The sequence below is a fragment of the Lactococcus sp. EKM203L genome, from assembly GCF_011800585.1.
Lineage (GTDB): Bacteria > Bacillota > Bacilli > Lactobacillales > Streptococcaceae > Lactococcus > Lactococcus lactis.
Genome location: NZ_JAALEQ010000002.1, coordinates 288,358 through 346,028, shown reverse-complemented (window position 1 = coordinate 346,028; position 57,671 = coordinate 288,358). Strand labels below are relative to the sequence as shown.

General features: G+C 35.7%; 56 protein-coding genes and 1 tRNA gene (2 of these 57 only partly in view). 40 read left to right on the top strand and 17 right to left on the bottom strand.

Features of this window, described 5'->3' with window-relative positions; genetic code table 11:
* Both HFD15_RS04935 and HFD15_RS04930 read right to left on the bottom strand, forming a co-directional pair.
* Window positions 1-83, bottom strand: the beginning of a protein-coding gene (locus tag HFD15_RS04935) for a DUF2316 family protein (RefSeq protein ID WP_023189515.1). 229 nt of this gene lie to the left of the window's left edge; only the first 83 of its 312 coding nucleotides appear in the window; it begins with the start codon at window positions 81-83; its stop codon lies off the left edge, out of view.
* Window positions 84-92: 9 nt separating this feature from the next.
* On the bottom strand, window positions 93-878 hold the full coding sequence (locus HFD15_RS04930; RefSeq protein ID WP_021723273.1) for an SDR family oxidoreductase: 786 nt from the start codon (window positions 876-878) through the stop codon (window positions 93-95).
* Between the two features lie 111 nt (window positions 879-989).
* On the opposite strand from HFD15_RS04930, the gene HFD15_RS04925 reads away from it, so the two are divergent.
* Window positions 990-1,535: a TetR/AcrR family transcriptional regulator gene (locus HFD15_RS04925; protein WP_010905153.1), complete on the top strand. Its 546-nt coding sequence runs from the start codon at window positions 990-992 to the stop codon at window positions 1,533-1,535.
* 81 nt (window positions 1,536-1,616) lie between these two features.
* Here HFD15_RS04925 and HFD15_RS04920 read toward each other — a convergent pair whose 3' ends face one another.
* Together HFD15_RS04920 and HFD15_RS04915 are read right to left on the bottom strand one after the other, a co-directional pair.
* Entirely contained in the window at window positions 1,617-3,563 is a 1,947-nt protein-coding gene (locus HFD15_RS04920; protein WP_058208219.1) for an alpha-amylase family glycosyl hydrolase, read from the bottom strand.
* A gap of 126 nt (window positions 3,564-3,689) precedes the next feature.
* Complete coding sequence (locus HFD15_RS04915) at window positions 3,690-4,010, bottom strand: hypothetical protein (RefSeq protein WP_015425665.1); 321 nt, start codon at window positions 4,008-4,010, stop codon at window positions 3,690-3,692.
* Between the two features lie 471 nt (window positions 4,011-4,481).
* Between HFD15_RS04915 and HFD15_RS04910 the strand changes: the two genes are divergently transcribed.
* Window positions 4,482-10,148 carry a SpaA isopeptide-forming pilin-related protein gene (locus tag HFD15_RS04910; protein WP_167593297.1) on the top strand — a complete coding sequence of 1,889 codons (5,667 nt, stop codon included), beginning with the start codon at window positions 4,482-4,484 and terminating at the stop codon, window positions 10,146-10,148.
* A 493-nt stretch (window positions 10,149-10,641) separates the two neighbouring features.
* Here HFD15_RS04910 and HFD15_RS04905 read toward each other — a convergent pair.
* Both HFD15_RS04905 and tgt read right to left on the bottom strand, forming a co-directional pair.
* Window positions 10,642-10,714 (bottom strand) — tRNA-Thr (locus tag HFD15_RS04905).
* A gap of 62 nt (window positions 10,715-10,776) precedes the next feature.
* Window positions 10,777-11,925, bottom strand: coding sequence for a tRNA guanosine(34) transglycosylase Tgt (tgt, locus tag HFD15_RS04900; RefSeq protein ID WP_167593298.1), 1,149 nt, complete (start codon window positions 11,923-11,925; stop codon window positions 10,777-10,779).
* A gap of 191 nt (window positions 11,926-12,116) precedes the next feature.
* On the opposite strand from tgt, the gene HFD15_RS04895 reads away from it, so the two are divergent.
* The gene (locus HFD15_RS04895; protein ID WP_003129712.1) at window positions 12,117-12,809 is read left to right on the top strand and encodes a DUF975 family protein; all 693 of its coding nucleotides are present in this window, start codon (window positions 12,117-12,119) and stop codon (window positions 12,807-12,809) included.
* A gap of 59 nt (window positions 12,810-12,868) precedes the next feature.
* On the opposite strand, the gene HFD15_RS04890 is transcribed toward HFD15_RS04895, so the two are convergent.
* Complete coding sequence (locus tag HFD15_RS04890) at window positions 12,869-14,050, bottom strand: MFS transporter (protein ID WP_058208229.1); 1,182 nt, start codon at window positions 14,048-14,050, stop codon at window positions 12,869-12,871.
* Window positions 14,051-14,230: 180 nt separating this feature from the next.
* On the bottom strand, window positions 14,231-14,668 hold the full coding sequence (locus tag HFD15_RS04885) for a CoA-binding protein (protein WP_031559091.1): 438 nt from the start codon (window positions 14,666-14,668) through the stop codon (window positions 14,231-14,233).
* Between the two features lie 134 nt (window positions 14,669-14,802).
* Between HFD15_RS04885 and HFD15_RS04880 the strand changes: the two genes are divergently transcribed.
* From HFD15_RS04880 to HFD15_RS04830, 11 genes are all read left to right on the top strand, one after another.
* Entirely contained in the window at window positions 14,803-15,594 is a 792-nt protein-coding gene (locus tag HFD15_RS04880) for a DNA/RNA non-specific endonuclease (protein ID WP_010905159.1), read from the top strand.
* Between the two features lie 164 nt (window positions 15,595-15,758).
* Complete coding sequence (locus HFD15_RS04875; protein ID WP_010905160.1) at window positions 15,759-15,968, top strand: hypothetical protein; 210 nt, start codon at window positions 15,759-15,761, stop codon at window positions 15,966-15,968.
* Between the two features lie 11 nt (window positions 15,969-15,979).
* Window positions 15,980-16,219, top strand: coding sequence for a hypothetical protein (locus HFD15_RS04870; protein ID WP_003129719.1), 240 nt, complete (start codon window positions 15,980-15,982; stop codon window positions 16,217-16,219).
* Window positions 16,220-16,415: 196 nt separating this feature from the next.
* On the top strand, window positions 16,416-17,999 hold the full coding sequence (locus tag HFD15_RS04865) for an APC family permease (RefSeq protein WP_058208230.1): 1,584 nt from the start codon (window positions 16,416-16,418) through the stop codon (window positions 17,997-17,999).
* Between the two features lie 68 nt (window positions 18,000-18,067).
* Entirely contained in the window at window positions 18,068-19,282 is a 1,215-nt protein-coding gene (locus tag HFD15_RS04860) for a pyridoxal phosphate-dependent aminotransferase (RefSeq protein ID WP_167593299.1), read from the top strand.
* A 152-nt stretch (window positions 19,283-19,434) separates the two neighbouring features.
* The gene (gene codY, locus HFD15_RS04855; RefSeq protein WP_003129722.1) at window positions 19,435-20,223 is read left to right on the top strand and encodes a GTP-sensing pleiotropic transcriptional regulator CodY; all 789 of its coding nucleotides are present in this window, start codon (window positions 19,435-19,437) and stop codon (window positions 20,221-20,223) included.
* Between the two features lie 508 nt (window positions 20,224-20,731).
* On the top strand, window positions 20,732-21,037 hold the full coding sequence (gene gatC / locus HFD15_RS04850) for an Asp-tRNA(Asn)/Glu-tRNA(Gln) amidotransferase subunit GatC (RefSeq protein WP_010905163.1): 306 nt from the start codon (window positions 20,732-20,734) through the stop codon (window positions 21,035-21,037).
* On the top strand, window positions 21,037-22,497 hold the full coding sequence (gene gatA, locus HFD15_RS04845) for an Asp-tRNA(Asn)/Glu-tRNA(Gln) amidotransferase subunit GatA (protein ID WP_015425676.1): 1,461 nt from the start codon (window positions 21,037-21,039) through the stop codon (window positions 22,495-22,497). The genes gatC and gatA overlap by 1 nt, the downstream gene beginning before the upstream one ends.
* A 3-nt stretch (window positions 22,498-22,500) precedes the next feature.
* Complete coding sequence (locus HFD15_RS04840) at window positions 22,501-23,103, top strand: NUDIX hydrolase N-terminal domain-containing protein (RefSeq protein ID WP_023163651.1); 603 nt, start codon at window positions 22,501-22,503, stop codon at window positions 23,101-23,103.
* Window positions 23,104-23,142: 39 nt separating this feature from the next.
* A complete protein-coding gene (gatB, locus tag HFD15_RS04835) occupies window positions 23,143-24,576 on the top strand; it encodes an Asp-tRNA(Asn)/Glu-tRNA(Gln) amidotransferase subunit GatB (protein WP_003129725.1) in 1,434 nt (477 codons plus the stop codon).
* A 219-nt stretch (window positions 24,577-24,795) separates the two neighbouring features.
* Window positions 24,796-26,295 (top strand): amidase family protein, encoded by a 1,500-nt coding sequence (locus tag HFD15_RS04830; RefSeq protein ID WP_021721770.1) that lies wholly within the window; start codon window positions 24,796-24,798, stop codon window positions 26,293-26,295.
* A gap of 81 nt (window positions 26,296-26,376) precedes the next feature.
* On the opposite strand, the gene HFD15_RS04825 is transcribed toward HFD15_RS04830, so the two are convergent.
* A complete protein-coding gene (locus HFD15_RS04825) occupies window positions 26,377-27,717 on the bottom strand; it encodes an MATE family efflux transporter (RefSeq protein ID WP_021721771.1) in 1,341 nt (446 codons plus the stop codon).
* 181 nt (window positions 27,718-27,898) lie between these two features.
* Window positions 27,899-28,096: a cold-shock protein gene (locus tag HFD15_RS04820; protein ID WP_003129735.1), complete on the bottom strand. Its 198-nt coding sequence runs from the start codon at window positions 28,094-28,096 to the stop codon at window positions 27,899-27,901.
* Window positions 28,097-28,213: 117 nt separating this feature from the next.
* On the opposite strand from HFD15_RS04820, the gene HFD15_RS04815 reads away from it, so the two are divergent.
* From HFD15_RS04815 to HFD15_RS04740, 16 genes are all read left to right on the top strand, one after another.
* Complete coding sequence (locus tag HFD15_RS04815; RefSeq protein WP_029344716.1) at window positions 28,214-28,747, top strand: 5-formyltetrahydrofolate cyclo-ligase; 534 nt, start codon at window positions 28,214-28,216, stop codon at window positions 28,745-28,747.
* On the top strand, window positions 28,737-29,429 hold the full coding sequence (locus HFD15_RS04810) for a rhomboid family intramembrane serine protease (RefSeq protein ID WP_167593300.1): 693 nt from the start codon (window positions 28,737-28,739) through the stop codon (window positions 29,427-29,429). Before HFD15_RS04815 ends, HFD15_RS04810 begins: the two co-directional genes overlap by 11 nt.
* A gap of 99 nt (window positions 29,430-29,528) precedes the next feature.
* The gene (locus HFD15_RS04805) at window positions 29,529-29,960 is read left to right on the top strand and encodes a DUF3284 domain-containing protein (RefSeq protein ID WP_012897013.1); all 432 of its coding nucleotides are present in this window, start codon (window positions 29,529-29,531) and stop codon (window positions 29,958-29,960) included.
* A gap of 390 nt (window positions 29,961-30,350) precedes the next feature.
* Window positions 30,351-31,403 carry an enhanced intracellular survival protein Eis gene (eis, locus tag HFD15_RS04800; protein ID WP_167593301.1) on the top strand — a complete coding sequence of 351 codons (1,053 nt, stop codon included), beginning with the start codon at window positions 30,351-30,353 and terminating at the stop codon, window positions 31,401-31,403.
* A gap of 332 nt (window positions 31,404-31,735) precedes the next feature.
* Window positions 31,736-32,830, top strand: coding sequence for a DUF871 domain-containing protein (locus tag HFD15_RS04795; RefSeq protein ID WP_058208231.1), 1,095 nt, complete (start codon window positions 31,736-31,738; stop codon window positions 32,828-32,830).
* 97 nt (window positions 32,831-32,927) lie between these two features.
* Window positions 32,928-34,412 carry a PTS sugar transporter subunit IIC gene (locus tag HFD15_RS04790; RefSeq protein WP_012897016.1) on the top strand — a complete coding sequence of 495 codons (1,485 nt, stop codon included), beginning with the start codon at window positions 32,928-32,930 and terminating at the stop codon, window positions 34,410-34,412.
* 124 nt (window positions 34,413-34,536) lie between these two features.
* Window positions 34,537-34,743 (top strand): hypothetical protein, encoded by a 207-nt coding sequence (locus HFD15_RS04785; RefSeq protein WP_010905174.1) that lies wholly within the window; start codon window positions 34,537-34,539, stop codon window positions 34,741-34,743.
* Window positions 34,740-34,934, top strand: a complete 195-nt coding sequence (locus HFD15_RS04780) for a hypothetical protein (protein ID WP_012897017.1) — start codon at window positions 34,740-34,742, stop codon at window positions 34,932-34,934. Before HFD15_RS04785 ends, HFD15_RS04780 begins: the two co-directional genes overlap by 4 nt.
* 131 nt (window positions 34,935-35,065) lie before the next feature.
* Entirely contained in the window at window positions 35,066-36,502 is a 1,437-nt protein-coding gene (locus HFD15_RS04775) for a glycoside hydrolase family 1 protein (RefSeq protein WP_010905175.1), read from the top strand.
* Between the two features lie 63 nt (window positions 36,503-36,565).
* Entirely contained in the window at window positions 36,566-37,018 is a 453-nt protein-coding gene (locus HFD15_RS04770; protein WP_003129749.1) for a dUTP diphosphatase, read from the top strand.
* 252 nt (window positions 37,019-37,270) lie between these two features.
* The gene (locus HFD15_RS04765) at window positions 37,271-38,614 is read left to right on the top strand and encodes a bifunctional UDP-sugar hydrolase/5'-nucleotidase (protein WP_021721774.1); all 1,344 of its coding nucleotides are present in this window, start codon (window positions 37,271-37,273) and stop codon (window positions 38,612-38,614) included.
* A gap of 14 nt (window positions 38,615-38,628) precedes the next feature.
* The gene (locus tag HFD15_RS04760) at window positions 38,629-39,387 is read left to right on the top strand and encodes a YutD family protein (RefSeq protein ID WP_012897022.1); all 759 of its coding nucleotides are present in this window, start codon (window positions 38,629-38,631) and stop codon (window positions 39,385-39,387) included.
* A 193-nt stretch (window positions 39,388-39,580) separates the two neighbouring features.
* Entirely contained in the window at window positions 39,581-40,678 is a 1,098-nt protein-coding gene (rlmN, locus tag HFD15_RS04755) for a 23S rRNA (adenine(2503)-C(2))-methyltransferase RlmN (protein WP_167593302.1), read from the top strand.
* A gap of 245 nt (window positions 40,679-40,923) precedes the next feature.
* Window positions 40,924-41,535 (top strand): nitroreductase family protein, encoded by a 612-nt coding sequence (locus HFD15_RS04750; RefSeq protein WP_003129755.1) that lies wholly within the window; start codon window positions 40,924-40,926, stop codon window positions 41,533-41,535.
* Between the two features lie 150 nt (window positions 41,536-41,685).
* A complete protein-coding gene (locus tag HFD15_RS04745; protein WP_167593333.1) occupies window positions 41,686-42,666 on the top strand; it encodes a polyprenyl synthetase family protein in 981 nt (326 codons plus the stop codon).
* A 222-nt stretch (window positions 42,667-42,888) separates the two neighbouring features.
* A complete protein-coding gene (locus HFD15_RS04740) occupies window positions 42,889-43,794 on the top strand; it encodes a prenyltransferase (RefSeq protein ID WP_058208234.1) in 906 nt (301 codons plus the stop codon).
* Between the two features lie 28 nt (window positions 43,795-43,822).
* Here the strand turns inward: HFD15_RS04740 and HFD15_RS04735 are convergent, their stop codons facing one another.
* From HFD15_RS04735 to HFD15_RS04720, 4 genes are all read right to left on the bottom strand, one after another.
* Window positions 43,823-44,971, bottom strand: coding sequence for a CPBP family intramembrane glutamic endopeptidase (locus HFD15_RS04735; RefSeq protein WP_058208235.1), 1,149 nt, complete (start codon window positions 44,969-44,971; stop codon window positions 43,823-43,825).
* A 280-nt stretch (window positions 44,972-45,251) separates the two neighbouring features.
* A complete protein-coding gene (locus HFD15_RS04730; protein WP_003129760.1) occupies window positions 45,252-45,452 on the bottom strand; it encodes a hypothetical protein in 201 nt (66 codons plus the stop codon).
* Complete coding sequence (feoB, locus tag HFD15_RS04725) at window positions 45,439-47,568, bottom strand: ferrous iron transport protein B (protein WP_058208236.1); 2,130 nt, start codon at window positions 47,566-47,568, stop codon at window positions 45,439-45,441. The genes HFD15_RS04730 and feoB overlap by 14 nt, the downstream gene beginning before the upstream one ends.
* Window positions 47,569-47,669: 101 nt before the next feature.
* Window positions 47,670-48,128, bottom strand: a complete 459-nt coding sequence (locus HFD15_RS04720; RefSeq protein WP_003129762.1) for a ferrous iron transport protein A — start codon at window positions 48,126-48,128, stop codon at window positions 47,670-47,672.
* Window positions 48,129-48,463: 335 nt separating this feature from the next.
* Here HFD15_RS04720 and msrB point away from each other — a divergent pair, with 335 nt between their 5' ends.
* Complete coding sequence (gene msrB / locus HFD15_RS04715) at window positions 48,464-48,892, top strand: peptide-methionine (R)-S-oxide reductase MsrB (RefSeq protein ID WP_012897028.1); 429 nt, start codon at window positions 48,464-48,466, stop codon at window positions 48,890-48,892.
* Between the two features lie 130 nt (window positions 48,893-49,022).
* Here the strand turns inward: msrB and HFD15_RS04710 are convergent, their stop codons facing one another.
* The 3 genes from HFD15_RS04710 to rpmB form a co-directional block, all read right to left on the bottom strand.
* Entirely contained in the window at window positions 49,023-50,687 is a 1,665-nt protein-coding gene (locus HFD15_RS04710; protein ID WP_021721783.1) for a DAK2 domain-containing protein, read from the bottom strand.
* Window positions 50,687-51,049 carry an Asp23/Gls24 family envelope stress response protein gene (locus tag HFD15_RS04705; protein WP_025016601.1) on the bottom strand — a complete coding sequence of 121 codons (363 nt, stop codon included), beginning with the start codon at window positions 51,047-51,049 and terminating at the stop codon, window positions 50,687-50,689. Before HFD15_RS04705 ends, HFD15_RS04710 begins: the two co-directional genes overlap by 1 nt.
* A 278-nt stretch (window positions 51,050-51,327) precedes the next feature.
* Window positions 51,328-51,522 carry a 50S ribosomal protein L28 gene (gene rpmB / locus HFD15_RS04700; RefSeq protein WP_003129776.1) on the bottom strand — a complete coding sequence of 65 codons (195 nt, stop codon included), beginning with the start codon at window positions 51,520-51,522 and terminating at the stop codon, window positions 51,328-51,330.
* A gap of 135 nt (window positions 51,523-51,657) precedes the next feature.
* Between rpmB and HFD15_RS04695 the strand changes: the two genes are divergently transcribed.
* The 9 genes from HFD15_RS04695 to cps2T form a co-directional block, all read left to right on the top strand.
* Window positions 51,658-52,317 (top strand): DUF1129 domain-containing protein, encoded by a 660-nt coding sequence (locus HFD15_RS04695; protein WP_012897029.1) that lies wholly within the window; start codon window positions 51,658-51,660, stop codon window positions 52,315-52,317.
* A 198-nt stretch (window positions 52,318-52,515) separates the two neighbouring features.
* On the top strand, window positions 52,516-53,385 hold the full coding sequence (gene rfbA / locus HFD15_RS04690) for a glucose-1-phosphate thymidylyltransferase RfbA (RefSeq protein ID WP_023190046.1): 870 nt from the start codon (window positions 52,516-52,518) through the stop codon (window positions 53,383-53,385).
* Between the two features lie 47 nt (window positions 53,386-53,432).
* Complete coding sequence (locus tag HFD15_RS04685) at window positions 53,433-53,726, top strand: hypothetical protein (protein ID WP_058208237.1); 294 nt, start codon at window positions 53,433-53,435, stop codon at window positions 53,724-53,726.
* 56 nt (window positions 53,727-53,782) lie between these two features.
* Entirely contained in the window at window positions 53,783-54,376 is a 594-nt protein-coding gene (locus HFD15_RS04680; protein ID WP_010905193.1) for a dTDP-4-dehydrorhamnose 3,5-epimerase family protein, read from the top strand.
* The gene (locus HFD15_RS04675; RefSeq protein WP_003129781.1) at window positions 54,376-54,630 is read left to right on the top strand and encodes a hypothetical protein; all 255 of its coding nucleotides are present in this window, start codon (window positions 54,376-54,378) and stop codon (window positions 54,628-54,630) included. Before HFD15_RS04680 ends, HFD15_RS04675 begins: the two co-directional genes overlap by 1 nt.
* 41 nt (window positions 54,631-54,671) lie before the next feature.
* The gene (gene rfbB / locus HFD15_RS04670) at window positions 54,672-55,724 is read left to right on the top strand and encodes a dTDP-glucose 4,6-dehydratase (RefSeq protein ID WP_023190041.1); all 1,053 of its coding nucleotides are present in this window, start codon (window positions 54,672-54,674) and stop codon (window positions 55,722-55,724) included.
* A gap of 256 nt (window positions 55,725-55,980) precedes the next feature.
* On the top strand, window positions 55,981-56,376 hold the full coding sequence (locus HFD15_RS04665; RefSeq protein WP_058208238.1) for a VOC family protein: 396 nt from the start codon (window positions 55,981-55,983) through the stop codon (window positions 56,374-56,376).
* 42 nt (window positions 56,377-56,418) lie between these two features.
* Window positions 56,419-57,318: a dTDP-4-dehydrorhamnose reductase gene (rfbD, locus tag HFD15_RS04660; protein ID WP_025016599.1), complete on the top strand. Its 900-nt coding sequence runs from the start codon at window positions 56,419-56,421 to the stop codon at window positions 57,316-57,318.
* A gap of 133 nt (window positions 57,319-57,451) precedes the next feature.
* Window positions 57,452-57,671, top strand: partial view of a beta 1-4 rhamnosyltransferase Cps2T gene (gene cps2T / locus HFD15_RS04655; protein ID WP_025016598.1) — the start only. The gene runs 989 nt beyond the window's last position; 220 of the gene's 1,209 nt are visible here — the first part of the coding sequence; it begins with the start codon at window positions 57,452-57,454; the stop codon falls past the right edge of the window.

The following is a 57,671-nucleotide window of genomic DNA, read 5'->3' as shown; positions in this document are numbered from 1 at the left end:
TCAGATTTGCTAAGTTTTGTGAGTTCAAAATTTTTACGGAGTTCTTTTTTGGTATTATGCATTTGAAAGGGATTAAGTGACATTTTTCTTCTCTAATCTTTCATTTTGGGAAAATAATTGCTGAGCATTTGTTGAGAAAGTAGTTTGGTGTTTTCGTCACTATTTACTTTGCCCATTTGGTGAAGTTGTTTAGCAAAACCAGCGTCAATCCGGTCTAAGCCATTTTCAAGCCCGGCTAAAGTTTCACTAATTAAGTCTGAAAGTGCCATATTATTGGGTGCGTCAGTATTTGTATGGCTTTCGAGATTTGTTTCAGCAACTAATGGTGGAACTAATTCGATGACTTTTAAAGTCTTTTCAAAATATTTAGCTTGTTCTCGAAGCGCATCAGAGTAAAAATGAACCCCAGCTTTGGTCAAATTGTAAATAGGGTGTGCACCGTCAGCCAGATTTGATAATCCTGATGAAACATTAATTACTAGCCCATTATTTGCGACAAGGATTTTCAAAAATGCTTGTGTCACAGCAATTGTTCCTAATAAATTAATATGAATTTCTTCTGTCAGTACTTCCAGAGAATTGTCAGCTTGTTCAAACAAATTAATCGCACGCATAATTCCGGCACAGTTCATAATGACATCAAGTTGAGGGAAATTTTCTTTGATGAATTTGACTAATTGGGGGAGGGAGTCTTTGTCAGCAACATCACTGACAAATCCTGTAAAAGTTGGATTTTCATTTAAAATTTGATTAAGACGTTTTTCATTTCGGGCGGTAATGATGACTTTATTTCCTAATTCGGAAAACTTTTTAGCAAAACCAAGTCCGATTCCGCTTGTACCACCTGTGATTAAAATCGTATGTCCTGTAAATGTCATGATTTCTCCTTTTTATGAGGTTATTTTTTTTAACTTTTATAACCAATAAAATGAATTATAAACCAGAAAGTTATATTTGTCAAGAATTATAACTTGTGTTACAATTAATTTATGAATACACGTGAAAAGATATTAGGAAAAACAGAAGAATTTATCTTAGAGAATGGAATAGAGAAACTCACCATTTCAAAAATTGCTAAGGAACTCAATATTAGTCAACCAGCTATTTATAAGCACTTTAAAAGTAAAGATGAACTTTTAACGATACTTGCCCTTCGTTGGCTCAATGGTCAGACACTTGTAAAAATATTTCCTTTTGACACAAGCAAGTATGAACATCAAAAAGAGATTGTTCATGATTGGCTCTGGTCAGTCGCCATTGCCAAATATGAAGCACATCGAAAAACTCCAGAAATGTTTGCCTTATACACAACCTACATTGGAGAAAATTTAGAATTGGGACGTAAACATATTTTAGAAATGGTTGAGAGTCTAAAGACAGCTGCTAAATTTGAAAGTGAAGAGGAAGCTGCTGCTTATATTCAAGCTTTCGTTTATTTTCATCACCCAAAAATTGCCCCACAGTGGGATGACCAATTTCAAAATCAATTTGAAAATCTCTGGACTTTGCTTGAACCGAATTTAAATGCCTTTTAAAGTTACTGACAGACTTTTTGGATTTCTGTCAGTAACTTTTACGATTTTGTCAGTAAAAAAAACCTGTCAATTGACAGGTTTTTATTCTTTAATTCGGAAAACCATGGCAGTTCTAGGTTCAAGGATTAGATTTAAATGCCCTTTTGACCAACCAAAACTACTTCTTGGACCAAAACCACCAAATTTTTGGTCATCACTATCGAAGATAAGTTCTGGTTTTTCAGGAAATTGGAGTTGAAGCTCTTGTTCATAACTAGGATGGAAATTAAAGACGAAAAGAAGTTGCCCTTTTTGGTAAGCTAGTAATTTATCCGAATTTTTTATCCAAAGTTGTTGGACAGGTTCTGGGCTTTCTAAAAACTTGTAATGTCGCTCTAGATTAATCATCGCTTGGTCAAATGCCAATAAATATTGGAAACGCAAATCTTTATTATCACCTAAAGACCATTGTCTTCTAGCATGTTGGAAATCATCATGATTTTCTTGACGCGGAAAATCAAGCCATTCGGGGTGGCCAAATTCATTACCCATGAAATTTAAATAACCCTCACCAGCCAAACTAAAAGTAATTAGGCGAATTAATTTATGAAGCGCTATAGCACGGTCAATTTTTAGAGATTGACTATTAAGGTCCATTTTCCAATAAATCTCTTCATCAGCTAACCACATCATAATCGTTTTATCACCAACTAAAGCTTGGTCATGACTTTCAGAATAACCAATATTTTTTTCACCGGGACGTCTCGTTGTTAATTCCCACCAAAGGCTCAATAAGTCAAGACTATTATCCGTTTTTTCTTTCAATTGTTTAATCCAAAAATCAGGAATTCCCATTGATAAACGGTAATCGAAACCAATTCCACCACTTGAAATAGGTAGGGCCATTCCCGGCATGGCTGACATATCTTCAGCGATTGTTGTTGCTGATGGATTGAATAAATGTGTTAATTCATTTGCCAACATCAAATAAGTCACCGCTTCGATATCTGTATTGAGCGAAAAATATTTGCTGTAATCAGTAAATGCAGTCCCTAAACCATGATCATGATAAAGCATTGAAGTCACACCGTCAAAACGAAAACCGTCAAAATGATAGGTATCCAACCAAAATTTAAGATTTGAAAGTAGAAAATGAATCACTTCATCTTTGCCATAATTAAAAAGTTTTGTCTTCCAAGCTGGATGATTTCCTCGTTCACCTTCATAAAAATACTGATTTTCTGTCCCATCAAAATAGTTGAGACCATCTTCGATATTTTTTACAGCATGTGAATGAACCACATCTAAAAGCACTCGCAAACCCATACCATGAGCTTGATCAATCAATTCCATCAAATCTTCTGGCTGACCAAAACGACTAGAAATTGCAAAGAAATTGGAAACTTGATAACCAAAACTAGCATAGAGCGGATGTTCCATAATTGCCATCAGTTGAATAGTATTGTAACCAGCCTTTTTAATTCTTGGTAAGACATCGCACGTGAATTCTTTATAAGAATTAATTTTATATTCTTCAGTTGAAATACCAATATGTGCTTCATAAATCAAAGGAGCTTCTTTTAACTGAGGGGCTTTATTCTTCCAATCATATTTTGGTTGAACAATCACTCCATCCAATTCATGGCGCTCATTGGGGACAGCAAACATAATATAAGAGGGAACACGATAAACTGTTTCACCAGACGGTAAAAGCAGCTTAACCTTCACCTTAGAACCCACCGGTAGCATACCCGGAATTGAAATTTCCCAAGTCCCACCATAGGCCTGTTTCAACTCAAAATTGTTTTCCCAATTATTGAAATCTCCAACCAACCAAGCTCTTTTAGCATTTGGTGCCCATTCGCGAAAAGTCCAGTGTTTACTTTCTTGTTGAAAGCCAAGATACTTATAACCATTAGCAAAATCAACAAGCGAACCATCAGTTCCTAAAAGCCGTTTTTTTGTTCGAGCAAATTCAAAAAGCCGCAAAGACAAATCTTCTTTGAAAGGTTCCAAATAAGGGTCGTAATCCAAAATATTTAGAGGCATAAGCTATTCTCCTTTTTACTGAAAATCATTTCTAGCTCTATTTTATCACTTTTGCAAAGGTTTTCACAACGAAATTCCCATATAAAACAAAAAATATTTACTGACAGAATGGGTCAGTAAATATTTTTATTCATCATTAAAACCAAACCAAGGGTCTTCCTCACCTTTAAGTGCTTCTTGGCCAAAAGAAAGTGTTTCTGGAATTTTGGGAGCATTAAAAAATTGCGAAGGAGTTGCTACATTTTCTGTCAGTAAATTTTTTTGGTCAGCAACTTTTTCGTCATTAAAAAGATGAGCTTCTAGGCTTTGAATATAATCATAAAATTCTGTCAGTAAATCATGATAAGCCTTTAATTCACTTGTTTTATTTAAATTTTTATAATTAGCCTGAAACTCTCCCCAACGTTCAGCAATGTGCTTACTTTTCATAAAATCATTATAATCCATATTTGTTCCTCGTTCCTTTCTCTTTATTATACATTATTATCCTTAATGCTTAAGCGGTAATATTTATTATTTAAAATAAGACTCAATTTAGAGGTGTAATGTAAAAATAATAAAACGAAAGTAAAACTTTCCCCTTTTAAAAAAGCATTATCTTATTTTTTTGTTATAAAAGTCGATTTAGAATCAAATTTTTAATTTTTATCGGTCTTTTTTTATTAATCATTTAAATATTTATGAAATATTAAAAAAGGGGCTAATGGCTTTATGGAGCCATTATGTTGCAGAAAGGCTATATTAGGAACCAACAAAAATATAAATAAAAGTAAGACAATAGAATTTAATGTACGAAATTTATTACACATTTGTATTGTATTATGCTATAACGTCCTAGAATCAGCAACTTTTATAAGAAAATGTAATTAATAAAATACATCGCTTACAAAACTGATTTAAAATCAAAAGGAGGACATTATGAAAAGTAGAAAAAAAGTTATTTCTATAATTTTAGGTTTAATGCTGCTTTTACAATATGTTATTACCCCAGTTGGAGCAATTGCAGGAGCAATAAATGAAGAAACAAATGATTCGGATATAACATTAAGTCAATTTAAAATAGATGAATCCGAAAGTAATGCTGATTTAATGACATTTGATTTAAGTCTCAAGATTAATCAGTCAATATTGAAAAGTAAAACAACTATTATTGAATTAGATAAATCAATTAAAATTAATGAACCAAATGAGGCTAACAGACAAAAGTCAACAGCATCTTATACTGCTGACGAAAATAGATTGACAATAGACCTTAATTCACTAAATACAAGCGAAGTGAAAGTCAATTTCTCAATCTCTAAAGAACTTTTGAAAAACTTTGAGCGATTAACAGCCAAATTAAATGATAGCCAGGTTGATGTATTGTTGCCAAAAATGAGTTCAACTTCAGAAACTCCAAGTCAGTCAACTTCCACTGTGACTCAAAATACTGTTACACCTGAAATCAAAGAAAAAGAAAGTAGTACGACTAAACATTCAGAGCAAGCTATAAAAACTGTGGAAAGTCAAGATATTCGTAAACTTCTAGAAGACTCAGGAATTTCACCAGCGACTATTATCGACTCAGCTAAGGTCATATATCTTGATAAAGAAGGAAAACCTTATCCAGATCAAACAGATGTTCCGATAGATGCAGAAGTTCAAATCGATTATACCTGGAGTATTCCAGAAGATATTTTACCATTGAAATCAGGAGATTACTTTGATTTTAAACTTCCTGATGGTGTAACAATTGAGCAAGCGACATCGTCACTGGGAGATTATGGAACCTATACAATTAATGCAGATGGAACCGTTCGTTTCGTCTTCAATGAAAAAGTTGAAACCTATCATGATATTAAGGGTACCTTTCATTATGATGCACATTTCGATAAGACAATTGTTCCAGGAGAAGTTGTAGCTGATACACCAACGGAGGAAAATTTTCCCCCTTCAGAAATTCATGTTCGGCCAACCTATGACCAAGCAATTGATAAATCAGGACATTTCGATAAAACTCCAAATCCTAGTGAAGTGATTTGGGAAATAAATATTAACCGTCCATTAAATACAATGGAAAATGCTACACTTACCGATCCAATGCCAGAAGGAACAACTTATGAATCCGTCGAAATTTACCCTGAGACAGTTGGAAAAAATGGAGAAATCATTTCCATTGATAAAGAACATCCTTTAGTAAAAGGTACAGATTATACTGTTGATTCAAATGGAAAAATTACTTTTATTGGTAAATATGCTACCACCGATCAAGCGTTCAATGTTGTCTATACAACAACTATCGATGAAAGTAGTTTTCCGGAAAAAGAGGGATCTGTAAGTTTTAAAAATACAGCGACATTAAATGATGGAAAAACAGATACCAATGCAAGTGCCTCTGTTACTGCGCAATATAAAGGGCCAATTAAAAAAAATGGACCATTTACAACAGGGAACGATCAAATTTATAATTGGAATATAGAATACAATTATAATGAAAAAAATCATAAAGCAGGGTCATTTATTGAAGATACCATGAGTGATGCCATCGAGCTGGTGAACGGAAGTGTTAAACTTTATAAAATTACTTTTGATAGTAACGGAAAAGAAATTAAAGGTGATCAATTAAAAGAAGGGGAAGATTATAAACTTGTACAAGACCCTGATAATCCTCAAAAATTTAAAATTGAGTTTATTACTGATATTGATTATGCAGTAAAAGTTGAATATCAAACGAAGGTTAAAGATATCGTAGATGGAAATGTTACCATTGATAACTCAGTAACAACTGATACGGGAGATAACAGCGAGTCAGGTGGTAATGCAACTCAACAAGGAATCGTTAAAAATATTGATGGAGATATTGATTACGAGAATAGAGAAATTCCATGGAAAATAGATATTAATAGTGCAGGCTATTGGATGGAAAACTGGTCACTTGAAGACAAAATGTCTGAAGGATTGACTTTTCTTGAAAATACTTTCCAAATTATTGATAAAACTGCTGGAAATAAAATACTCTCCCCAACAGAATATACACTGGTAAAAACAGCAACAGGCTTTTCAGTTTTCTTTAAGTCCCCACTTAAGGAGGGGACAGATCATAAATATCAAATTAAATACAAAACAAAATTTGATACTAGTGTGATTGATAATGGGTCTGGTCATGAAGGAGATATCAAATTTGTAAATGATGCTTCAATGACTTGGAAGGATCAAAATGGAGGAGATCATACTAATAATGATAATAAAGAATTTAAACCAATACCTCCGTTCCAATATAATGGACAAAAATCTGGTTCATATAATGCAACCAGCAAAAAAATTACCTGGACAATTGCAGCAAATTTCAATCAACAAGAATTAAGCAATGCCTCAATAACTGATCCAATCTCTGATGATCAAAACTATGTTTCTGGAAGTGCTAAAGTATATGAAGCTACGATTAATAAAAATGGTACTTATACTTTAGGTGCTGAAGTTACTTCAGATATGGGAATAAAAATAGTAGAAAGCAAAGGAAGTGTTAAGGTAGAACTACCAGATGGAAGCACAAAAGCCTATGTTCTAATATTTGAAACAAGTCTAGAAGGTAACCTCATCAATCAGAAGGAGTACAAAAACAAAGCGACATTTACAAATAAGGACATTTCACATGATTTAAGTGCTAGTGTTACTCCAGCACATCAAGGAGAATTCGTAACGAAAGATGGTTCACAGTCAAGTACAGATTCTAATTATGTAAATTGGAAACTTACAGTAAACGCCTCGCAATCTACCTTAAAAAATGTAGAAGTCACCGATAATCCTTCCTCAAATCAGTATATTGTAGCAAAAGATATTCTTATTTATGGAACAAGTATTGACGCTTCTGGTAATATTACTGAGAACAAAAATATTATTCTTGAACAAGGCAAAGATTATTCTGTTGATATCCAAACTGACAATTCTACAGGGGCTCAAACAGTTAAAATTAAATTTTTATCAGAAATTAACACAGCATATGTTGTAGAATATCGTGCATTAATTACTTCTGACAAAGCTAATGATGTGGTAACTAATCAAGCCCATATTACTGGAGACAACGAGAAAACAATAGAACAAGATGTTGAAAAAGATGTACCCGTAACTAATCATAACGGAAGTGCAAACGGATCAAAAGGTTCAGTTACTTTGGAAAAAGTTGGTCTCGGCAAAGCAAAACTTGCGGGAGCTCATCTTCAACTTTGGTCTATCGGTACAGATGGCAAAAAAGATAAATTAATTCGTGAAGGAGATACCGACAAAAATGGTGATTTAAAACTTGGGAATTTGCGTGTTACTGATTATCTTCTTATTGAAACTAAGGCCCCAACAGGGTATACACTTGATGAAGAACTAGTCAAAGGTAAGAAAATAACAGTTGCAAAAGATGGAGAAGTTTCTAATTTCCCAATTCAAGACGTTGAAAATGAACCAACGAAAGTAATCTTGAAAAAAGTAGGACTGACCATTGAAAATGGTAAAGAGGTAAAAAATCCACTTCAAGGTGCAGAATTTAAAGTACTAGACAGCAACGGTCAAGTTGTTTCAGGTTACGAAAAACTTACTTCTGACAGTTTTGGAAATGTAACGATTGAAAAACTAACACCTGGTAAATATTCACTTGTTGAAACTAAAGCCCCAGCGGGTTATATTTTGGACCCAACCCCAATTGACTTTGAACTTAAAGCCAATGAAGAAGGAATCATCCCAGATATCAACTTGGAAAAAGTTAACTATCAGGGTTCAGCACAACTCATTAAACATAACAGTAATGGTCAAGCTTTATCAGGTGCGATTTTCAAAGTTATTGATAAAGATGGTAATACAATCCAAACTAATTTAAGCTCTGATAAAGATGGTAAAGTTACGGCTACTGGTTTATCCCCTGGAGATTATTCCTTTGTTGAAAGCAAGGCTCCAACAGGATATATTCTAAATACAAATCCTGTCCACTTTACGATTTCAGACAAAGAAGAAGGTCAACCCAAAACAATTATAGCCTCAGATAGCTTTGTTAATTACCAAGGATCAGCCCAATTAATTAAACGAGATAGCCAAGGACAACCACTTTTAGGTGCAATTTTTAAAGTAGTCGATAACACTGGAAAACTAGTAAAAGAAGGTTTAACATCTGATAAAGCTGGTAAAGTAAATGTTACAGGCTTGGCTCCGGGTGACTATTCATTTATCGAAACGCAGGCTCCGACAGGTTATGTTTTAAATACTAACCCTACTGATTTTACAATCTTAGCTGAGAGTGAAGGCCAGCCTCAACTGGTTGTCGCTTCAGATAACTTTATTAATTATCAAGGGTCAGCTGAATTGATTAAGCATGATATCAACGGTCAAGCTTTATCAGGTGCAATCTTTAAAGTGATTGATGCAGATGGAAAAACCATAAAAGAAGGTTTAACTTCTGATGAAACTGGTAAAGTATTAATTGAAGGTTTGGCTCCAGGTGACTATTCATTTGTTGAGACTAAAGCCCCTGAAGGATATATTTTGAATACTCTGCCAGTTAACTTTAGCATCTCAGGTGAAGAAGAGGGCAAAGTAAAAGTAGTCATGGCTTCAGATAACTTTATTAATTATCAAGGATCAGCTGAGTTGATTAAACATGACAGTCAAGGTCAAGCTTTAGAAGGTGCAATCTTTAAAGTTGTTGATTCAAAAGGAAAAATAATCAAAGAAGATTTGGCTTCCGATAAAACTGGTAAAGTATTAATTGACAATTTGGCACCAGGAGATTATTCATTTGTTGAGACAAAAGCTCCAAGCGGCTATATCTTGAATACTTCAAAAGTTGATTTTACTATTTCAACAAAAGAAGAGGGTCAACCCAAAGTAGTCATGGCTTCCGATAATTTCATCAACTATCAAGGATCTGCTGAATTAATTAAACATGACAGCCAAGGTCAAGCTTTAGAAGGCGCAGTCTTTAAAGTTATTGATTCAAAAGGAAAGAGTATCAAAGAGAACTTGGTTTCTGATAAAGAAGGAAAAGTTTTAATTGAAAATCTTGTACCAGGAGATTATTCATTTGTTGAGACAAAAGCTCCAAGTAGCTATATCTTGAATACTTCAAAAGTTGATTTTACTATTTCAACAAAAGAAGAGAATAAACCAAAAATAGTTATGGCTTCAGAGAACTTTATCAATTATCAAGGATCTGCTGAACTAATTAAGGTAGATGAGAATGGTAAATCTCTTTCAGGTGCAGTCTTTAATGTTACTAATAGTGAAACTCATGAAGTAGTTATTAAGGGGATCAAAACTGATGCAAATGGAGTAATTAAGGCAAATCATCTAAAACCAGGTAAATACACTTTTGTTGAAACAGAGGCTCCAGCAGGTTATCAATTAAGTCAAGAAACTAGAGCTTTTGAAATTAAAGCAAGCGCAGAAAACAAACCACAAGTTGTTAATACTGGAAAGTTCGTCAATAAAAGACTTCCAATTACACCTAAAAAGCCAGAATTACCTAAGACAGGAGAAGAACGAAATACTTTCTTGCCTATAGTTGGTGTTGGACTATTAATGGTGGGTGCTACTTTATATGTGTTTTTTAAAAGACGTAAAATGTAAAATTATATAAAAACATGGCTTTAGCCATGTTTTTGATTTGGAAAAAGTGGTAGTGACTTAATACAAAAATATTTTAGTTTGTAATACCTAAAAATAATACTTCAGTTTGCAGTATTCCAATAAGTAAAAAAGATTTGTCTATATTAGAACCACTCAAAAAAACTCAAAATCATGTAAATATTAAGCTTGGATTGGCCCAATAGAGAAAATTTTTTCTTTCATCATTATAGTTTGCAAAATGGTATTCCAAATGTAGTCACAGTAAATAAAACAATGAAAAAGATGTTAAATGAGTTAGAAATTGAGCCAATAATTACAAGTGAGGTGTTAGATAAACTTGTGATAGTGTACTACTAAGTTAAGGTATCGATAATAAAGTAGTGGCAAAGTTAATGGGCATAAAGATACATCAATGCTAATAAAAATATAATTAAAAGAATATGATAAAATAATAAAAAACCTTGTATATCAACGATACAAGGTTTTTTATCTATGCCGAGTGCAGGAATCGAACCTGTGACCCCTTCGTTACGAGTGAAGTGCTCTACCGACTGAGCTAACTCGGCACATAATGAGAGTGGTTACCCACTTTTATTATGATACAACTTTTTAAACCTATTTTCAAGAACTAGAAGTCTTTGGCATTGGGTTGATTGTAGCCGTAACGCTCACAGAAATCTTCTCGGAATTCCAGAAGGTTGTCATCCATAATGGCCCCGCGAATGTCTTTCATTAAATTAACAAGGAAGTGAAGATTGTGGTATGAACAAAGACGAAGGCCAAAAGTTTCATCGGCTTTGATTAAATGACGAAGGTAGGCGCGTGTATAGTTAGTGCATGTGTAGCAATCGCACATTGGGTCAAGTGGAGTAAAATCGTGTTCGTATTTAGCATTACGAATGTTAACTCGACCGAAATGAGTCATTAGAGTTCCATTACGAGCAATTCGTGTAGGAAGAACGCAGTCAAACATATCAACTCCACGGATAACTCCATCAATCAAGCTGTCTGGTGCACCAACACCCATTAAATAGCGGGGTTTGTCTTCTGGAAGCATTGGTGTTGTAAAGTCAAGGACAGCATTCATTTCTTTATGAGATTCACCAACGGCAAGACCACCGATAGAATAACCAGCGAAATCCATTGAAGTCAAGTCTCTAGCTGATTGACGACGTAAATCTTCAAAACCAGCTCCTTGAACAATTCCGAAAAGTCCTTGGTCATTTGGACGACGATGAGCATTGAGACCGCGCTCAGCCCAACGGGAAGTTCTTTCAACAGAGGCTTTGACATAGTCATAGGGTTGATAGAAAGGTGGACATTCGTCAAAGGACATCATGATGTCAGAGCCAAGATTATTTTGAATGCTTATTGCTTTTTCGGGGTTAAGAAAAAGTTCACGTCCGTCCAAATGGCTCTTGAACTTAACGCCTTCTTCTGTGATATTTTTTTTGTTTTGAACTAGGCTGTAAACCTGGAAACCACCACTATCAGTCAGGATAGGTTGGTCCCAATTCATAAATTTGTGAAGACCGCCAGCTTCAGCAACAAGTTCATCTCCGGGGCGTAACCAGAGGTGGTAAGTGTTTGAGAGAATAATCCCTGAGCCTAATGTTTTGAGTTCTTCTGGGCTCATTGTTTTAACGGTAGCTTGAGTACCTACGGGCATAAACATTGGAGTTGGGAAGGTACCATGTGGTGTGATGATTTCTCCTAATCTTGCTCCTGTATGTTTTTCTTTTTTTATTAATCTGTATTTTATTGCGTGTTCTGTCATAAGATTCCTTTATTTACTCGTAGAATCGAGTCTTCTTGTAGCTTAAAAAGCAAGCACTTATAAGTATAACAAAAATTAAACGCTTTTTATAGATGATTTTTTGAAAATCGGGCGAAAGTCTTAGAGATTTTGCCTATTTATTGGTATAATTAAGTAAATATAATGTAAGACAAATTATTGGGAGGTATTTTATGTCAAGATGGGAATTGAAAAATCAAGCCAAAGGAGCTTTAAAAGATAATTTTGGTTCAAAAATGTTACTCTTTATTATTCCAATTATTGCGGGGATTTTAGGTGGAGGAAATGGTGTAAAGCAGTCCATGGACTACAATACTTCTAATTTTGATAGTATTCCAGGTAGTGTTTGGATGGTGATTAGCTTTGCGACTTTGCTTATTGCTATTTTGATGATTGTTGTAGCCTTGTTTGTTTCAGTTGTAACAGTTGGGGCAATTTTTAACTATATCAAAATTTTCCGTGGTGAACGAAATAATCCACAATTTAAAAATGTTTTTGGGCCTTTCTATGATGGTTCAGCTGGCAAAATTATTCTTTTAAGTATTGTCAAAGGGGTGATTTTTGTTGCCTTGATGTTTATCCCAGTGATTGGTTGGGCATTTGCAATTTATTTGGGACTTGGTTGGTCACAAGCAACTTATGTTTTGTTTGATCAGTTAGAAGAAGGACGTTACAGCGGTGTTATGGGCGTTCTTAGCGAATCAGCAACAATGATGAAAGGTTTGCGTGGAAATTACTTCATTTTCAAATTGAGTTTCTTCTGGTGGTATGTTCTTTATGGTATCTCAGGTGGTTTAGCAGGATTCTGGACTACTCCTTACCTCAACATGGCTTCAATTGCTTATTACGAAAATATTGGTAAATAATAAAAAAGCTGTCAGTAACTTTGACAGCTTTTTTATTTACTGACAGAACAATCAGTAGCTTAATTTTCACGTTTAGCATGACGTCCATGAACGAAATGGTAAATGATAGCAATTAGAAGTGCAAGAATTGCTGATGCAAAATAGAGATTACGATAGCCTAATAGAGGCATAAACATTCCTAAAATAAAGGGTCCAAAACCGACACCCATATCCATAAAGCCAAAGAAAGTAGAAGTTGTGATTCCTAAACGATGAGCTTCTGAATTACGGATGGCAATTGCTTGTCCAAAAGGCGAAAATGAGCCGTAGCCTAAACCGATAAATATAGCAGCAAGGAGCAACATCCAACCAGAATGAGCAAAACCAATCAGTAAAAGGCCAAGTGCAAAGAAGAGGTAGGTTGGATACATTACAAAGTTATCACCAAAGCCGTCAAAGACACGACCAGTAATTGGACGAGAAAGAAGGACAGTAATGGCATAAACTAAGAAGAAAAATGAGGCAGCCTCTGAAAGGTGAATATTACGAGCGTAAGCATCCATAAATGACAGAATACTTGAGTATGAAATACCTATGAGAAAGGCAATTAATGAAATTGGTAAAGCTTCTTTTTCAAAGTAATTTGACCAAGCGAATTTTTTATGGACTTTATTATCGATAGAATTAGAGCTGTCAGTAGTTTTTTCAACATGTATGAAGAAAATTCCGACTAAGGCAATAAATAAAAGTAAGGCAGAAAGCCAAATTAATGAATAAAAACCTGATGTCCGGTAAAGAAACATTGATAAAAAGGGACCAACTGCTGACGATAATGTGACAGAAAGCGCATAATAACCAATTCCTTCACCACGTCTTGAAGAAGGAACAATGGCACCAGCCAAAGTTCCAGAAGCTGTTGCAGCAATACCGAATCCAAGTCCATGTACAAGACGTAAAATTAATAGTAGAACGACACTATGCACAAAGAAATAAGCAAAGGTAAGCAAGAAATAAATAAGTGTTCCTATGTACAAAAGTTTTTTTGCACCAAGGCGTTTCATATTATTTCCAGCCCAAAGTCGAGCAATAAATCCGCCGACAATAAAAATTCCAGATAAAATACCAGCGATACTAGCAGAAGCGTGATAATGTTCCATAGCCATTGTACCAATAACAACAGTAGGGAGATAAAAAACAAGATAAAAAATAAAATTAAGTAACATATTAACAACGAAAGTTGTTGTCCAAAGTTTTTCTTTCATAAAGTTCCTTTCTTTGAGAAAAATTTATGAATGCGTAAACATCCGCCTAAAAAACAGATAAAACTCCCGCTTTTTAGACGAGAGTTTTGTGTTTGCGTAATTCAACTTTATTATTGTATCAAAAAAAATCGATAAAATGTTGCCGGGGAAACGTAATAGTCTATAAAATAACTTTTGTAGTCATTTTTTCCCTAAGCCTGAATAGGCATATTCAATTTTAATACAGCGATTCATCACAATTTTATTTCTTCCTGCTTCTCGAAGAATTTGTTCAGCTTCTTGAGATTGTAAGCCCAATTGCGCCCAGAAAATATCGGCGTCAGTTTCAATGAAGTCACGAGCAACATCCGCCAAAAACTCACTTCGACGAAAGATATCAACGATATCAATGTGAAAAGGAACTTCTTTGATAGAAGGGTAGACTTTTTCACCTAGTAATTCACGGCCAGCAAGTCTTGGATTGACTGGAATAACATGGTAGCCATTTTGTTGTAATCCTTGAGCAATTAAAAAAGATGAACGGTCTGTTTTATCGCTAATCCCAACGACAGCGATGGTTTTTGCATTTTTGAGATAATCAAACATTACCTCTTGTTCTGGATTTTCAAATTCGTACATTAGATTTCCTTCTCCTGCTTTGTTTTTATTATACAATATTAAGGGAAGTGGTGTGGTTTAAAAGCTTCTTTAAAATGATTATAAAAGTTTTTCAGAATTGTAAAATCCTTGAAATTTTTTGCTATAATTAAGCTATGAATAAGAAACAAATAAAAACACTAACAAGCGTCATTGTAGTCATTATTGCACTGGCTGTAGGATATTTTGGTTCGGGACGTCTGCATTTGGGACAAGGAAATAATTCGGCTACTGATAATAGTAGTCAAGTTTCCACAAAATCACTGGCAAGTTCGGTTAAACAAGCTCCTTTAACTTTTAAAAATCAAAGACAAATGGTCATGGCCAATACTGATGCTTTAGGTCGTGCGGTTGATTCACATATTCAATTGAAAGATTCTCAAGAACCTAAAGTCAAACGTGAACCCTTGACCTATAATCCGGTTGGTTGGCATAATTATAATTTTTATTATAAAAAATCAGATGGTTCGATTGGTAAAATGTGGCTAATGGCTCGTGGCCATTTGGTGGGTTATCAATTTTCAGGTCTAAATAATGAAGCAAGAAATTTAGTGCCAGAAACGGCTTGGTTCAATGGTGGAAATTTCACTGGAACGAACGATGGAAATACAGCCAGCATGCTTTATTACGAAAATCGTTTGGACAGTTGGCTTGCAAATCATCCCAATTATTATTTAGATTACCAAGTGACCCCTCTCTACGAAGGAAATGAACTTTTGCCTCGACAAATTCGTTTGGCTTATGTTGGAATTGATAAAAATGGTCAAACCTTGTCTATCAAACTCGGTGGTGGTCGTGAAAAGTCAGGAAATGGTGGAGCAACTGTCGTTGTTCTTGACAATGTCGCTCCAAATGCAAAAATTAATTATGCTGACGGGACCGCAGTTAACACAGTCAGCCCTAAATAGTTAGTGACAGACTGTTCTGTCAGTAAAATAAAGCTCTGTCAGTAAAAAAATGCTTGAAAAATCAGTCAAAAGACTGAGAATTCGGGCTTTTTTTCTTGCTATAATTAATATATAAATACAAATTCATGAGTGATTAGAATTTGTTAATTATCGGAGGAAAGAGAATGTTTTTACTACTTATACTATTTTTAGCTATGTTACTTTTTATAAAAGGATTCTTTAAAATTGTTTTACCTGCTTTGATTATATTAATGATTTTGAAATTTTTGTTCGGTGGTTTAATGCTCTTACTTAGTCCGCATTTTTGGGGGACTTTGCTCGTAATTAGCATTATTGTATGGCTTGTGAGAGCCAGTCGTAGTCGTTACTACTAAAAGGAGAAAAAATGTTTGTAGGATTTTTATCAGGTTTGATTGTAATGGGGGCTTTGCTTTCAATTTTGTTAGTGCTTTTGGGAGTGATGGCATTGAGAGTATTTGTACGCTATATCTTGCCCATTTTACTTATTTTACTGATTGTTCGTTTGATTATTTCAGGGATTGTACTTTTGTTTAACCCACACTTTTGGTTATTCATTGCTGTTGTCGCTTTGGTCCTTTGGATTCTTGGTAAAATTAGGAATTAAGTAGTTTATAAATAATATTAACTTATAGAAATTACTGACCTTTTTGTCAGTAATTTTTTGCTTATAATTTTATAATCATTTTTAACTTTATTGAGTGTTTTCCAAAAATTTGGTATAATTTTTTTACAACTGTGTATTTGAAACAAGCATTTTGTTTATAAAAAAGATTTCCGCTAAGGAAACATCGGAGGACGTCATGTCAAATGAATACAGATCCCGCTCGTCACGTCGTGAGCGGAGAAGCTCTCGTTGGGCAAATAAAGATTCTGATGTCGTGGAAGCGGCAGCGAATCAAGCAATCAGGCATTTAGAAGAAGAACCAGAAGGTCAAAACGTCGAACGAACTTCAAGACAAAAATTGACACATGAAAAAACACTCAGAATTCCCTTAGCGGTCTATGGATTACTTACGGGTCTGTCAGTGCTTTTAGCATTAACTTTTTATGCATTTCCTTTGTGGAAACCAGTAGCCACAGCCAGCCAATCACAAAACCTTTATTCAGGATTTGCGATGCATCATGGTTTAGTTCCTTTTAATGATTTTTATGGGACAGGTGGTACGGTTTTTTATCTCATTAATTGGTTAGGGAATATTGGTGGGACGACTTGGCTTTTATGGCTTTTTGAAATTATTGCTTTACTAATCAGTGGAATTTTAGTTTACCGCTTAGTGGGTCAACAAACGAAAAATCAAACGGCATCACTAACTGTATCGGTTTTTACCTTAGTTATTATTGCAGGTTTGGCAAGAGGAGGAGATAGTCCAACGCTCTTTGCTCTTCCTTTTGCCTTATGGGCGGCACGATTTTTGAGTTCTTATTTCCAAGATAGTTCTACAGATAGGGGATTTATTCGATTTGGAATGGCAGCTGCCTTTGCCTTAGTCATTTCTCCTGTCATGTCAGTTTTCTTTATTTTATCTGCTATCGCTCTCATTATTCATAATGTGGGTAGCCGTAAAATTGGACGTGGTTTTTACCAAATGCTGGCAACAATTTTGGGAGTTCTTTTAGTAGGTTACTCAGTCGCTTATTATTCTCTTGAAGAACAAACAATCTATACTTCTATTGAACAATCTATTTTAATTCCATTTACACATTTTGGTCCAAGTGGTGATTTATTATTGACTCTTGCTAAAGCTTTAGTTCTCACTCTTATTTTTGGAATTGTTGCAGGTTTTGTCCAAGGAATTGTACAACTCAAAAAGGGTGGACCAGCCAGAGTTTGGTATGTCATGATGCTTATTGGAATTGTTGGATTGACAACGATGATTGTTTTTGCTCAGACTTTTGATAGTTCTAATCTTTTGGCTGTCCTGCCATTTACAATAGTTTTTGCAGGTCTTGGGTTGACAGATAGCGATCAAATTTTGTTGAAATATCTTCAAAATCGTTTATTTGCTCCGATTTTGGCAATACTTTTTGTCGTTTTTACACCAATTAGTTATCATTTCATGAACCGAACAATTGCTTCAGAAGAGCAAAGTGTGGCACAATATATTAAGGCAAATGCCACAGGTTCTGACCGAGTTTATGTTGTCGCTGATGGTAAAAATATTAACAATTTGACCAAAACAATTTCAACTTTAGATAATGTTCCAGCAAATTATCCAATTAAATTTACCCAAAGTTATGATTTGAAAGTGGGTAAATTATCAGATAAATTCGTTGTTTTACAGGCCAGTGAGAAAGCTCCGGCTAGTTTGAAAAAAGTTTTAGATAAAGACTATAAAGTGACTAACTATGCTGGAAAATATTTCCAAGTCTATAAAAAGAAATAAACTAGTGTTACCAGAATCTGTTTGTAAGTTTTGAAAATCAAAACTTCATAATATTACGGAGGTCAATAATGAGAGAATTTGAAAAATCGCATAAACTTGATAATGTCAGCTATGATATTCGTGGTCCAGTATTGGATGAAGCACAAAGAATGCGAGCCAATGGTGAAAAAATTCTTCGATTGAATACAGGAAATCCAGCTGAATTTGGCTTTCTTGCTCCTGATGAAGTCATTAGTGACTTGATTCAACATGCTGTGGATAGCGAAGGATATTCAGATTCTAAAGGGATTTTCTCGGCTCGTAAAGCGATTATGCAATACTGTCAGCTCAAGGGTTTTCCTAATCTTGATATCAATGATATTTTCACAGGTAATGGGGTTTCTGAATTGATTGTTATGGCCATGCAGGGACTTTTGGACACAGGGGATGAGGTTTTGATTCCTATGCCTGATTATCCACTTTGGACGGCTTCTGTCAGTTTAGCTGGAGGAACAGCTGTTCATTACCTCTGTGATGAACAGGCTGGTTGGTTCCCTGACATTGATGATATTCGCTCAAAAATCACAAGTAATACAAAAGCCATTGTTTTGATTAATCCTAATAATCCAACGGGTGCGCTGTATTCTAAAGATTTATTGCTTGAAATTGTTCAAGTGGCTAGAGAAAATAATTTAATTATTTTCTCTGACGAAATTTATGACCGATTGGTTATGGATGGAGCAGTTCATGTTCCGATTGCTAGCTTGGCACCAGATCTTTTTGTGGTCACAATGAATGGACTCTCAAAATCACACCGCATTGCAGGGTTCCGTGTGGGGTGGATGGTTTTGTCAGGTGAAAAATCACATGTCAAGGGTTATATTGAAGGTTTGAATATGCTGGCTTCAATGCGACTTTGTTCCAATGTTTTAGCTCAATCAGTCGTACAAACTTCACTTGGTGGCACTCAATCGGTTGATAAATTGCTGTTGCCGGGTGGACGAGTTTATGAGCAAAGAGAATTCATTTATAAAGCCATCAATGGTATTCCAGGATTATCTGCGGTCAAACCTCAAGCAGCTTTCTATATTTTCCCTAAAATTGACAGAGAAATGTATAAAATTGATAATGATGAACAATTTGTCTTGGACTTTTTGAAGCAGGAAAAAATCCTGCTTGTTCATGGTCGAGGATTTAATTGGAAAGAGCCAGACCATTTCCGAATTGTTTATCTGCCTCGTGTGGACGAATTAGCGGAAATACAAGAAAAAATGGAACGTTTCCTTTGGCAATATCGTAAATAATAAATAGAAAAAGATGTATGAATAATTCGTATATCTTTTTTTGTTGAGAGTAATTTTCTGACAATTTTTATTGTTTTTCATGCTTTTTTATGTTATACTGATTATGAAAAATTTTGTATAAAAACAAGAATATAAAAAAATAGGAGAACAAAGTGGCTACATTACTTGAAAAAACACGTAAAATCACCGCGATTTTGCAAGATGGAGTGACCGATTTGCAACAAGAGTTGCCATATAACAGTATGACTGAACGCTTGGCAAACGTCATTGATTGCAATGCATGTGTGATTAATACGAAGGGCGAGTTGCTTGGTTACTCATTGCCTTATAATACAAACAATGACCGTGTTGACCAATTTTTCTATGATCGTAAATTGCCTGATGAATATGTTCGTGCGGCAGTACGTATCTACGATACAATGGCAAACGTTCCTGTTGACCGTCCATTAGCAATCTTCCCAGAAGAAAGCCTTGGCGATTTTCCAAAAGGTGTGACAACTTTAGCACCTATTTATGGTTCTGGAATGCGTTTGGGAACATTTATCATGTGGCGTGAAGACGGCGAATTCACTGATGATGATTTGGTCTTAGTTGAACTTGCAACAACAGTAATTGGTGTTCAACTCTCAAATCTTAAACTTGAACAAATGGAAGAAAATATCCGTAAAGACACCATGGCAACTATGGCTGTTAACACACTTTCATATTCAGAAATGAAAGCTGTTAAAGCAATCATTGAAGAGCTTGATGGTGAAGAAGGGCATGTTATCGCTTCTGTCATTGCTGACAAGATTGGAATTACACGTTCAGTCATCGTTAACGCATTGCGTAAACTCGAATCTGCTGGTGTAATTGAATCACGTTCACTTGGTATGAAAGGAACTTATCTTAAAGTTCTTAATACTGGTTTATTTGATAAACTTGCAGGACGTAATTTCTAAAAGCCAGGGTCTTAGCGCTTTAACGCTTAGACTTCGGCTTCACAAAAAGCTCCTATCGCAGATGGGAGCTTTTCGTGCTTTATAAGAGTTTCAAACAAATTTTTATTAGTTTAGAACGTTAAAATTACCAGCGAAGCCGAAGTCTTTTAATCAAAATCCTATCAGGTTAGGTCAGAAGGTTGAACTTGCTGACAGAAGCCACATACATGGTTAGAGTACTATTTAGTTTCACAAACAGCTCCTATCTCAGATGGGAGTTGTTTGTGTCTTATAAAGATTATTGATTATCGATTTATAATTACTGACGAAATTATCTGTCAGCAATTTTTAAAATTGTATCAGAGATAAATTTTTCTGTCAGTAATTTTGCTTTCTATTTTTACTGACAAAAAGTTCTGTCAGTAAAAAAATGACTGGTAAATGGTTTAAAATCACTGACAGACTGTTAAAATGCCGATTTTTTGTTATAATTAACAAGAATAAACTCTAAAAAATGGAGATTGAAAATATGAGTCAAATTACAGAGGAACAAGTCAAGCACGTGGCGCTTTTGTCAAAGCTTGAATTCTCGGAAAATGAAGTAAAATCATTTACCGATACTTTTGGAAAAATCATTGATATGGTTGAAATGTTAGATGAAGTTGATGGTGAAGGTGTCCCATTTACTATGAATGTGGCAGATAATCTCAACTTCATGCGTGAAGATGTGGCAGAAAAAGGACTTGACCGTGAAAAACTCATGGCAGCCGTTCCTGAAAAGGAAGACGGCTTTATCAAAGTTCCAGCAATGCTTTCTGACGGAGGAGATGCTTAATGTCATACAATAACAAATCAATCAAAGAGCTTCATGAGCTACTTGTAAATAAAGAAATTTCTGCTCTTGAACTGACAAAAGCAACGCTTTCTGATATTTCTGCACGTGAACCACAAATTGATGCTTTTTTGAAAATTACAGAAGAAAAAGCTTTGCAAGATGCCGCCGCAATTGATGCTCGTGGAATTAATCCAGACGTTGTGACTGACGGAATCTCAATTGCTGTCAAAGATAATATTGTTACAGAAGGAATTGAAACAACAGCTGCTTCAAAAATTCTTGGAGGTTGGATTCCACCTTATAATGCAACGGTTGCGAATAAATTGAGCGAATCTGGGTTAATTACAATTGGTAAACTCAATATGGATGAGTTTGCGATGGGTGGTTCTGGTGAAAATTCTTCAGTTAAGCCAACCAAAAACGCTTGGGATCAAACAAAAGTACCTGGTGGTTCTTCATCTGGTTCTGCGGCTTCAGTTGCTTCTGGTCAAGTTCGTTTATCATTGGGTTCAGATACTGGTGGCTCAATTCGCCAACCTGCCGCATTCAATGGGATTGTTGGTTTGAAACCAACTTATGGTCGTGTGAGTCGTTTTGGTTTAATTGCTTTTGCTTCATCATTAGACCAAATCGGTCCATTGGCGCCAACAGTCGAAGAAAATGCTCAACTTTTGAATGTCATTTCTGGCTTTGATAAAAATGATAGCACATCATCAAATGTTGCAGTTCCTGACTTTACAAGTAAAATTGGTCAAGACATTAAAGGAATGAAAATTGCTTTGCCTAAAGAATATTTTGGTGAAGGAATTGATGAAAAAGTAAAAGAACAAATTTTGGCAGCAGCTAAACATTTGGAAAAATTGGGTGCCATTGTTGAAGAAGTTAGTCTTCCTCACAGTAAATATGGTGTTGCAGTTTATTATATTATTGCCTCTTCTGAAGCCAGCTCAAATCTTCAACGTTTTGATGGTATTCGTTATGGTTATCGTGCACAAGACATCAAAAATCTTGAAGATTTGTATGTGAAATCACGTTCTGAAGGATTTGGTCCAGAAGTTCAACGTCGAATTATGTTAGGAACTTTCAGTCTTTCAGCAGGTTCTTATGATAAACATTTCAAAAAAGCAGGTCAAGTTCGTACTTTAATCATCAATGATTTTGCAAAAGTTTTTGAAAAATATGATTTAATCTTAGGCCCAACAACTCCGACACCAGCTTGGGACTTGGGAGCACGTGTTGATGACCCACTTTCAATGTATTTGGCGGATTTATTGACAATTCCAGTCAATCTAGCTGGCCTTCCAGGAATTTCAATTCCTGCTGGTTTTGCCGATGGACTACCTGTGGGAATGCAATTGATTGGTAAACGTTACGATGAAGAAACGATTTATCAAGTAGCGGCTGCTTTTGAAGCAACTACTGATTTCCACAAAAAACAACCGATTATTTTTGGAAAATAAAAAATGGAATTTGACGAATTAATCAAGCGATTAAATGCAGTTGCTGATGCAGGACTTTTTTACGGGAAAGATGTCTTTGATATTGAACGTTATCATGAAATCAAAGCGATTTTACCTCAACTTTTAAAGCATTCAACTACTTTGACTAAAGAGGAGCTGACAGATCTCTTTCGTCCAAATAATTCTTATCCGACACCGATGATTGATGTGCGGGCTTTTATTCAAAATGAAGAAAAAGAGATACTCTTTGTTCGGGATAAAATGCAAGGAGACTGGGCCTTACCAGGTGGATATGGAGAGATTGGATTTACGCCAAGTGAAAATCTACTTAAGGAGTTGAAAGAGGAAGCTGGAGTTTCTGGAGAGATTGAGCGCTTATTAGCGATTTTCGATACAGACAAATGGCAACCGCAAGGAAAGCAATATTATAAATTTGTTTTTAAGTGTAAAGCTTTATCCATTGATTTTCTGGAAAATAGTGAAACTTCAGAAACGAAATTTATAAAACGCTCAGAGCTGACAAACTTGTCAGTAAAAAGAACGACCATGTCACAACTTAGTTTGCTTGAAAAATTGTCAAAAACCGGAAAACAATATATTGACTAGGATAATTTGACTTTCTTAAAGAAAGTATCGGAGAAAATAATGAACTTTGAAACAGTAATTGGGCTTGAAGTCCACGTTGAGTTAAGTACAAACTCAAAAATTTTCAGTCCCGCCTCAACAAAATTTGGTGGAGACCCTAATACAAATACAAATGTGATTGACTGGTCACTTCCTGGTGTTTTACCAGTCATGAACAAAGGAGTAATTGATAGCGGAATTAAAGCGGCTCTTGCTTTGAATATGGATATTCACAAATCAATGCATTTTGACCGCAAAAATTATTTCTATCCTGATAATCCCAAAGCTTACCAAATTTCACAATTTGATGAGCCAATTGGTTACAATGGTTCCATTGAAATTGAACTTGAAGATGGCCATAAAGCGACGATTCGCATTGAGCGCGCTCATTTAGAAGAAGATGCTGGGAAAAATACGCACGGAACGGATGGTTATTCTTATGTCGATTTGAATCGTCAAGGAGTACCATTGATTGAGATTGTCTCAGAAGCTGACATGCGCACTCCTGAGGAAGCTTATGCTTATCTGACAGCACTTAAAGAAGCCATTCTTTACACAGGAATTTCTGATGTGAAGATGGAAGAAGGTTCCATGCGTTGTGATGCCAATGTTTCGCTCCGTCCTTATGGTCAAGAAGCTTTTGGTGTGAAGACAGAAGTTAAAAACATGAACTCATTTAGCAATGTCAAAAAAGCTTTGGACTTTGAAGTCGACAGGCAAGCTAAGATTTTGCGCGCTGGTGGCGAAATTCGTCAAGAAACGCGTCGTTTTAATGACAAAACGGGTGAAACAATTTTGATGCGTGTTAAAGAAGGCGCTTCTGATTACCGTTACTTCCCAGAGCCAGATGTCCCTCGTTTTGAAATTTCTGACGAGTGGATTGAGCAAATGCGTGAGAGCCTTCCAATGACGGCTAAAGCAAGACGTGCGCATTATATTAATGATTTAGCTTTGTCTGATTATGATGCTCGTCAATTGACCGCAACTAAAGAAGTTTCTGATTTCTTTGATCAGGCGATTAAATTTGATACTGACCCTAAATTGGTGTCAAACTGGTTGCAAGGTGAAGTGGCTCAATATTTGAATAGTGAGAAAAAAGAACTTCATGAGATTGGCTTGACTCCAGAAAATCTGACAGAAATGATTCGTTTGATTTCAGATGGAACAATTTCTTCAAAAATTGCTAAAAAAGTCTTTATTGAATTAGCAAAAAATGGTGGTTCTGCCGAAGAATTTGTCAAGAAAGCTGGTTTGGTTCAAATTTCTGACCCTGCAGTGCTTTTGCCAATCATTCATGATGTATTTGCTAAGAATGAACAATCTGTAGCAGATTATCGTGGTGGGAAGCAAAATGCGGCGAAAGCTTTGGTTGGTCAATTAATGAAAGCAACTAAAGGACAAGCTAACCCAACGGTTGCGCAAAAACTTTTGTATCAAGAATTGGATAATTTCTAAGGATCAGCTGTATGAAACAGCTATCCTACATTTCGTTCGGTCATAAGTTAGTGGAAGACAGTAATATGAAAACTTTATTTTGTTTTGCCAGTTATAATAATAAAAATATCCGTCCTAATTTGGAACGGATATTTTTTATTATGATTGATAAGTATGGTAAAATGTTGGCAGAATGAGTTTGTCAGCAAATATATAAAACTCAGCTTTTAAAGGAGAACCATGCTTGAAATTAAAGATGCAACTTATTGGGCGGAGCAATTAAAATCAGGAAATCTTTCTGCCAAAGCGTTATTAGAAATGACAAATGACAAGATTCAAAAGCTCAATCCGCGTTACAATGCGATTGTTGCTTATGATTTAGAAAAGGCAAAAGCTGATTTAGCTTTAACGAGTCAAGGTTTTTTTGCTGGTCTTCCTTTTGCTTTGAAAATGTTGGGACAAACTCATAAAGGATTGCCTGATACGGCTAGCTCTCACCTCTTTTCAGAGAATGTGGCATCAGAGGATGACAACTATGTTAAAGGACTCTTAGAAGCTGGTTTCACGCCATTTGGACAAACGAATTCTCCAGAGTTTGGCTTTAAAAACATTTCTGATTCAAAACTCTACGGAGATACACGAAATGTCTGGAATGAAGCTTATTATTCGGGAGGCTCTTCTGGCGGAGCGGCGTCTGCCGTGGCTTCTGGGATGTTTGCAATTGCTGGAGCTTCAGATGGCGGTGGGTCGATTCGGATTCCAGCCTCATTTTCGGGCTTGATTGGACTTAAAATGACAAGAGGGCGGATGCCACAAGGGCCTGATTCTTACCGAGGATGGCAAGGAGCATCGATTTCTGGAGCTCTTACTGTATCTGTGCGAGATACGGCTCGTTTTGTGCTTGAAATGCAAACCCTACAAGAAGCAGCACCTTATCAGGCAAAATTGTTGGACGAAAAAGAACTTATAGCGCTCACTAAAAGTACTGGCCAAGCTGTCAGCAATAATTTATCAAGAAAAATGAAAATTGCTTATTCACTCCAAAGCCCGATTTCTGGAATTGAATTATCAAAAGACGCCATAAATGCATGCCTAAAGGCAGTAGAGTTTTTAGAGCGTCAAGGTCATGAATTGACAGAAGTTGATTTTCCCATAGAAGCTCGTCCTTTGATTCAGTCTTATTATCGTATGAATGCGGCTGAAACAGTTGCCATGTTAGAACCTTGGGAACGGGCTGCCGGACGAAAATTGACGAGTCAAGATGTTGAACTTTTGACTTATGCGCTTTTAGAAGCCGGAAGAAAAGCTCCGGTGTCTTCTTATATCAACGCTTTAGCTCAGTGGGATCTTGCGGCTAGAGATTTTACTGACAAAATTTATAAAGATTATGATTTATTTTTGACGGCAACAACTGCTAAAACAGCCCCTAAAATTGGTCAGGAATTAATGACAGCGGAAGTATTAAAAGAAATGTCAGAAATTAGCCAATATGAATTTGAACAACAAATAGAGATTATTGAATCCGCTTTTGAGCGTTCATTAGCTTTTACACCTTATAACTTCATCAGTAATTTAACGGGTCAGCCTGCGCTTTCTCTGCCCGTTTATGTTAATGAAGAAACGAATCTGCCACTTGGAATTCAACTTTGGGGACCAAAAAATTCTGAAATTGAATTATTGAAAGTTGCTAAAGAATTTGAGGAAGCGGGTCAATTTATTTTACCCAAAGCTTATCAATGAGTTTGATGATATTTTACTGACAGAAATTTTAAATCAAATCTATCAGTAAATTTAAAAGAAAAACCGCCCTAAGTGGCGGTTTTATGCTAAATCCTGATTTTGTCTAAAACGTTTAATCATTCGGATGGTTGTTGGAATTAAGATAGAGGTTGAACCCAGCCAAGCGGCAGGATTACTTGAGATAATTACCGTATAATTGAGTAAAAGAACACCAATGATAGCGACTCCTGCCCGCATGAAAAGCTCTGCAAAGCCACACAATGTTGGAATCTTGGCATTACCTAAGCCTTGAATTGTTGAGCGGGTAACGAATAAAATGGCTAACAACCAATAGAAACTTCCGTTCACAAGATAATAGTGACTCGACATCTCAATAACGGCTGTTTGGCTACTTGAAATGAAAGCAGTGGTGAAATAGAAGTGAGCAAGGTTTAAGATAATGGCAAAGATAATTGACCAACCGACAGCAATTGTAAGAGCCCGTGTTAAGCCTTGATTAATTCGTTTGTACTGTTTAGCCCCATAATTTTGTGCTCCAAAGGTTGCCATGGCAAGCCCGATTGAAATCATCGGGAGCATCGCAAATTGGTCAATTTTAGAAACGATGGCTTGGGTAGCGACAGCATTTGTTCCCATTTTATTCAAAGCGACTTGGAGCGTGATAGAGCCGATGGCAATAATACTTGATTGAAAGCCCATTGGAATACCAAGTCTAGCATGGTGGACAATTTCGGCACGATCTAGCCGCCATAAATTTTTTGAAATTTGAAATTCGGGAACTTTTCGTTTGATGTGCCAAAAAAGAAATAATACCGAAATCATTTGGGCTAAAATTGTTGCTCCACTTGCTCCAGCAATTCCTAATTTTAAGACTAAAATAGCAAAATATTCAAAGGCAATATTTAAAATTGAGGCAGCAATCAAAGCATATAATGGCGTTTTAGAATCGCCCAAAGCCCTTAGAGCATTAGACAGATAAGCGTAGAGATTAGTGGCAATCATTCCGCCTAACATAATGCTTAGAAAGGTCTTGGCACCTTCAAAAATTTGGTTTGGGGTCTGCATAACTTGAAGCAAAGGTCCCACAAAAATAAGGGACAATATGCTGAGCAAAATAGAAATCGCAATTGTAAAGTAGAGGCCCGTGACATAGGATTTTTTTATGGCTAACTCATCTTTTGCCCCGAAACGTTGGGCCGTTAAAATTGTCAAACCAGCAGTCATTCCTTGAGCAAAGCCGACAATTAAAAAGTTGATAGAGCCTGTCGCTCCAACGGAAGCCAAAGCATCTTTTCCCAAGGTTTGACCGACAATCAGAGTATCTGCCGTGTTATAGAGGACCTGAAAAAAGTTACCCATAAGTAAGGGCAAAGTAAATGCAATAAGTCCTGTTAAAATATTTCCTTTAGTTAAATCTTTCATTTTTTCCCTAAATACACTAAGTTGATTTCTTTATTTTAGCCCATTTTAATCGTTTTTACAATAGTATTTTTGATAAAATATGAATTATTTGTAAAGGCTTACGAAAAAATAGTCTGTCAGTAAAATTGACAATAAAAAAATCACTGACAAAACTGTCAGTGATTTTTATTTAAAGCTGTAATTATTTTTGGATGTTAACAGCTTGAGGTCCACGAGGGCCATCTTCAACGTCAAAAGTAACTTTTTGACCTTCGTCAAGTGTTTTGAATCCATCAGTTTGGATAGCTGAGAAGTGAGCGAAAACGTCGTTTCCTTCTTCAGTAGTGATAAAGCCGAAGCCTTTAGTTGCGTTAAACCATTTAACAGTTCCTTGTGCCATTTTTGGTACTTCCTTATTTATAAATTTGTAAATCTAATTTCTTGAATAGGAATGAACCCAAAAGCACAGAACTAATCGTAAAACAAAAACTTACACTTTCATGTTATCATAGTTAATATGGAAAGTAAAGCAGAAAACCGTAAAAAAATATTACAAATGTTAAAAAAATTTTCAGACTACGAGAAAAGGCGTCAGAATAAGGATGTTTTAAAGCAGTTAACCGCTTCCTCAAAATGGAAATCTGCAAAAAAAATAGCGCTTTATATGTCAATGCCAATTGAATTTAATTTGACAGAACTTTTCGACCAATCTGACGACAAAGAAATTTTGATTCCTAAATGCTTACCTGAGCGTCAAATGATTTTTGCCAAGTATGATAAAGAAAATCTTGTTCGCTCAAAATTTGGCTTGCTTGAGCCAAAATCTGAAATTGCAGTTGAGCCTGATTTTATCCTTGTTCCAGGCTTAATTTGGAATGATGAGGGTTATCGAATCGGTTTTGGTGGTGGTTATTATGACCGGTATTTGGCTAATTTTGAGGGAACAACGGCCTCTGTACTTTATGATTTTCAAAAAATGGATTTTGAGGCAGAAAGCCATGACATCGCAGTACAAGAACTTTTTATAGGGAGAAAAAATAATGAATTTTAATGAAATTAAACGAGATTTTACACGTTACAAGGCAACTTATATCTTATCAATTATCACACTCTTAGTTTGGTTATGGCAATTTTTTACTTACGGAATATCGGCAACTTCAGCAATCAACTTGTTCAATAGTGGAGCCATACTTGGTCAAGTTATGCTGTTTGACCCAAGACAAATGTGGCGTTTGTTTACAGCACTCTTTATCCATATTGGTTGGGCACACGTTTTATTAAATGTGGCGACGCTCTTTTTCATCGGTCGGCAAATTGAAAATGTTTTTGGTTGGCTACGTTTTACTCTGATTTATCTTTTGTCAGGAATTTTTGGTAATGCCATGGTTTTTCTTTTGACACCTAGAGTGGTTTCGGCAGGGGCATCCACTTCTATATTTGGCCTCTTTGCGGCAGTTGTTGGTTTAGCATTTTTTACAAAACATCCATTTTTACAACAAATCGGTCGAATGTTTACTGTGTTGATTGTTGCTAACTTGGTTATGAATCTCTTTTCTTTAGGAAATGTAAGCATTTGGGCACATATTGGCGGGGCAATTGGTGGACTGCTTTTGTCAGCAATTTTTGCTCCTAAGGCTTTCATTCCATCTATTCCCAAACAATACCGTATTTTTGCAACAGGCGCCTTTGTTATTCTATTGGTTCTCTTTATCGGTTTACCATTTTTCAAGTAAAAATATGTTTTGCTTTTGAAAACATGAAAGTGCTTGCAAAGAATCTTTAATCTTGTTAGAATAAACTTAGTTAAAAAACTTGCTGAGGGAGAAAAAAAGATGAGAATTGATAAAATAGTTGATGCCCCGAGAGAATTTATCTTTGAAAAAATAATTGATTCGTGTCTATTTGACATTGAAAAAAATACAGGGAAACGTCCGAAAGTTAGAAGCTTAAATGGTTATGAATATAGTAAGAGCTTTGGGAAAAACCAAAGAGGAAGTATTAAAATTACAGAACTGACAGAACCAAGCATTTACGCTTTTACGACTAAAACAAATCGCAATACTTTTAGTACTCGCTGGGAATTGCATAAAATTGATGACCGAAGCACTCAGGTGGTCATTGAAGAGAACCAAACATCAAATGGTTTTATTCAAATGATTAACGACAAAGCCGTTGGTTTTTTCTTGGGACGTTTTAAAAAGCGCCAAATGGTTGCTGTTTTGGATAATGTCAATCGAGCTTACAATGGCGGTAGAGCAAGATAAGTAAAGTGTCAGACAATGAAAATTTTAAGACTTTCAGATTTACAAAGAAATAAGTTGTTTTCATGCGCTTTATTTTCAGTGATAAGCTAGGCGGAAAGATTATAATACTAAACTGAATTTTCAGTTTTACTGTTTGACTTTACTGACAGAATCAGCCTTGAATGATGATTTTGAATTGGAAAGAATTAAAAAGTACTGATTGCTCTTAAGAACAAGATACTGAAAGCTGTCAGTAATTTTGGGCTAAATATTTGGTCTCGAAGAAATTAAAATTTTGATTTGAAACAGCCGATTTTGGCTGTTTTTCTATTGGACGATTAGAAAAATCAAAAAAGTAAACGTTAACAAAAATGTTTTCTTATTCCTACAAATTTGTGTTAAAATGAATTTATGAATGCGAATACAAAAAATAATAAAGAATTTTTAGATTTGGCAACTTATGCCTTTCATAAGCCTAAAACAAAGGAACGGGCAAAAGCTTTTGACAAATTACTTGAATTTTCAACTCCTTATGGCCACTACGAAAATCAAAAACTTACGTCAATGGTGATTGACTCACAATTTAATGTTTATTGGAAAAATCAAGAAGTCAAAACTTCTGGAATTGGTTATGTTGCCAGTTATCCTGAGTTTCGAGGCAATGGAGCCATTCGACAATTAATGACCAAAAGTTTGCGAGATAATTATGAAAAAGGAGTGATTTTTTCATATTTAGCACCATTTTCATATGCTTTTTATGAAAAATTTGGTTATCATTATGCTTTTAATCAAAAACATTATCGACTAGCAGCTCAAGATTTTCCTAAAGGTAAGAGAAGTGCGGGCGAAATTAGTCGAGAAAAGTTTGAGTTTGATGATGAAAATGCTAGTGAATTTTCTGTCAGTAAAAATACAGCCCTTTTTAAAGTACTGACAGAAGTTCATCAAAAGGCTGATAATCAAGGCTCACTTATTCGCTCTCCAGAACTTTGGTCTTACTTTTTCAGTTTTAAATCACAACCTCACTGTGCGATTTATCGCGAAAATGGTAAGGCTTTGGGCTATCTTCTCTATGAATTTTCAGAAATGACATTTGTTATCAAAGAACAGATAACTTTGACTGACGAGGCAAAACAAGCATTTTATCGTTTTATTTCAAGCCATGCTGGTTCATTTTCGGAAATTAGTTGGCAAGCACCTTCAGATACTCTCCTTGAAGAAGAACTGACAGAGCCACAGCGAGCAGAAATTAAACTTGTTCCTTATATGCAGGCACGAATTGTTAACTTACAGGAATTTTTAAAAGTACACGGTCAGCCCGAATTTTCAGTTGAAATTACTGACGAAATTATTCCTGAAAACAATATTAGTCTCGGAGAAGGAAAAAGAGAAAAAATGACCATTGGCCAATTTACGGCAAAAATTTTAAAAGAGAATCAGGCGATTCTTCGTGAATATTTTTAAAAAAGTTACTGACAGCTTTGTCAGTAACTTTTTTGATAAAAATTAAAGAAATTAAAAAATTAGAATATTGTGGGAGGAGGAGTTTGTTTGTTACACTGATATTACTGACAAGAATTGGTATAGGTCAATTCGCCTTATTTTAAAGATTTTAACGAAAGAAAGCGTTAAACCTATCTAAAAATGAGAATTTATCGTTAATGTTTCAATTTAAGAAACATGTTTTTTTTAAGATGATATCGCTTGCAAAAATGAAATGAAAGCCTTATCATAGACTTAAGGTTTATTTCAGAAATAAAAAAAGGAAATAAACAAATAAGAAAAAGGAGAAAAAAATGGGAAAATTAGGGGTATCTATCTATCCAGAACGCTCAAATTTTGAGGCAGATAAAGCTTATCTTGATTTAGCGCATCAATATGGATTTAAGCGTGTCTTCACTTCTTTACTCGAAATTGATGGAGATAAAGAAGGGGTTCTTGCAGCTTTCAAAAAAGTTGTTGATTACGCCAATCAGTTAGGAATGGAAGTCATGGTGGATATCAATCCAGGTCTCTTTACACAACTTAACATTAGTTATGATGACCTCAGCTTTTTCCATGAAATGGGTGCAGATGGAGTTCGACTTGACATAGGATTCACAGGAGCCGAAGAAGCCAGAATGACCCGAAATCCTTACGGAATCAAAATTGAAATCAATATGAGTCAGGGAACAACCTATGTTGATTCAATAATGGATTACTCACCTGATACTGAAAAACTGTTGGGAAGTCACAATTTCTACCCACATCGTTACACAGGATTGGAATTTAACCATTATCTTAAATGTACAGAAAAATTCAAGGGCTATAATTTAAACACCATGGCCTTTGTCAATTCGCAAGCAGCAACATTTGGTCCTTGGCCAACTCAAGATGGCCTTTGTACTCTTGAAGACCACAGAAGCCTTGAAATTGCGACACAAGTTAAACATTACAAACTCCTCGGTGGAATTGATGATGTGACTATTGCCAATGCTTATGCGAGCGAAGAAGAACTTAAAGCAATGAGCCAAGCATTTAACGCAAGCATGCCTGAGATTAAAGTCGTTCCACGTGAAACAATCAGCGAAAATGAACGCAAATGTCTTTTTGAAGCGACACATAGCTACCGTGGTGATAAATCAGCTTACATGCTCCGTTCAACAATGACAAGAATCACTTATAAAGACCTTGAATTCCCCGCTCACGATACTGATAAAATTCAACGTGGCGATGTCATTATTGACAACGAAGGCTATGGTCAATATAAAGGTGAGACTCAAATCTCCTTACGTGAAATGGAAAATGATGGTCGAGTCAATGTCGTTGGACGTATCGCAGATGATGAATTATTCCTACTCGATTTCCTAAAACCATGGAGCTCATTTAAACTTATCGAGAGCAAAAAATAATCGATAATCTATGCCTGTCAGTACTGACAGAACCTTAATTATGTTCAAAAAGTTTTTTTGAAAGTTATTTATTATTATATTATAAAGGAGGAATTCCATGAACGGAATTACTGCGTGGATGGAGAAATATCTCGTCCCTGTTGCGGCAAAGATTGGGTCTCAAAAACACCTAGTTGCGCTGCGTGACTCATTTATCGGTATGTTGCCAGCAACACTTGCTGGTGCCTTAGCTGCCATGATTTCAGCTATCGTGACAACATTCCCGTCAGCTATCCAACAAATGATGTTGGGAGCAACAGCATTCTCAAAATTAGCACCAGAGAAAGTCTGGACACTTGCTAATACACCAATCATTGGTGATTTGAACAATATTTCAGCCCTTGTTAACCAAGGTACACTGACAGTTATTGGTCTTATCTTTGCCTTTTCTTGGGGTTACAATTTGGCCCGTGCTTACGGAGTCAATGACCTCGCTGGTGGTATCGTATCAGTTGCAACCTTATTTGCAGGTTTGCCAAACCAAATGGGTAAATTTACAGCAGCCCTTGGTACAGGTAAAGCTGGTGTAGCAGCAACTGACAAGCTTAATGGCGTTCTTGGTGATCAAGGACTTGCCGCTTGGAAACCACTCTTTGCCTCAGCTCACCTCGATGCTGGAGCTTACTTCACAGTTATTATTATGGGTGCCCTTGCAGTTATTATTTATGCAAAACTCATGCTTGCTGACATCACAATTAAGATGCCAGAATCAGTTCCACCTGCAGTAGCAAAAGCTTTCTTAGCAATCATTCCTACAATTGCAGCACTTTATATCGTTGGTCTAATCTACTACATCATTGGTAAATTGACAAATGACTCTGTCATTAACCTGATTACCCACTATATCGCAGAGCCATTCCAAATTCTGTCACAAAATATCTTCTCAGTACTGATTGTTACACTCTTTGTTTCAGTCTTCTGGTTCTTCGGACTTCACGGACCAAACGTTTTGGCACCAGTACTCGATGGTATCTGGGGACCTCTTGGACTTAATAACCAAGCCCTTTACTTCCAAGTTCACTCACAAGGTATCCGTGACTTGATTGCTAAAGGTGCGGTTGATAAAGCACATGCCATTAATGGTGACTACGTTAACCTTTGGGTACGTGGTTCATGGGACGCCTTTGCATGGTTTGGTGGATCAGGTGGTACAATTACACTTGTTATTGCAATCATTCTCTTCTCTAAACGTAAAGACTACAAGATTGTTGGACGTCTCGGACTTGCACCTGGTATCTTCAACATCAACGAACCAGTCCTCTTCGGTCTGCCAGTTGTCTTGAATGCAATCTTCTTTATTCCATTTGCAGTCGCTCCATTGATTTCTGTAATCATTGCCTACACTGCAACAGCCCTTCACTTGGTTGACCCAGTTGTCAATGCTGTGCCATGGGTAACACCACCAATTATGAATGCCTTCATGGCAACCGGTTTTGACTGGCGGGCAATTGTCCTTACAATTATTAACTTGATCATTACCTTTGTTATCTGGGTACCATTCGTTATCGCAGCTAACAAGTTGGAAGAAACTGAACTCGACTAAATTTGAAATTAATGGTAGAGCAAGTAAGAAAACTTGCTCTACACATTTTTTGTTAAATCTGGTAAGATTTATAATATAAACCTTATCAGATGTGATAAAAAACACTCATAGAGGAGGAAATACTATGATACTCGTAAATTCTGCAATGATGCAAAAAGAAATTATTCAACTTTTAGAAGAAAATGGCTTTAAACATACAAAAAAACAAGGATTAAAACTTTTCTTTGAAACACCAACAGATGACGCAACGACTGACGCAGCAATGGCTAAACAGCTAATTAAAGGAAGCTCATTTGGAGCAGCTGTCTTCTTTAATGTGAGTGTTGTATGAGTACCTGGGGCATCGCTTTTATCAGTTTAGGTCTATTGCTTGTGGCTTATCATAACTGGCTTGGTTTAGCAATCGTTTTAATTGGCTTGGCAATGATTCTTATTGCACGCAGCCAAAAAAAGAAAGCCAACAAAATAGAAGCAGAAAATCAACAAGCACATAAAGATATAAAAATAAAATCAAGAAAATAAAGTTGTCTTTTAAGACAACTTTTTTTAGGATAATCACGTAAAAATAAAAAAACAAATTCCAAAAGATAAAACAAAATAAAACGGTTACAAATGTTATAATATAGACTATAAACAAGTAATGGGGGAATAAAATGGAGCACAAAAAATTAAAAGCATTTCCAAATGATTTTCTATGGGGTTCGGCTTCGGCAGCCTATCAAGTTGAGGGAGCACCTTTTGAAGATGGCAAAAAAGCCAGTGTCTGGGATAATTTTGTCCGTATTCCAGGCAAGACTTTTAAAGGAACGAATGGGGATGTCGCTGTTGATCATTATCATCGCTATAAAGAAGATGTGGCTTTAATGAAAGAGTTGGGCCTTAAATCCTACCGTTTTTCAATTGCTTGGACGCGGATTTTACCTGACGGACGTGGCGAAGTCAATCAAGCAGGCTTGAAATTCTATGAAGATTTGATTGATGAGTTGATTGCTAATGAGATTGAACCAATTGTCACGATTTATCATTGGGATTTGCCCCAAGCCTTAGAAGATTTATATGGTGGTTGGGAATCACGAGAAATTATTGCAGATTTTGTTAACTATGCTGAAGTTTTGTTTAATGCTTTTAAAGGTAAAGTAAAATATTGGGTATCGCTTAATGAACAAAATATTTTTACAAGTCAAGGTTGGTCACTCGCGACTCACCCACCTGGAAAAAGAGATATGAAACTTTTTTATCAGGTCAATCATATTGCTAATCTGACAAATGCTGCGGTAATCAATAAATTTCATGAACTTGAAATGGATGGACAAATTGGCCCTTCGTTTGCCTATACGCCACAATATGCTAAGGATTCTGACCCACTCAATGTTTTAGCGGCTGAAAATGCAGAAGAGCTTTATAGTCACTTTTGGATGGATGTTTATCTTTACGGAGAATACCCAATTGCGGCAATGGCTTATTTACGTGAAAATGGGCTAGCACCTGAATTTGAAGCAGGGGATGCTGAACTTTTGAAATCAGCTAAACCTGATTTTCTAGGTATTAATTATTACCAGACAGCTACTAACGCATGGAATCCAGTTGACGGAGGAGTTGGAGTCGGTTCCTTTAATACAAGTGGTAAAAAAGGAACAACCAAAGAATCAGGAATTCCAGGCCTCCATAAAAAAATTCAAAATCCTTTTATTGACCGAACAAATTGGGATTGGGAAATTGACCCTGAAGGCTTGAGAATTGCACTTCGTCGTATCACTTCTCGTTATCGTATTCCAGTGATGATTACAGAAAATGGCTTGGGCGAATATGATAAAGTTGAAGATGGAAAAATTCATGATGATTATCGAATCAAATATCTAGAAAGTCATGTTAAAGCAATCAAAGAAGCGATGACGGATGGAGCAAAAGTCATTGGTTATCACACTTGGTCTTATACTGACCTCCTTTCTTGGTTAAATGGCTACCAAAAACGTTATGGCTTTGTCTATGTTGACCAAGATGAAACAATGGAAGGTTCATTGAAACGGATACCGAAGGATTCTTATTACTGGTATCAACATCTCATCGAAACAAATGCTGAAGAAGTCTAAATGAAAAGCGCTCTCTGAGTGCTTTTTTTATGATATAATAGAAAAAAACAAATGAGGTAAGAGATGAAAATTCGTGGATTTGAAGTGGTAACTAAATATAAAAATGCTGGAATTAATATACCAAAACGTTCAACTGAACATTCAGCAGGTTATGACATTGAAGCAGCTGAAACCGTTAGTTTTGCGCCAGGGGAAATTAAATTAATTCCAACAGGTTTGAAGGCCTATATGCAGTCAGATGAAGTACTTTATATGTATGACCGTTCATCAAATCCTCGTAAAAAAGGCTTGGTTTTAATCAATTCAGTAGGTGTTATTGACAAGGATTACTATAATAATCCTGATAATGAAGGGCATATGTTTATGCAGATGCGTAATTTCACTGATGAAGAAGTCGTAATTGAAAAAGGGGAGCGCGTGGTTCAGGGAGTCTTCATGCCTTTCTTGGTCGCTGATGGTGATGAAAATCAAGAAAAAGAAGAACGGACTGGTGGATTTGGGTCAACAGGAGCTTAATCCAAATTAAAGTAATTTAAGAAGCGCAATAGCGCTTTTTATTTTTGCGAACAGAAGCTTTTAAAGCCTATTCATATTGCCTGTGTTATAAATCTTATGTTTGTCACAAGCAAACTGCTAGGGCATCTGTAGATGCTTTATTGCTCTGAGGAAGATACTATAGCAATCTTAAGTTTCACTTGCTTATAAATTAGGCGAAAGCTAGTAAGACGAAATATTGTTTAGCCTTAGTAGCTATGCTATAATAGTATTATGAATAAACTGCGTATCCTCCATTTGAATGATTTACACTCTCACTTGGAACGTTTCCCTGTGATTGAGCGTTTTTTTGCGGAAAAATCACATGAAGAAGTTGAAAGTTTGTCTTTCGACTTGGGTGACAATGTGGATCGGGTTCATCCTTTGACGGAGGCAACAGAGGGACAATTTAATGTTGAATTGATGAATCGTTTAGATTTGACGGCGGCGACAATAGGTAATAATGAGGGATTAGGACTGACACATGAGATGCTTTCTCATCTCTATGATGAAGCTAATTTTCCTGTTCTCTTGTCAAATTTGGCGACAAATTTTGCACAATTTGAGCCTTTGATAGTCACGACTTCATTTGGCTTACGAATTGGATTAATTGGTTTGACAGCCCCTTATGTTCTTGCTTATCCACAGGCGGGCTGGGAATTGTCAGACCCTTTTGTGGTTTTAGATGAACTTTTACCAAAACTGGATTGTGATTTTACCATTTTACTTTCTCATTTGGGTAAGAATGTTGATGAGCAAATTGCGAAGGACTATGATGAGATTGACTTGATTATTGGAGCTCATACACATCATTTATTTGAACATGGTGCTCAAGTTAATCAAACCCTTCTTGCAGCTGCTGGACGCTACGGCGAATATGTGGGGCAAATTGATTTAACTTTTAATGAAAATAATCAATTAGTTGATGCACAAATTGAAGCTATAGCAACCAATACGCTTCCTCAAAGAAAATCGGATTTGGTAGAAACCAATGGTTGGGAACTGAGAGGCCATAAACTCTTAGAAGGAACAGTCGTTGCTGATTTACCTAAAGCTTTACCTAATGTTTTACCGGATTTCAAGGGAAGTCATTATTTGGCAAAAATCTTTGCGGATTATGGAAATACAAAACTTTGTCTCATGAATTCCGGTTTGTTGGTGACAGATGAATTACCAAATCATTTAACTTTAGATGATTTACATGAATTTTTACCCCATTCGATTCGTTTAGTTCGTTTCACATTTACAGGTGAAGAACTTAGACAAGTTTTGCTTGAAATTATGGATGTTTCGGATTTCCTTGCCACCCAAAAAATTCAAGGAATGGGTTTTCGTGGAAAAACATTTGGTTCTCTTATATTTCATGGAATTGAGCCACGCGAAGGTGATTTTTACATAAAAAATTCGGAAAATCAGTCACTTGAAAAAATTTCTGATGAAGAGAGTTATCAAATTGTTTTACCTGACCAATATTTGTTTGCTTGGTATTTCCCTTTATTGAAAAAATTGGGAAAATCAGAAATTTTATTCCCTTATTTCTTACGAGAAATTATAGTAGAACATTTTAAAAATAAATAGAAATAGAAAAATTAATGGCTAAAGTAATAGACGAAAGTAAGTTAAATTATAATAAATATCCTGGCGAACATGTTATGGCAGTAGGGGAAGTTGTTCAAGTTGGACAACGAACTTTTCATATTGTTCATAATTATCGTGAGGCTTTTGATGCGGAAAAATTAGAACAACGTTTTTCTGATGTTTTAGATAAGTATGATTATATTGTGGGAGATTGGGGCTTTGAGCAATTGCGTTTGAAGGGTTTTTTCTCAACCAGTCGTAGAAAAATGTTGGCAGACAATAAAATTGATCATCTTGAAGATTATGTCAATGAATATTGTAATTACGGTTGTGCTTATTTTGTTTTACGGCGGATTCGGACAAAAGATGAAGCCTTTGTTTCTGAGAAACTTTTTACCGAAAAAGAGTTGAAGCAAGGATTTGATAAGCCACGTCGTAAGAGAAATCGCAATCGAAATCGGGTGCGTGATGAGCAAAAAGTTAATGCTAAAGAAGACAAACGTTCAGAAAATTCATTAGAAGCTCGAAAAGATTTTAAAATTCGTGAAAAATCTACTGACAGAAAACCAAAAGTTACTGACAAAAATAAAAAAGTTTCTGTCAGTAAAAAATCTCAAGAGAGAAAAACAGACAATAAAAAACAAAATCCAGCTAAAGATTCTGATAAAAAATTTACAATGAAAAAACGGAATCCTCGTAAAAAAGTTGAGCAAACAGAGACTAAAAAGCAAGAGAATCAAGGCTTTGTCATTCGTAATCGTAAAAAGGATTGAGGATTTTGTAAAAGTTATTTGACGGTCAGCCAACTTGTCAAAGACTAAAAATTATCGTAGAATTAACATTTATGGACTTCTAAGTGATTTAGTTTTTCATAAATAAATGATAATAATTTAAATTGATTTTATGAGTGTATTCAAGGGATATGAAAAATTGCACGATTAAAATTTGAGATACTTAAGGAAAATAATGACAGAGAATATAATAACAGAAACGCATCCTTCAATTTATGGATTGACACGTGACCAATTAATTGAATGGGCAATTGAAAATGGAGAAAAGAAATTCCGAGCAACTCAGGTTTGGGATTGGCTTTACCGTAAACGTGTTCAATCTTTTGAAGAAATGAGCAATTTATCAGCTGCTTTTATTGATAAACTTAATGAGCATTTTATTTTGAATCCATTAGAACAAGTTGTTGTTCAAGAATCTGCTGACGGAACAGTGAAATATCTATTTATGCTTCCTGACAAGATGATGATTGAAACAGTTTTGATGCGTCAATCTTATGGTTTGTCTGTTTGTGTTACAACTCAAGTAGGTTGTAATATGGGTTGTACTTTCTGTGCTTCTGGGATTTTGAAAAAAGAACGTGATGTGACTGCTGGGGAAATTGTCAGCCAAATCATGCTCGTTCAAAAATACTTTGATGAACGTGGTTTAGATGAACGTGTTTCACACGTGGTAGTTATGGGAATTGGTGAACCTTTTGATAATTACGAACATCTAATGAACTTCTTGCGTGTTATTAATGATGATAATGGGCTGGCAATTGGGGCCCGTCACATCACAGTTTCGACTTGTGGATTTATGCCAGCAAAAATTAAAGAATTTGCGCATGAAAATCTACAAATCAATTTAGCAATTTCACTTCATGCTCCAAATAATGAGTTGCGTACTTCATTGATGCGTATTACTCGTAACGCACCACTTGAAAAACTTTTTGAAGCGATTGACTATTACACAGAAACAACCAATCGACGTGTGACTTACGAATATATTATGCTTTCTGGTGAAAATGACAGCCCAGAAATTGCTCAACAATTGGCTGACTTGATAAAACCTAGAAATAAATTGTCTTATGTTAACTTGATTCCATACAATCCAGTTGCAGAACATATTAAATATGAACGTTCAACAAAAGATAATACGGCAAAATTTTATGATGTTTTGAAGAAAAATGGCATTAACTGTGTCGTTCGTCAAGAACATGGAACAGATATTGATGCAGCTTGTGGACAATTACGTTCAAAACAAATTAAGAAAAATAAGGCCAAATTAGCCTAATAGAAAAACTGCTGACCAGGCAGTTTTTTTATTTCCACTTTTGTCAGTAAAATATTTCGGAAATAACCTATATTTAATAAAAAAAATAAATATAATGAATAAATATGCTATGCAAAAGTGACAAAAATTTGCTAAAATATAAACAAAGAAAAAACGGGTGTCTGCTCTACTAGACTTAGAAATTGATGCAAACAATTTCAGAGAAACTATTCAGCTACATCTCATAAGAGGAATAGAGGAGTATCATGGATTACGTAAAGCTCAATAAATCACGACACAAAGTAAAAAACTTTGATGGTAAAAAAATTCCCACAGTGGATGTTAAACAAATTATTTCTGCAGCAAGTTTAGCTCCTTCTGCCCACAATATTCAAAGTTGGCATTTTGTCATTGTAGAATCAGAAGAAAAACGGGAAGCATTACTTTCTGAAGTTGATCCTGGCAATCACGAACAAATCAAACAAGCTGGTGCAGTCATCGTCCTCTTTAGCGATACAGATTTAGTTGAACGTTCTCGTGATATTGCTAGATTAGGAGCTGGAGAGTTGGACGATGAACAACTTCTGCGCTTCAATAGTCGTTATCCACAAATGTATGAAGGATTTGAAGAACTTCATGAAAGTAATTATCTTTCAATCAATATTGGTTTGGTTACAATGAATCTTGTTTTGGCTATTAAAAATTACGGTTATGAAAGCAACATCATCATGGGCTTTAATCGAACTCAAAAAGTGAATGAACTTTTAGAAGTTGAAAAACGTTATCGCCCAGAACTAATTATTCCGCTTGGAAATTCAGAAGACAAAGGAAAACCAAGTTACCGCCTACCTCAAAGTCAAATTATGGAAATTCGATAAAAAAAGGAGTTCATCTGAACTTCTTTTTACTTATGAAAAAAAGGCATTATGTTCGCAACATTGGGTCTATTTTGCTAAAATGGAGTAAGATATTTGATAAGTCATTATCAAAAGAAATGAATGAATTATCGAGAGGAAAGAGAAAAAACATTGCTCACATTTTGGCAGGATTATCCCGAAATTCAGAATAAATTAAAGGATGTCCAAGCGCTCATGATTGAGCGTTTAAAAATTAATAATCAAGAGATAGAAGCAGCACTAGAGAAATTTGCATCACGTGGCGGGAAAATGGTTCGTCCTGCGCTTTTTTTGCTGTTCGTTGGGATTGTCCCTAATGGCTCTAAAGATGAAGAGAAGCTCATTAAAATCGCTGCATCATTAGAGATGCTTCATTCAGCAACATTGATTCACGATGATATTATCGACGACTCTCCTTTAAGACGTGGTTTACCGTCAATAGAGTCACAATTTGGCAAAGATGTAGCTGTTTATGCTGGAGATTTTGTTTATACTGTTTATTTTGAATTATTGATTGAAACCATGAATGGGACAAGTTTTGTCGCTAAAAATGCTCAATCAATGAAAAAAATTCTTCAGGGTGAATTGACTCAAATGCAATCTGCTTTTGACAAAAATAATACAGCGAGACGCTATATGAAAGCAATTAGTGGAAAAACAGCTGAATTACTGAGTCTTAGCTGTTTAGAAGGTGTTTATTTTGCTGGTGGGGATAAAAAATTACAACATTCTGCCCGTAAAATTGGTCGAGCAATTGGTCTTGCTTTTCAAGTTTATGATGACATTTTAAATTTTACAGTAGGACTTGATGAAGCTGATAAACCTATTTTGACAGATTTCCGTCAAGGGATTTATACATTACCTTTACTCTTGGCTCGTGAAGTAAATGATGAAGCGATTGCTCCTTATTTAGAAGCGCCAGAAAATTTGTCAAGACAAGAATGTTTAGATTTAGCAGAATTAGTGACAGAATCAGGTGGGATAGCAGGAGCGCTCCTTGTTGCTGGAAGATTAACAGAACTGGCTTTGAATGAAATTCGGAAATTACCAGAGTCGCCAAATCGGCAGATTTTAGAAGAAGCAACACAAATTTTATTGGAAAGAAATTATTGAAAACCTGTCACTGACAGGCTTTTTCATAGAAAATTTTACTGACAGCTATTAGAAAATTTTTCTGTCATTAACTTTTTTATCTCAAAATTTCTGTCAGTAACTTTTGAGATAAAGCTTTTAAAGCTAGTATTTCTCTAGTTTGATTTTAAAAGTTTTGATTTAAAATGTGATAAAATAAGAAATAGTTTTTATAGACGAATTGATAAATAAAAAGAGGAAATAATGAATTTTAAAATATTTGCTGAACTAATTGAATTGAAAGCTAAAACTGCTTCAATTTTTCCATTTTTACTAGGGCTTGCTTACTCGCTTTATCATTATCAGTCAGTCAATTTGTCAGCACTTGCCATTTATTTTGTGGCAATGTTTATGTTCAACTGTTTTGTTGATATTTGGGACAACTATAATGATTATCATAAAGCAGTAGATACAGATGATTATCAAAAAAATACAAATATTATCGGACGCGAGAACTTATCAATGGGACTCATCAAAAGTTTATTGGCCTTTTTCTTTTTTGGTAGTCTGATTTTAGGAATTATTGTCGCTTTAATGACTGGTTGGGCAGTCTTTTGGTTGGGACTACTCTGCTATGCTGTTGGAGTTTTCTATGCTGGAGGGCCAAAACCACTCTCATCACTTCCACTTGGGGAACTTTTATCAGGTTTGACAATGGGTTATGTCATTTTTCTGATTTGCCTTTATATCAATAGTTCTCAGAATTTTGTTTGGTCATTTGCGAATCTGGCAACAACTTTCTTGATTGCTTTACCTAATACATTATTGATTGCAAATCTGATGTTAGCCAATAACACCTGCGATTTAGAAGAAGATGAAGCCAATCACCGCTACACAATCGTGCATTATATTGGGAAAAAGGCAGCACTTATTTGGTGGACTACAGCTTTAATTTTGGCTTTTGTTGCCATTGTTGTTGCAGTAATTTTAGGATTACTTTCTCCAATTATGCTTTTAATTCTGTTAATTGCACCATTGATGATAAAATTTGCTCGACCATATTTGCAAAAACAAGTAAAAAAAGAAACATTTATTTCATCAGTTAAAATCTTAATGGTTTTTCAACTTGTACAAGTCCTACTATTCTTTGTTAGTTTAATTTTTAATTAAATTTTAAAAAAGAAAAACTCCAAATGAATTAATTTGGAGTTTTATTATTGATTGTTTTAGATTGATTTGTTTTTTCAGTTAGTGGTCTTGCACCATTAACCAGAGCGATTAAAGCAAAGACTGGACCACCGATATAAGGAAGTAATAACCAGCAAAGATTTCCTAAGTGGAAATCAAAGAAAACAATTAAAAAGATATATAGGGCGATTCCTAGAAGAAATAAAAGATAAATAGGTAATGCTTTATTTGCAATTTCTGCTCGACTGCCAGCACTAGTAGATATTTTTGAAAAAAGGAGCATCGTTGGTAAAATCAAAATTCCATAAATCATTGAAACTAGGGCAAAAATTCTACGGAAAGTTGAACTTTGAGCAAGAGTAGGTAACTTACGGGCCGTAAGTTGTGGACTACGTTCTTGAATAGCGGCAATGAATTCTTCTCTTTGAGTCCAACCCGTGTAAAATAATGCGAAAGCGAGTGTACCAAAAATAAACCATTCGTAGAGAATTGTCAGAGGGTTGGTTTGTTGTGAAGATAAACTACCCGAACTGGCCATGATTGCCATGAAATCATTCATGGCATGTACCACAATCGCAAAAATCAAATTGCTTGTTTTCATGTAAACCACAGCTGCGAAAAGTCCAAAAGCCATAACTCCAAGAACTTGAATGATAGTATTTCCTAAAGGTTGATTACGAATATTGACCAAATGCATGAGTCCAAATAGTATACTTGAAATAAATAAAGGAACAATAATCTTATCTTTAGAATTTTTAACTAAAATACCAAAAATCAAACCTCTAAAAGAGAGTTCTTCAGCAAAACCAATTAATAAAGTGGCTCCAATGGCTAGAAAAATATACGAAGTGGGGGCATGTTTTCCTATTGCAAGAACTAAACCTGCCAAAAACATGACTAAAGGAAGAATGAGCATTCCTAATGCTTTTTTCCAGTTATATCCTTTAAATAGCAATTTTTGATGCCAGAAAAAATGATTGAGTAGCAGTAAGATGATGATAATTGGAATTTCTTGAATAATAATAGAGGTTAGTGAAGCAAAATGTCCGAGGCTGCGTAACCAATTGATAAGACCAAGAGCCTTGAGAATAGGATTGAGTGCCAGTAAGTAGGCAAGCCAGACCAAGAAAACACTAAAGACGCTGATGTATTTTTTCATAGAAGACCTTTCTTGAGTTAAAAAATAGTTGTCAGTGAGCCTTTGTGAAAAAACTTTGACAGATTTTGCATAATGTTTCAGTTATATTTTGATTATAGTTATAAATTTTCTTCTTGTCAATTATAAACAAAGGGTAAGTGACAGGCAGATCAAGATTATTAAGTAAAAAGTACTGACAAATTTATCGGTATTCTAAAACATTCAAAATAAGCTAAAAAAAATACTGACAGACTTGTTATGGTAGTAAATTTAACCATAATAAATCTGTCAGTAACTTTTTTTAATTACAACAATCATGTTTAACATCTGTTTTTTTAGTTGAATGAGATTCAGCTGAAACGGGTAGAGCCGCCGCTCCCTTGACCGGACAAGTGTTAACATTGCAGTCTTCGCAAGCCCCTTTGCTACGAACAGTTTTAAAAATGGCAAATCCAGTAATAATGAGGATGACAGCCAAAATGACAATACTAGCTAAGTTCATAAGTAAGACCTTTCCCTTTTCTGAAAATGAAATATAAACCAACCGACAATACAATTAATGCTAATAAACTAAAAACATCAAAGTTTTGTGAGCTAAACAAACTACCCAATTGATAAATAATGAAGCTCATGCTATAAGCAACTAAAGTTTGAAAACCAACCGCTCGTAAAGTCCAACGAACATCGCCCATTTCCTTATAAATTGTTGAGATTGCAGCAACACATGGCGCGCAAAGCAGATTGAAAACAAGGAGAGAATAAGCGGAAAGAGGAGTATAAGTGGCTTGGACAGCAGACCAAAGTTGGTGACTGTCAGAAGAATTATGAGCAAACAGGACACCCATTGTTCCGACAATTGTTTCTTTGGCAATTAGTCCAGTAATTGTAGCGACTGTTGCACGCCACTCGCCAAAACCAAGAGGAGCAAAGATAACAGCAACAACTTTACCAACATCAGCAAGAATGGATTGACTCGCATCAACATGTGCCAAGGTCCAATTATAATTTGAAGTGAACCAAATCAAAACATTCATAGCGAAAATGATCGTACCAGCCCGCTTGACGAAAGAAAACGCACGGTCGAAAGCATATTTTAAAACAGTCATCGCATAAGGTAAATGATAGGCAGGAAGTTCCATGATGAAAGCCGAAGTATCACCAGAAAACATCCTTGTTTTTTTCAAAATAATACCGGAGAGAATAATCATGGACATTCCCAAAAAGTAAGCACTAGGAGCAACCCAAGAAGCATGAGGGAAAAAAGCACCAGAAACTAATGCGATAATAGGGAGTTTGGCAGAACAAGGCATAAAAGTTGTGACCATAATTGTAATTTTTCGGTCACGCTCTTGCTCAATCGTTCTCGTCGCCATAATTCCAGGTACGCCACAGCCAGAAGCAATAAGCATGGGAATAAAAGACTTACCAGAAAGGCCAAAGCGTCTAAAAATTCGGTCCATGACAAAGGCTACCCGAGCCATATATCCAGAATCTTCCAGAATTCCTAAAAGTAAAAATAGCACAAAAATCTGTGGAACAAAACCTAAAATTGCCCCAATTCCGGCAACGACACCATTTAAAACTAAATCTTGAACCCAAGGAGTAACAGCTAAAGCATTCATTCCATTGGCAATTAAATCAGGAAGCCATTGACCAAAGAAGACATCATTGAGCCAATCGGTCGCTGCTGTTCCGACAGTTTGAATAGAAATAAAATAGACCAACCACATGATGAAGACAAAAATAGGAAGTCCCAACCATTTATGGGTAATAATCTGATCGATTCGATCTGTCAGATTAATTTTACCAGTTTCAGTCTGAGTAACGCAAAGTTGAACAATATGACCAATTAAATCATAACGTTCATTAACGATAATTGATTCACGGTCATCTGCCATTAATTTTTCGATGATAGAAACAATTTCCTCAATTTCAGCCAGTTGTTTTGCTGATAAGCCAGTTTGAGAATTGTCAGTAGGAACTTGCTGACTTAGCGCTTTATCTGTTTCTCCAGCTAATAAAAGTTTGTCGCCTTCGAAAACTTTTATTTGTTCAAAACGATTGGTAAAACCAGTTGCTTTACCAATTTCCGAGAGCGCCCCTTCAAGTCGATGGTCATAATCTAAAGGCTGACTTTCATGACTTTTAAGTGCTACTTTAACAACCTCATCTAAACCTTTATTTTTAATGGCCGAGGTTGTAACAACAGGAATTCCAAGGCTATAAGAAAGTTTTTCAATGTCGATTTTTTTTCCTTGACCAGCCAAAAGGTCGCTCATATTAAGCGCTAAAACCATAGGGATTCCAAGTTCCATCAGCTGTAAAGTCAAATAAAGTGAACGCTCTAAATTCGTTGAATCCACAATATTAATGAGGGCATCCGGTGGTGTTTTTGTCAAAAAATCTCTGGCAACTTGCTCATCAAGTGAATAAGGAGAAAGAGAGTAAAGACCGGGCAAATCTTGGATACAAATACTTTTATCTTTTCGATAAAATCCAGATTTCTTTTCAACAGTGACCCCCGGCCAATTACCAACTTGCTGATTTGATCCGGTTAGTTGATTAAAAATACTCGTTTTTCCACTATTGGGGTTTCCGAGTAGTGCAATTATTTTCATATTATTAAAATTTCTTCTTAAATTTCGTTAGACTTTGTTAGGTGTTCTAGGACAATTTCTTTACAAAAATAACGATAAAAATAGGTCAACAATTTTGCTTACTATCGTTCAAGAACGACTTTGATTTTTTCAGCATCCGTCTTTCTCAAAGAGAGAGAATAGCCTCGAAGCCTAAGTTCAAGAGGGTCGCCAAGTGGTGCTAATTTTTGCAGATGAACACTTGTTCCTCGCGTAATGCCCATGTCCATCAAGCGGCGCCTGATATCAGACGTTGCGTCAATCATACGAACGACACCAGTTTGCCCAACTTGCAAGTGAGCTAAACCAATGATATCCTCGCTAGAACGTTCTTCTTTTACAAAAATTTGCTCTAAAAATTCAGAACTTAAAGCAAGGCGAGTTTCATCAATTTTGACAATTGCATTCTCGCCGTCAGTAGAAATTAGTGTTATTTTTTTATCGGAAATCATGCCTAAATCACGCAGTTTAGCTTGGTTTTTCCCAATAATTTTATGAATATAATAAATTTGCCCAATATGGGTATTGTTAAGAGTTTTCATTTTACCTCCCGGAATCAAATGATTACAGAAAATGTCAAGTACGTTTTACATTTATGATTATATCAAAATTTAAAGTACGATACAAGAATTTTCTGAAAAATAACAGTAACTTTTAATATTTAAGAAATGGAATTCCTAAAATCTTTAAGTACTTTCAATGGAAATCAATAGCGATTTTTGATAGGATGAATCATATCAGATGAGGACTTGTTTTTGACAAAAAAGTGCTTATTGACAGCCTAATGTAAAGGTGTCAAGCCCTTTGTCAACCAAGTTTACACTAGTGTCAAAAAGGTTGACAGTCAATGGTCACATGTAGGAAAGGAAAATTGCTGATGGAAAAAGAAGAACTTAAAAAGAAATTAAGCCCACTTGCTTATCGTGTTACCCAAGAAAATGGGACAGAGGCCCCTTTTGCTAATGAGTTTGATGATTTCTTTGAAAAAGGATTGTATGTTGATGTTGTGAGTGGTGAAGCCCTATTTACAAGTTTAGATAAATATCAATCAGGCTGCGGTTGGCCAGCCTTTACACAACCGATTGATAAAGGAGTTGTCAAAGAAAAACGAGATAAATCTCTATTTATGGAACGTACAGAAGTTCGTTCTAGTAATGCTGACAGTCATTTGGGTCATGTTTTTACTGACGGCCCCCTAGATAAGGGAGGCTTGCGTTATTGTATTAATTCTGCCGCTTTGCGTTTCGTTCCTTTTGACCAATTAGAAGCAGAGGGTTATGGAGAGTACGTAAAATACTTTTCATAATTCTATACACTCAATAAAAAAGTTACTGACAGAAATTTTAATCGATGAAAAATGCTTCTGTCAGTAACTTTTTATAAAGCAAAAGAAAAATTCTGATGTTAAACATCAGAATTTTTTTTATTTCTATATTTTACTCAACTGAGAAGAGATATGGGTAAACCGGTTGTTTTCCTTCGTGGATTTCAACTTCAATTTCAGGATATTTTTTCTCAAGTTCTTTAGCAATTTTGTCAGCATTGGCTTTTTTGCCTTCTTCACCAATATAAATCGCCACAATCTCACTATCTTCATCAATCATTTGATCAAAGACAGCAAAGATTGCATCATTCATTTTTCGTGTTGAAACAACAATTTTGTTATTCAACATTCCAAGTGTATCTTTTTTATGAATTTCGATACCATCGACATTTGTATCACGAATGGCCGTTGTTACTGAACCAGATTTAACGTCAAGAAGTGCATCAGTCATAGCGGCTTTATTTTCTTCAATTGAACGTGTAGGGTCAAAGCTCAAGAGTGCTGTAAATCCTTGAGGAACAGTGGCAGATTCAATCACTTCAACAGGAATTTCAGCAACTTCAGCAGCAGATTTTGCAGCCATAAAGATATTCTTGTTATTAGGTAAGATAATTACTTTTTCTGCGTTAACAGCTTCAATAGCAGTCAAAATATCTTCTGTCGAAGGATTCATTGTTTGACCACCAGAAACAACATGATTAACACCCATTTCACGGAAAATATCAGCTAAACCTTCACCAGCAGCGATAGCAATTAAGCCCCAGTCTTTTTTAGAAGTAGAAGTTGAAACATTTGTTGATTTTGCTTCTTTTTCAGCGACTCCTTCATTTTGCAGGCGCATATTGTCAACTTTAACTTTTACAAGACGTCCATATTTAAGTCCTTCTTGCATAACTAAACCAGGATCTTCTGTATGAACGTGGACTTTAACGACTTCCTCATCATCAACAACAAGAAGTGAATTCCCAATTCCTGCAAGATAAGCTTGGAAGTTATCGTGGTCGTAACTTTCACGAGAAGTTGGACCTTTACCGAGTTCAACCATGATTTCTGTACAATAACCAAATTTGATGTCCGCTGTTGAAGCATTGGCAACACTTTCGTGTTCAACATTAACCATACGGTCCATTGCGCCAAGTTCGGCAACAGGTGTTTCTGGTACGAATTCACCATTAAGCGCCATTAAAAAGCCTTCATAGATATAAACCAAACCTTGACCACCAGAGTCAACAACTCCAACTTCTTTAAGAACTGGGAGCATATCAGGAGTCATGGCAAGTGCTTTTTTAGCTCCTTCAAGTGCTGCTTCCATAATTTTAACAGCATCATCAGTTTCGTCAGTTTTGCGTTTTGCTAACTCAGCAGCACCACGAGAAACAGTTAAAATTGTTCCCTCAACAGGTTTCATAACTGCCTTATAGGCTACTTCGACCCCATTTTGAAGTGCAGCTGCAAGATGGATTCCATCAATTTCTTCGTAATCTTTAACATATTGAGCGAAACCACGGAAAAGTTGGCTTAAAATAACACCAGAATTTCCACGAGCCCCCATAAGAAGACCTTTTGAAAGAATTTGAGCCACTTGACCAACAGTATCAGCTGGTTTAGAAGCAACATCTTTTGCCCCATTTGTAATGGTCATGCCCATGTTTGTTCCTGTATCTCCATCGGGAACAGGGAAAACATTAAGCGAGTTAACATATTCGGCTTGTTCGTTCAAACGGCTTGCCGCTGCTTGAATCATTTCTTGAAATTTACTTGCATTAATATTTGACACTAATCTTCAACCACCTTCACATTTTGTACATATACGTTTACGCTACTGGCTGTGATGCCAAGTTGATTTTCGAGATTGAAACGAACACGTTCTTGAATATTTTTTGCAACTTCGCTAATTTTTACACCATAAGAAATGACAACATAAACATCGATAGAAGTTTCGTTGTCAGCAGTTGTAACGACAACTCCTTTAGAATAGTTTTCTTGACGCAAAACACTGCGAACATTATCTTTAACAGCAGATTTACTGGTCATGCCGACTACGCCGAAAATTTCAGTTGTAGACGCACCCACAACCGTTGCAATGACTTCGGTAGCAATATCGACATTCCCGTGTTGGTTGTTGATAGTAACACTCATTTTCATAGCTGTACCGTCGTCAATAATTTACAAATTTTTGTAAATAAAGAAAAATTGACTGACAAACGGCACTTTCCTCCATATTATTTAAATATCATTACTCATTTTATCATACTTTTATAAAATAAAACAGCTCTTTTGAACTGCTTTTTGAAATTTACCATTTGTCAGCGCTGACAGAGTTTGTTGGTAACAATTTTATTTACTGACAGAGCTGTCAGTAAATAAAAAACCCCGTCAGATGACAGGATATTTTTGTGTTTTGCAAAAAACAAAAATTATACGCGTTCTACGCCTGCTGGCAATTTCTTCAAAGCTTTAGCTGAAGCCCATACAGTTTTGAGTTCACCGTTTTCAAGAATTGTAACTTTTTGAAGATTTGGTTTAACTACACGTTTAGTTTGATTCATCGCGTGTGAACGGTTGTTACTTGAAACAGTCTTACGACCAGTAAAATAACATTCTTTAGACATGATATTTACCTCCCATTAGATTTTTATGTGCTTAAAAACAACATACTTGTTGATTATAACATTTTTCAAATAAAAAAATCAAGCTTTTGACTATTTTTGGCTGTTTTTTTTCACGCTTTCTGATAAAATGAGATTATGGAAAATTTAATCGAAGAACTTACTGCTAAAAATAAAGAATACATTCATTCGGTAACGAAACAACTGATTTTAGTTGGGAAATCAGATGAAGAAGTTAAAGAAATCTTGAATGACATTCTTCCGCAAATTATTGAAGGTCAAAAATCAGGAATTATTGCTCGTAAATTATTGGGAGCGCCAACTGAATTTGTTGCTCAATATCAACCAAAAGTTGCTGATAGACCTGTCAGTGAAAAAAATGAAAATCCAGTTTTGATGTGGCTTGATAGTAGCCTACTCTTTTTAGGATTTATTTCTCTTTTAAATGGAGTAACCGCACTTATCACTTCTAAGGCTCCGGTTTATGGCTTGATTACAACAATCTTGTCAGCGGCAGTTGCTGGTTTGGTAATGTATATGATGTATCGTTACTTTTATCGTCCTAAAGCGGATAACAGTCGTAGAACTTGGAATTGGAAAGGTTTTGCAGCAACCACTCTGTCAGTTCTCCTTTGGATTGCGGTAACTATCTTCTCTGGCCTTTTGCCAACATCAGTTAATTTGCAACTTCCTGCAATTGCTTTGGTCATTGTTGGACTTGTAGCCTTTGGAGTTCGTTGGCTCTTGAAACGTCAATTTAATATTCAATCTGCTTTGGTTGCTCAACCAAGAAGATAAAAAAGGAAGTCTCTAATTTTAGAGATTTTTTTATTTATAATTTATATAGGTAGAATCTTTTCATTAGTGTTTTAAAATAGTATCAGAAATGCCTATTTATCAACCTTTTATCCTCAAAATGACCACAGAGGGTTGTGTATTGATAAAAATTTTGTGTTATAATGTATATTGATTAATTATGATTATGGAGGTCCTTTGATGAAAGGGATTATTTTAGCAGGAGGGTCTGGAACACGACTTTACCCACTCACACGTGCTGCCTCAAAACAATTGATGCCTATTTACGATAAACCAATGATTTATTACCCATTGTCAACTTTGATGTTGGCTGGGATTAAAGACATTTTGATTATCTCGACACCAACAGATACCCCACGTTTTAAAGAGTTACTTCAAGACGGTTCTGAGTTTGGGATTAATCTGCAATATGCGGTACAACCATCACCAGATGGATTGGCTCAAGCTTTTATTATTGGTGAAGAATTTATTGGTGATGATTCAGTTGCGCTTATTTTGGGTGATAATATTTATCACGGACCTGGAATGTCTAAAATGCTCCAAAATGCAGCTGCAAAAGAAAAAGGAGCCACTGTTTTTGGTTATCATGTTCCTGACCCAGAACGTTTTGGTGTCGTTGAATTTGATGAAAACATGAATGCTGTTTCTATTGAAGAAAAACCAGAAGAACCTAAATCAAATTATGCAGTAACTGGTTTATACTTCTACGATAATGATGTTATTGAAATTGCCAAAAACATTGAACCTTCATCTCGTGGAGAGCTTGAAATTACTGACGTAAATAAAGCTTATCTTGAACGTGGCGATTTGTCAGTTGAATTAATGGGCCGTGGTTTTGCTTGGTTAGATACTGGAACACATGAATCTCTCCTTGAAGCCGCACAATATATTGAAACAGTTCAACGGATGCAAAATATGCAAGTGGCAAACTTGGAAGAAATTGCTTATCGTATGGGTTATATTACAGCTGACGATGTTCTTAAATTGGCTCAACCGCTTAAGAAAAATGAGTATGGTCAATACTTGCTTCGTTTGATTGGAAAAGACTAAAAAGTCATTATTAAAGTAAAGTTGTCAAAATACAAGAAGGACAATCAATGCTAAAAAATATTTGGGAATGGTTTTTGTGGTTTACTGGTGTGACTGACGTAGGTTGGTCAGCGTGGTGGGGCGGATTTTTCAGCTGTTTACCACTTTTTGGTGTCTTTGCTGTTGTTTGGCGAAGACTAAAATGTCATGCACCAGGTTGTCATCGAATTGGACTTCATCGCACAGCTGATGGACTTTATGTTCTTTGTCGAAAACATCATCCAGATGTACCTAATAAGCTAACGCTCGAACACATTCAAAAATCACACGTCAATGCAAAAGAGAAAAAAGATAGTGACTGAATGAAGTTAGCGTTGTTCTTGAATAAACTTTGAAAATAGTGATTAGAAAGAAAAATATGACTGATAATTTTTTTGAAAAAACATTGGCTGCACGAGAAATCAGCCAAATTCCTGGAATGTTAGAATTTGATATCCCAGTTCATGGTGATAATCGTGGATGGTTTAAAGAAAATTTCCAAAAAGAAAAAATGATGCCACTTGGCTTTCCAGAAAGCTTCTTTGCCGAAGAAAAATTACAAAACAATGTAAGTTTTTCTCGTAAAAATGTTTTGCGTGGCCTCCACGCTGAACCTTGGGATAAGTATATTTCTGTCGCTGATGGCGGAAGTGTTTTAGGCGCATGGGTTGATTTACGTGAAGGAGAAAATTTCGGTCATGTTTATCAAACTGTGATTGATGCAAGTAAAGGAATTTTTGTTCCACGTGGTGTGGCTAATGGATTCCAAGTTTTGTCTGACACAGTTTCTTATAGCTATTTAGTTAATGATTACTGGGCACTTGAACTTAAACCTAAATACGCTTTTGTGAATTATGCTGACCCAACTTTGGGAATTAAGTGGGAAGATGTTGAAAATGCTGAAGTTTCTGAAGCTGATAAAAATCATCCATTATTAAAAGATGTAAAAGCTTTGAAGGCTGATGAACTCTAATGTTTGCTTTACATTTACGAACTAAAAAACGTTTAGAATTTTGGCAAGTTGAAAAAAATACTGACAGACCGAGCTGGGCCAATCAGGCATTTACTGACGGGGGCTTTTCTTGGAATGATAAATCGCTGTCAGTAAAAAATGTCGGTGGTTTACTCAAAATGACAGTCCCTATTGGCGATTATTTGGTCTTCAATGGAAAATATTTAAAAGCTGTGCCAAAAGCAAAATTTGTCAGAGAGTATCGAGTGGATTAATTTTCAAGATTTACTAATAAATAATCGAAAAAGGAAAAAACATGACTGAATTTAAAAATATCGTTGTGACAGGTGGAGCAGGATTTATCGGCTCAAACTTTGTACACTATGTTTATAACAATCATCCAGACGTGCATATCACAGTTTTGGATAAATTAACTTATGCAGGAAATGTTAATAACATTAACATGTTATTTGACAGTGGACGTGTCGAACTTGTTGTTGGCGACATTGCAGACCCTGAAATTGTTGATCAAGTGGCTTCTAAAGCAGACGCAATTGTTCACTATGCAGCTGAAAGCCATAATGATAATTCTTTGAAATCTCAAGATGAATTTATCCAAACAAACTTTATCGGAACTTATACTTTGATTCAAGCGGCTCGTAAATATGATTTACGCTTCCACCATGTTTCTACTGATGAAGTTTATGGTGATTTGCCTTATCGCGAAGATTTGCCAGGTCATGGCGAAGGTGAAGGTGAAAAATTTACTGACAAAACACCTTACAATCCATCAAGCCCTTACTCTTCAACTAAAGCGGCTTCTGATTTGATTGTTCGTGCTTGGGTCCGTTCATTTGGGCTTAAAGCAACAATTTCAAACTGCTCAAATAACTACGGACCTTTCCAACACATCGAAAAATTTATTCCTCGTCAAATTACTAATATTCTTTCAGGAATCAAACCAAAACTTTACGGTGATGGTAAAAACGTTCGTGACTGGATTCATACAGAAGACCATTCATCAGGTGTTTGGACAATTTTGACTAAAGGTCGTATGGGTGAAACTTATCTTATCGGTGCAGACGGTGAAAAAAATAACAAAGAAGTTCTTGAAGATATTTTGACTCGTATGGGCAAAGATAAAGACGATTATGACCGTGTAACTGACCGTGCTGGCCATGACCTTCGTTATGCGATTGATAATAGTAAATTACGTACAGAACTTGGTTGGGCTCCAAAACATACTGACTTTGAATCTGGTTTGCAAGCGACAATCGACTGGTATCGTGAAAACGAAAACTGGTGGAAAGCTGAAAAAGAAGCTGTTGAAGCAAAATATGCTGAAACACAAAAGGTTTTGGATAAATAATTTTTCTGTCAAATTTGACAGGCTTTGTTTGCAAAGCTTGTGAGTATAGAAAGGTATTTTCTGATGAAAAATACTCAGCTGCTAAATGTTGTTTTAGGAATTGTGATGTTTATAGTTGCTATCATTGAGCTCTTTGCGAGAAATAAATTTATTGCGCTGTGCTTGATAGTGGTAGGAGTGGCAAATTTTACGATTGCATATAATTCTAAACAGAAATAGCCTCTATCAGTAAATAAGTGCGGGAAAGCGTGGAAATATGATTAATCATATTGGTGGTTTTGCTGTTAAAGACATTGAACGTTCTATTCAATTTTATGAATCTGTGCTTGCTCCTTTGGGTTATAAACTTCATCATCGCTCCGAAAAATCAGCAAATTTTTCGGACAGTATTTCAACAGATCCTTTTGGTGATTTTGCAATTTATGAAGGACAACCTTTCTCTTTTCATTTAGCTTTCCAAGCCAAATTTAATCAAGAAGTAGATGATTTTAACGAAGCGGCCATAAAGCTTGGTGCTAAAGGATATGGCAGGCCTGGCTATCACAAACATTTTCATGAAAATTATTATGCGGCTTTTATTTATGACCCTGATGGTTATGCTATAGAAGCAGTTTGCCATAATAATCAACCGCACTATGATTTAACATTTTAAATGACAAATCTCTCAGTAGAAAGATTAAAGATTGGAGAACAAATGATTTTAATAACAGGTGGAAATGGACAACTTGGAACAGAGTTGCGTCATTTACTTGATGAACGTGGCATAGCTTATACAGCAACAGATGCTAAAGAACTCGATATTACTGACGGCGTCGCTGTTGATAAATTCTTTGATGAAAATAAACCTGAACTTGTCTATCATTGTGCGGCTTATACAGCTGTTGATAAAGCTGAAGACGAAGGTCGTGAACTTGATGAAAAAATCAATGTTGATGGAACTAAAAATGTAGCCGAAGCGGCAGCACGTGTTGGGGCAACACTCGTTTATATTTCAACTGACTATGTTTTTGGCGGAACTTTGCCAATTGGCCAAGAGTGGCCGGTTGATGCACCAAAAGCTCCTGAATCTGAATATGGGCGGACGAAACATCTTGGTGAAGAAGCAGTTGTGGCTTCTGGTGTAAAACATTACATCATCCGTACTGCTTGGGTTTTTGGTTCTTATGGACCAAACTTTGTCTTCACAATGCAAAACTTGGCGACACGTTTTCCAGAATTAACCGTTGTTAATGATCAACACGGCAGACCAACTTGGACACGTACACTTGCTGAATTTATGGTTTATTTGGTTAATGAAAAAGCTGATTTTGGTTTTTATCATCTAACAAACGATGCTGCGCCTGGTGAAGATGTGACTTGGTTTGATTTTGCTAAAGAAATCTTGAAAGACACAGATGTGCTCGTTAAACCTGTGGATTCAAGCAAATTCCCGGCAAAAGCAAAACGTCCATTTAATTCAACAATGAGTCTTGAAAAAGCAAAAGCGACAGGTTTTGTCATTCCAACATGGCAAGAAGCTTTAGCAAGTATGCTTGAAAAAGGCGATTTGCGTGAAAATAAAGATGGCGTAAAAGGCGAAATTAACAAAAAATAATGACTCTGTCATTAAAATAAACTAATTGAAAATTCTGTCAGCGACCTGCAAAAGCTCGTCAGTACTGACAGAATTCTCATTTTGAGAGGCTGAAATAATCACTAAATAAATTTTAGTGAGTAAAAGGAACAACATGAAAAAACACGTTTTTATCATTGGTAGCCGTGGCTTACCAGCGAAATATGGAGGGTTTGAAACATTTGTTGAAGAACTCGTCAAACATCAAAATAATAAAAATATAAAATATCATGTAGCTTGTCAAAGTGAGAATTCAGACATGGCACTACCTGGAGAACATTTTGAGTATCTTGGAGCAGATTGTTTTGTAATTAAGTTACCCAAAATTGGTTCAG

What these genes read in the sequence shown, in the direction of transcription:
- HFD15_RS04805 (WP_012897013.1), top strand. Translation starts at nt 29,529, where the DNA reads ATGAGAATTGATAAAATAGTTGATGCCCCGAGAGAATTTATCTTTGAA.
- feoB (WP_058208236.1), bottom strand. Translation starts at nt 47,568, where the DNA reads ATGAAAATAATTGCACTACTCGGAAACCCCAATAGTGGAAAAACGAGT.
- tgt (WP_167593298.1), bottom strand. Translation starts at nt 11,925, where the DNA reads ATGACAGAACACGCAATAAAATACAGATTAATAAAAAAAGAAAAACAT.
- HFD15_RS04735 (WP_058208235.1), bottom strand. Translation starts at nt 44,971, where the DNA reads ATGAAAAAATACATCAGCGTCTTTAGTGTTTTCTTGGTCTGGCTTGCC.
- HFD15_RS04760 (WP_012897022.1), top strand. Translation starts at nt 38,629, where the DNA reads ATGGCTAAAGTAATAGACGAAAGTAAGTTAAATTATAATAAATATCCT.
- msrB (WP_012897028.1), top strand. Translation starts at nt 48,464, where the DNA reads ATGGAAAAAGAAGAACTTAAAAAGAAATTAAGCCCACTTGCTTATCGT.
- HFD15_RS04730 (WP_003129760.1), bottom strand. Translation starts at nt 45,452, where the DNA reads ATGAACTTAGCTAGTATTGTCATTTTGGCTGTCATCCTCATTATTACT.
- HFD15_RS04770 (WP_003129749.1), top strand. Translation starts at nt 36,566, where the DNA reads ATGAAAATTCGTGGATTTGAAGTGGTAACTAAATATAAAAATGCTGGA.
- HFD15_RS04720 (WP_003129762.1), bottom strand. Translation starts at nt 48,128, where the DNA reads ATGAAAACTCTTAACAATACCCATATTGGGCAAATTTATTATATTCAT.
- HFD15_RS04680 (WP_010905193.1), top strand. Translation starts at nt 53,783, where the DNA reads ATGACTGATAATTTTTTTGAAAAAACATTGGCTGCACGAGAAATCAGC.
- HFD15_RS04780 (WP_012897017.1), top strand. Translation starts at nt 34,740, where the DNA reads ATGAGTACCTGGGGCATCGCTTTTATCAGTTTAGGTCTATTGCTTGTG.
- eis (WP_167593301.1), top strand. Translation starts at nt 30,351, where the DNA reads ATGAATGCGAATACAAAAAATAATAAAGAATTTTTAGATTTGGCAACT.
- HFD15_RS04665 (WP_058208238.1), top strand. Translation starts at nt 55,981, where the DNA reads ATGATTAATCATATTGGTGGTTTTGCTGTTAAAGACATTGAACGTTCT.
- HFD15_RS04860 (WP_167593299.1), top strand. Translation starts at nt 18,068, where the DNA reads ATGAGAGAATTTGAAAAATCGCATAAACTTGATAATGTCAGCTATGAT.
- HFD15_RS04895 (WP_003129712.1), top strand. Translation starts at nt 12,117, where the DNA reads ATGTCAAGATGGGAATTGAAAAATCAAGCCAAAGGAGCTTTAAAAGAT.
- HFD15_RS04930 (WP_021723273.1), bottom strand. Translation starts at nt 878, where the DNA reads ATGACATTTACAGGACATACGATTTTAATCACAGGTGGTACAAGCGGA.
- HFD15_RS04885 (WP_031559091.1), bottom strand. Translation starts at nt 14,668, where the DNA reads ATGTACGAATTTGAAAATCCAGAACAAGAGGTAATGTTTGATTATCTC.
- HFD15_RS04740 (WP_058208234.1), top strand. Translation starts at nt 42,889, where the DNA reads ATGAATTTTAAAATATTTGCTGAACTAATTGAATTGAAAGCTAAAACT.
- HFD15_RS04910 (WP_167593297.1), top strand. Translation starts at nt 4,482, where the DNA reads ATGAAAAGTAGAAAAAAAGTTATTTCTATAATTTTAGGTTTAATGCTG.
- HFD15_RS04920 (WP_058208219.1), bottom strand. Translation starts at nt 3,563, where the DNA reads ATGCCTCTAAATATTTTGGATTACGACCCTTATTTGGAACCTTTCAAA.
- gatA (WP_015425676.1), top strand. Translation starts at nt 21,037, where the DNA reads ATGTCATACAATAACAAATCAATCAAAGAGCTTCATGAGCTACTTGTA.
- HFD15_RS04790 (WP_012897016.1), top strand. Translation starts at nt 32,928, where the DNA reads ATGAACGGAATTACTGCGTGGATGGAGAAATATCTCGTCCCTGTTGCG.
- HFD15_RS04870 (WP_003129719.1), top strand. Translation starts at nt 15,980, where the DNA reads ATGTTTGTAGGATTTTTATCAGGTTTGATTGTAATGGGGGCTTTGCTT.
- rfbB (WP_023190041.1), top strand. Translation starts at nt 54,672, where the DNA reads ATGACTGAATTTAAAAATATCGTTGTGACAGGTGGAGCAGGATTTATC.
- HFD15_RS04925 (WP_010905153.1), top strand. Translation starts at nt 990, where the DNA reads ATGAATACACGTGAAAAGATATTAGGAAAAACAGAAGAATTTATCTTA.
- gatB (WP_003129725.1), top strand. Translation starts at nt 23,143, where the DNA reads ATGAACTTTGAAACAGTAATTGGGCTTGAAGTCCACGTTGAGTTAAGT.
- HFD15_RS04685 (WP_058208237.1), top strand. Translation starts at nt 53,433, where the DNA reads ATGCTAAAAAATATTTGGGAATGGTTTTTGTGGTTTACTGGTGTGACT.
- HFD15_RS04880 (WP_010905159.1), top strand. Translation starts at nt 14,803, where the DNA reads ATGAATAAGAAACAAATAAAAACACTAACAAGCGTCATTGTAGTCATT.
- HFD15_RS04830 (WP_021721770.1), top strand. Translation starts at nt 24,796, where the DNA reads ATGCTTGAAATTAAAGATGCAACTTATTGGGCGGAGCAATTAAAATCA.
- HFD15_RS04810 (WP_167593300.1), top strand. Translation starts at nt 28,737, where the DNA reads ATGAATTTTAATGAAATTAAACGAGATTTTACACGTTACAAGGCAACT.
- HFD15_RS04840 (WP_023163651.1), top strand. Translation starts at nt 22,501, where the DNA reads ATGGAATTTGACGAATTAATCAAGCGATTAAATGCAGTTGCTGATGCA.
- HFD15_RS04825 (WP_021721771.1), bottom strand. Translation starts at nt 27,717, where the DNA reads ATGAAAGATTTAACTAAAGGAAATATTTTAACAGGACTTATTGCATTT.
- gatC (WP_010905163.1), top strand. Translation starts at nt 20,732, where the DNA reads ATGAGTCAAATTACAGAGGAACAAGTCAAGCACGTGGCGCTTTTGTCA.
- HFD15_RS04865 (WP_058208230.1), top strand. Translation starts at nt 16,416, where the DNA reads ATGTCAAATGAATACAGATCCCGCTCGTCACGTCGTGAGCGGAGAAGC.
- HFD15_RS04675 (WP_003129781.1), top strand. Translation starts at nt 54,376, where the DNA reads ATGTTTGCTTTACATTTACGAACTAAAAAACGTTTAGAATTTTGGCAA.
- rlmN (WP_167593302.1), top strand. Translation starts at nt 39,581, where the DNA reads ATGACAGAGAATATAATAACAGAAACGCATCCTTCAATTTATGGATTG.
- HFD15_RS04915 (WP_015425665.1), bottom strand. Translation starts at nt 4,010, where the DNA reads ATGGATTATAATGATTTTATGAAAAGTAAGCACATTGCTGAACGTTGG.
- HFD15_RS04820 (WP_003129735.1), bottom strand. Translation starts at nt 28,096, where the DNA reads ATGGCACAAGGAACTGTTAAATGGTTTAACGCAACTAAAGGCTTCGGC.
- HFD15_RS04705 (WP_025016601.1), bottom strand. Translation starts at nt 51,049, where the DNA reads ATGAGTGTTACTATCAACAACCAACACGGGAATGTCGATATTGCTACC.
- HFD15_RS04815 (WP_029344716.1), top strand. Translation starts at nt 28,214, where the DNA reads ATGGAAAGTAAAGCAGAAAACCGTAAAAAAATATTACAAATGTTAAAA.
- rfbA (WP_023190046.1), top strand. Translation starts at nt 52,516, where the DNA reads ATGAAAGGGATTATTTTAGCAGGAGGGTCTGGAACACGACTTTACCCA.
- HFD15_RS04765 (WP_021721774.1), top strand. Translation starts at nt 37,271, where the DNA reads ATGAATAAACTGCGTATCCTCCATTTGAATGATTTACACTCTCACTTG.
- HFD15_RS04775 (WP_010905175.1), top strand. Translation starts at nt 35,066, where the DNA reads ATGGAGCACAAAAAATTAAAAGCATTTCCAAATGATTTTCTATGGGGT.
- HFD15_RS04785 (WP_010905174.1), top strand. Translation starts at nt 34,537, where the DNA reads ATGATACTCGTAAATTCTGCAATGATGCAAAAAGAAATTATTCAACTT.
- HFD15_RS04750 (WP_003129755.1), top strand. Translation starts at nt 40,924, where the DNA reads ATGGATTACGTAAAGCTCAATAAATCACGACACAAAGTAAAAAACTTT.
- rpmB (WP_003129776.1), bottom strand. Translation starts at nt 51,522, where the DNA reads ATGTCTAAAGAATGTTATTTTACTGGTCGTAAGACTGTTTCAAGTAAC.
- HFD15_RS04875 (WP_010905160.1), top strand. Translation starts at nt 15,759, where the DNA reads ATGTTTTTACTACTTATACTATTTTTAGCTATGTTACTTTTTATAAAA.
- HFD15_RS04890 (WP_058208229.1), bottom strand. Translation starts at nt 14,050, where the DNA reads ATGAAAGAAAAACTTTGGACAACAACTTTCGTTGTTAATATGTTACTT.
- HFD15_RS04795 (WP_058208231.1), top strand. Translation starts at nt 31,736, where the DNA reads ATGGGAAAATTAGGGGTATCTATCTATCCAGAACGCTCAAATTTTGAG.
- rfbD (WP_025016599.1), top strand. Translation starts at nt 56,419, where the DNA reads ATGATTTTAATAACAGGTGGAAATGGACAACTTGGAACAGAGTTGCGT.
- HFD15_RS04695 (WP_012897029.1), top strand. Translation starts at nt 51,658, where the DNA reads ATGGAAAATTTAATCGAAGAACTTACTGCTAAAAATAAAGAATACATT.